The organism is Caballeronia sp. LZ033, assembly GCF_031451265.1.
Classification (GTDB): Bacteria; Pseudomonadota; Gammaproteobacteria; order Burkholderiales; family Burkholderiaceae; genus Caballeronia.
Genome location: NZ_JARUXQ010000008.1, coordinates 1 through 51,344, shown reverse-complemented (window position 1 = coordinate 51,344; position 51,344 = coordinate 1). Strand labels below are relative to the sequence as shown.

The window sequence follows — 51,344 nt, the reverse complement described above, 5'->3', positions numbered from 1 at the left end:
CGCGCGCAGGATGTCGTCGGTCGTGCGCACGAGCGTCAGGATCTCGCTGTACTCGCGGATCTGCTGCTTCATCTCCGCGATGTTGTCGATGGTCTTCTGGAAGTCTTCCCACACCGAGACGGTGCAATTCACGGCGGTGACGTTGCCTTTGCGCATGTCCTCGAACACGGAGCGCTCGAACTTCGAGATGTTCAGGCCGTCGATGATGATGCTCGAATCGTGCAATGCACTCATGGTCGTGATCCGTTGAAGTCGCTTCAGTGGGTACGGGAGAACGCGTCGGCGGTTGCGGTGCCGCCTGCGTTCGTGTTCGCGAAGCCGGCTTCTTCGAGCGCCGTCTTCGAGGTCTCGCGCAACGAGAGGCCGCCGATCATCGCGAGAATCGACACGGCGATCAGATAGTAAGCCGGCGACAGGTTCGTGCCGGTGACGGAGATCAGCCAGGTGGCGACCAGCGGCGCAGTGCCGCCGAAGATCGTGTAGGCGAGGTTGTAGGTGATCGCGGATGCCGTGTAGCGGGTCTTGGTCGCGAAGACCTCCGACAGCAGCGGCGCCGTCACGACGCCCGACAGCACCGCGCCCACGGCCAGCAGCGCGACGCCGAACAGGGATTGCGACAGATTGCCCGAACCGCCCAGCGTGAAGGCCGGATAGACCGACGCGATGATGAACACGCAGGTGCTGCCGATGGTCACGCGGCGGCCCACGGCATCCGAGAACAGGCCTGCCAGCGGACACAACGCGGCGGCGAAGAAGAGGGCGAGCACGGTCACGAGCAGCGAGGTGCCGCGTGACAGATGTCCGGCCACCTGGAGATAGGTCGCGAAGTAGGTGGTGAAGGTGTAGAACGACAGCGCCGTCACCGAGACGAACGCGCCCAGCTTCAGGATGTTCCAGGACTGCGAGCGCAGGGTTTCCGCGAGCGGCGCATGCGCGACTTCATGCTTGCCTTCGAGCGCCTTGAAGGCGGGCGTTTCGTTCAGGTTGACGCGCAGATAGACGCCGATGAGACCGATCGGCGCGGCGATCAGGAACGGCACGCGCCAGCCCCAGTCGACCATCGCGGCCGAGGACAGCCACGATTCCATCGCATAGGCGACGACAGCGGCGCAGGCAAACGACGAGAACGTCGAGACCGGCACGAAGCTGCCGAAGAACGCGCGCCGGCGGCGCGGCGCATGTTCCATCACATAGGCACAGGCGCCCGCATATTCGCCGCCAGCCGAGAAGCCCTGCACGCAGCGAATGATCGTGAGCAGCAGCGGCGCCCAGTAACCGATGCTCGCGTAGGTCGGCAGCAGGCCGATCAGCGTGGTCGAGCCGGCCATCAGCAGGATGGTGAAGGCGAGGGTGCGCTTGCGTCCCACCCGGTCGCCGACGACGCCGAAGAACAGCCCGCCGAGCGGACGGAACGCGAAGGCCACCGCGAACACCGCGAAGGTTTTCAGGAGACCGACGGTGGGATCGCCGCTGGGAAAGAACTCGCGCGTGAGGATCGTCGCGAGAAAGCCGTATGCGGCGAAGTCGAACCATTCGACGAAATTGCCGATGGAGGCGGCCGCAATGACGCGCCGCAGCGTACGGGTGTCGACTTCCTGACCTGGTTGAGCTGACATGTTCATCTCGCTTTTCACGTGTCGGTGTGCATCGGAGGGATGAAAACGAGAGTAGGCGCTCAAATTACCTAGGTCGATACGTGTCAATTACCTAGGTAATCCGGGATGGGTGGCACGGGAATGCGCGATCGGATCGCGCAGGCGATATCATCGCGTGCCCGGATCCCACCCTCGCCGCACCTTACGCCGACATGAACAAAGCTTTCAGCGACATGGATCGCGACGCCGTCTACCGCGCCATTCACGAGCGTCGCGACATGCGCCATTTCGTCAGCGATCCGGTCGATCCGCAGGTCATGCGGCGGCTCATCGAGGCGGCGCTGCATGCGCCGAGCGTCGGCTTCATGCAGCCATGGCGCATCGTGCGGATCACGTCGGAAACGTTGCGCGCGCAGTTATGCGATGCCGTCGAACGCGAGCGCCTGCTCACCGCCGACGCTCTCGCCGAACGTCGCGACGCGTTCATGCGTCTCAAGGTGGAAGGTCTGCGCGAGTGCGCGGAAGTGCTCGTGATGGCGCTGATGGACGGCCGCGAACAGCATGTGTTCGGCCGTCGCACGCTGCCGGAGATGGACCTGGCGTCGGTGGCGTGCGCGATACAGAACATGTGGCTCGCGGCCCGCGCCGAAGGGCTCGGCATGGGCTGGGTATCGCTGTTCGATCCCGCTGCCGTCGGCGCCTTACTGAACATGCCGGCGGGCGCGCGGCCGGTCGCCATCCTCTGCGTGGGGCACGTGGAACGCTACTACGATGCTCCGATGCTCGAAACCGAACGATGGGCCGCGCGCCGCTCCTTCGACGAATGCGTGTTCGAGAACGCGTGGCCGGAAGCGCAGGCGCTATAGCGGCTCAGTCGGCCGCGCCGAGATCGCGCAGGCGCTTGCCGGCCATCAGGTCATTGCCCAGCTTTTCCAGCGATACACCACGCGTCTCCGGCACATAGAAGAACACGATGACCGCGAACAGCGCGTTCAGGAACGCGTACAGCACGAAGGTGTTCGCTTCGCCGATCGTCGAAAGCAGGCTCAGGAACGTGGCCGCGACCACCATGTTCGCTACCCAGTTGACCAGCGTGGAAGCGGCGACGCCGAAGTCGCGTCCCTGTTGCGGCTGAATCTCCGAGCACAGGATCCACACAAGCGGCCCGGCCGACATCGCGAAGCCCGCGATGAACAGCAGCAGCGACACGACCGCCATTCCCTGCGCCGCCGTGCCCGATACGCCTGCATGCAGCAGGAAGCCGAGCGCGCACATGCCGAACGCCATCACCGCGCAGCCGGCATAGAGAATCGGCTTGCGTCCCCAGCGATCGACGAAGGCAATCGCGCCGAAGGTCGCAATCACGTTCACGAGGCCGACGATCACAGTCGCCCACAATTGCTGCTCATGCGTTGCGAAGCCGGCCAGCTGGAAGATGCGCGGGGCGTAGTACATCACGACGTTGATGCCGGTCAGTTGCTGGAAGATCTGCAGCACGACGCCCAGCGCCACCGAACGGCGGAAGTTGGGATTGCTGCGCAGCAGGCTCCAGCCGCGTTGCGGTTGCTTGTTGTCGTCGCTGACCTGTTCAAGCTCGCTCTGCACGTCGGCGGGATTCGCATACAGGCGTTGCAGCACGGCGCGGGCTTCGTCGCCGCGATCGCGTTGCAGCAGCCAGCGCGGACTGTCGGGAAGCGCGAGCACGCCTGCCAGAAAGAACGCCGCCGGAATTGCGATGACACCCAGCATCCAGCGCCAGTCGGCGATATAGGAGAGCCCGATGTTGGACAGGAACGCCGCCAGGATGCCGACAGTGATCATCAACTGATAGGTCGAGATCATGGCGCCGCGCCATTGCCTCGGCGCGACTTCGGACAGATACAGCGGCGCGGTGAACGACGCCATGCCCACCGCCAGCCCGAGCACCAGACGCGCGCCGATCAGGTGAGCCGGTCCGCTCGCGAATGCGGACCACAGCGAGCCGATGATGAAGAGGATCGCCGCGAGCACCAGTGCATAGCGGCGTCCGAGACGCCACGAGAGCCAGCCTGCCGCGAGCGCGCCGAGGGCTGCGCCGACCATCATCGAGCTGACGATCCATTCCTGCGAACGATCGTTGAGGACGAACTGTTTCGCGATGAAAGGCAGCGCGCCGGAGATCACGCCGATATCCAGGCCGAACAGCAGGCCGGCAAGCGCGGCCATGAAGCAGACGAAGAGACCGTAGCGTTTGGATTGGGCAGCGGCGGGAGCGCGGCGGTCGGCGAGGGTGCTCATGTGAGGATCTCCAGTCGGGTTCAGAGGATCGGGGCGGCCCGCATGCGATCTGCGCGAGATCGCTTGCCGAAACGATCTTGCGCTCATCCGGACGGCTGCGCTCTTTTCCTGCGCACGCGCGCGAGGGCTCAGCTCCCGTAAGAGAAGACACGCGCGCCGTAGCCGGCCTTTCGCTGCCTTGACGAACGCTCTGATCGAAACGGGTGTTCGTGTGACTGCCTTGGTGCAGGTTTCGGACCTGACGTGCTCGTCGGTCATTCAAGCTTTGTTGCCTAAGGGTTTTCCCTTGCTTGCTCGATCTGTTTTGGCCGTGAACAATCGATTCACACTAATGAATCGAGTTCGTATATATGAACGACGCAGTCCGGTCAGCCGCACGGGTCCTCGACCTGCTCGAATATTTCGCATCGACGGAAGAGGGCGTGGCGCTGACCACCGTCTCCACGATCTTCGCGATGCCCAAGAGCAGCACGCTGGCGCTGCTGCGCACGCTGCTCTCGCGCGGCTACCTTGAACGCGACGATCACAACCTCTATCGGCTGAATCCGGCGTTTCGCAGCGGCGGCTTCGGCTGGAACGGCGACCTCGGCGCGCGCCTGACCGCCATCGCCAAACCGGCGATGGACGATCTGTGCGTGGAAGTGGGCGAGACGGTCGTGCTGAGCGTGTTTACGGACGACGGACAGTTCAGAACTGTCGCCAAATCACTCGCGCAGACCGTGGTGCGCTACGACCTCGAAATCGACAAGTCGTATCCCGCCTATTGCGGCGCGATGGGCCGCGCGATGCTCGCTTGCCTGCCGCGCGAGAAGCGCGACGCACTGCTCGCGCTCTGGCCGCTGGAGCAGCGCACGCCGTACGCGCTGTCCGACCTCGCGCGCATCAACGAAAAGATCGATCAGGCGGCCATCGAGGGCGTTGCCATCGTCGAGGAAGAGTTCGCGCTGGATGGCGTCGGCATCGCGATGCCGATCTGCGATGCCGGCGGCGTGCCCATCGCGGCGCTGGACGTGGGCTGCGTCGCCAGCCGTTATCCGGCGAAGCGCGACAAGATCCTCGCGGCGATGCGCGCCTGCATCGACCGCTTGCCCCCGCCGTTCGGCGCATTGACGCCGGCGGCGCCGTCGACTTCGCCTTCGCCGCGCGAATCCGCTTAAGAGTCGCTTGACCAACATCGCATGCCGGGATTCCGGCATCTCCACATCGAAAACTTAGGGTTCCTGTATGCTCAATCAGGCTGATACGCAAGCTGCCGTCCCGCCCCTGACGACAGACGCGCCGCAAGCACACTCGACACGCCAGCAACTCATGGCCGCCATGATCGGCAACGTGCTCGAGTACTACGACTTCATCGTGTACGCGTTCCTCGCCGCGACGCTCGCGCGCAACTTCTTCCAGGGCGACAAGTACGGCGGCCTGCTGGCGAGCTTCGCCGCCTTCGGCGTCGGCTTCCTGGCGCGGCCGGTGGGCGGCGCGATCATCGGCCGCATCGCCGACGTGCACGGCCGGCGCGCCGCGCTGCTCATCACCATCTTCGGCATGGCGGTCGGCACGGCGGGCATCGGCCTGTTGCCGACGTATGCGACGGCGGGCGCACTCGCCCCCGCGCTGCTCGTGTTCCTGCGGCTCGTTCAGGGCCTCGCGGCGGGCGGCGAATGGGGCAGCGCCACGTCGTTCATCGTCGAATCCGCGCCACCGGGCAAACGCGGCTTCTATGGCGGCATGGGCCAGGCGTCGATTGCGGCGTCGTCGCTGGCGAGCAGCGTGGTCGCGACCATCGTCAGCGCGTCCTTTACCGCCGATCAACTCGATGCCTGGGCCTGGCGCCTGCCGTTCCTGTTCGGTGGCATCCTGCTGCCGATCGGTCTCTACATGCGCCGCAACATCGTCGAGACGCCCGCGTTCACGCAGGTGCAGGAGAACCTGGAGCAGGTCGAACGCACCAGCAAGTCGGCTGCGCTCGGCATGATGTCGAAGGCGTTCGGCTTCACCATCATCTGGACCGTATCGTACTACGTGATGCTCAGCTACATGCCGACCTTCCTCGGCAAGTACGCCGGCCTCAGCACGACGCAGGCGCTGATGTCGAATTCGATCGCGCTCGCCGTGCTGGTCGCGGCCACGCCGTTCTTCGGCGCGCTGTCGGACCGCATCGGCCGCAAGCCGCTGCTCATCGGCTGCTGCGTGGGCTTCCTGCTGTTCTCGTACGTGCTGTTCCGCGTGGTGCTCGGCGGCGCGAGCTTCGGCGCAATCCTGGCCATCCAGATCTTCTTCAACCTGTTCATCGCGGCCTTCTCGGGCGCGGGTCCGTCGGCGCTGTGCGAGCTGTTCCCGACCTACGGCCGCACCACGCTGATGTCGATCGGCTACAGCCTCTCGACCGCGATCTTCGGCGGCTTCGCACCGTTCATCTCGACCTGGCTCATCGGCGTGACCGGCTCGCCCATCGCACCGGCTTTCTATCTGACGGCGGCGGCGATCGTCTCCGGCATCGTCATCTCGACTTTCCGCGAAACCGCACGTGAGCGGCTTCGCTAAACCAACGGGCAAACCTTCAATGAAACAACGCATTCTGATCTGGGGCGCGGGCGCCATCGGCGGAACGATCGGCGCGTATCTCGTGCGCGCGGGTCACGACATCACCTTCGTGGACATCGACCGCGAGCACGTGGAAGCGATCCGCGATCCGGCGCGTGGCTTGTCGATCACCGGTCCGGTAGATCGATTTACGGTAAGCGCGCCAGCTTGCCTTCCGGGTGAAATCGACGGGCAGTGGGACCGCATCTTCCTCGCCGTGAAAGCGCACCATACACGTGAGGCGTGTGAAGCACTGTGGCCGCATCTGACGAAGGACGGCTATGTGCTGTCGCTGCAGAACGGACTGTGCGAGCACGTGATCGCGCAGGTCGTGGGCCGCGAGCGGACGGTCGGCGCATTCGTCAACTTCGGCGCGGACTGGATCAAGCCGGGCGAGATTCACTACGGCAACCGGGCGGCGGTGGTGGTCGGGGAAATCGATGGCGCCTCGACCGAGCGTATCCAGGCGCTGCACGGACTCATGCAGCAATTCGAACCCGACGCCGTCCTCACCAACGAAATCTTCTCCTACCTGTGGGGCAAGCTGGCCTATGGCTCGCTGCTGTTCGCGCAGGCGGTTGGTCAACTGGGCATCGCCGATTGTCTCGAGCGTCCCGAACTGCTGCCGCTGTGGCGCGAGATGGCGACCGAAGTCCTGCAGGTGGCGCAGGCGGAAGGCGTGAACGCGCGCGGCTTCAATGGCTTCGATCCGGCCGCGTTCACGCCGCAGTCCGACGAAGCCGCGGCCCGCGCGAGCGTCGCGGCGATGGTGGCGTTCAACCGGCCGAACGCCAAGACGCATTCCGGCGTATGGCGCGATCTCGCGGTGCGCAAGCGCCGTACGGAAGTGGACATGCAGATCAAGCCGGTGGTGGAGACGGGCCGCACGCACGGCATCGACTGCGTGAAGCTGAATGCCTTGTGCGACATGATCCACGAGATCGAGGACGGTGAACGCACGCTGTCCGACCGCAACCTCAACGAATTACTCGAGACATGAACATTTCCTTCGAAGGGCAGGTGGTGGCCGTCAGCGGTGCGGCCATCGGTTTTGGGCGCGTGATCGCCACGACGTTCGCGGAACTCGGCGCACACGTCTATGCCTGCGATATTCGCGCCGACGAACTCGCGACGCTCGCGGCGCCGCGCATCGAAACGAAGGTTGTCGATCTGACGGATCGCGCGGCGGCTGCGGCATGGGTTCGCGGGATCGAGGAACACAGCGGCCGTGCGCTCGACGTGCTCGTCAACAACGCGGGCGGCGTGGCCGGACAGGCGCCGCGTCCAGTCGATGAAGTCACCGACGAACAATGGGACCGCGTGATCGAGATCAACCTCGGCACGACCTTCTCGCTGAGCCGCGCGGCCGCGCCCGGCATGAAGCGCGCGGGACGCGGCGCGATCATCAACATCAGTTCCGGCGCGGCCTTGCAGGCTTCGCTCACTGGCGTGCAGGCGTACTGCTCCGCGAAGCACGCGGTGCTCGGCCTCACGCGGCAACTCGCGCACGAACTCGGACCGCACGGGATTCGCGTGAACTCGGTCGCGCCCGGCTTCGTGCGCACCAACGACGCCACCGAAAAGCAATGGGCCGCGATGGGCGAAGCGCGCCAGCGCAGCCTGCTCGACGGCATTGCGCTGCGGCGCTTCGGCACGCCCGAGGACATCACGCGCGCGGTGCTGTTCTTCGCGTCGGAGCTGTCGGGCTTCGTCAACGGGCAGATTCTGTCCGTCGATGGCGGCCGATAAAGCCGGTCCCAATCTGAACCAAAGGAAACCAGGATGACAAACGATCTTTCGAAGCAGACCCTCGAACCCTGGCAATGGCCGGAAGAAACCTGGCGCGCGAAGGTGAATCACACGCGCGCGGGGCGCAGTCTGCGGCCCGCGCACTGGCCGGACGGCGCACGTTGCGCGGTGGCCCTGTCGTTCGACAGCGATCACGAGACCAACGAACTGCGCGACGGCGGCAAGTCCATCAGCCGGATGAGCTGGGGGCAATACGGCGCGCGCGTCGGCATGCCGCGACTGCTTGAACTGCTGGAACGGCACGGCGTCAAGGCGAGCTTCTATGTGCCGGCGGTCGCGGCCATGCTGCATGAAGACGAACAGCGCCGCGTGATCGCCGAAGGACATGAGATCGGCATTCATGGCTGGATTCACGAACTCAACTCGGTGCTGTCCTACGAGGACGAGCGCGATCTGATGCTGCGCTCGTCGGACGCGCTGGAGAAGATCACGGGCGTGCGGCCGGTCGGATTGCGCACGCCTTCGTGGGACTTCAGCCCGCATACGCTGCGCATCGCGAAGGAAATGGGCCTGCTCTACGATTCGTCGCTGATGGCGGACGAAGACTGTTACGAGCTGATGCTCGAAGGCGAGGCGACGGGCGTGGTGGAACTGCCGGTGGAATGGATTCGCGACGATGCCGTGTACTTCAGCATGCATCGCTTCCAGTCGCTGCGCCCGTATACGCCGCCTACCGATGTCTTCGAGATTTTCCGCCGCGAGTTCGACCACGCGTACGAGAGCGGCGGCCTGTTCCAGCTGACGATGCATCCGCACATCATCACGGCGCGCTCGCGCATCTGGATCCTCGACGAGTTGATCACCTACATGAAGACCAAGGACGTCTGGTTCGCCACGCACGCGGAAGTCGCCGCGTATGCGAAGGCGAATGCGGCCTGACGTTTTTTCTTTCGACGCTCCGCGTTTCGCCTCGCGGAGCGCTCCACATCATCTGGACAAGGCATGACGAGTATTCTTTTTTCCCCTTTGCGCATGGGTGCCGTCGAACTCGACAACCGTATCGTCGTGGCCCCGATGTGCCAGTACAGCGCCAACGACGGTTGCGCCAGCGACTGGCATCTGATGAACCTCATGCAGCTCGCCGTCTCGGGTGCGGGGCTGGTGATGCTCGAAGCGACTGCCGTCGAACGGCATGGGCGCATCACGCATGGCTGTCTCGGGCTGTATAGCGATGTCACCGAAGCCGCGCTGGGGCGCGTGATGGCCGCGGCGCGTGGCGTCGGGCAGGGCGTGCGCTGGGGCATCCAGCTGGGCCACGCTGGCAGGAAGGCTTCGGCGCAACGTCCGTGGGAAGGGCGTGGTGCGCTCGGCGAGGGTGAGGACCCGTGGCAGACGCAGGGGCCGTCGTCGCTTGCGTTCACCGACGGCTGGCACACCCCGCAGGCGATGACGAAGGACGACATCCGCCGCGTGCGCGACAGCTTCGTCGATTCCGCGAAGCGGGCGGCGCGTCTCGGGTTCGAGGTGGTCGAGATTCATGCCGCGCATGGCTATCTGCTGCATCAGTTTCTTTCGCCCTTGGCCAATCAGCGTGACGACGAATACGGCGGCAGCCTCGCGAACCGCATGCGTCTGCCGCTCGATATCGCCGCCGCTGTGCGCGACGCGCTCGGCGCCGATATCGCGCTCGGCTTTCGCATCACCGGGACCGACTGGAAGGACGGCGGCATCACGATCGACGAATGTGTCGCGTTCACCGACGCGCTCAAAGCGATCCGCGTCGATTACGTCTGCGTGACCTCGGGGGCAGTGGCGCCTGCCGCCATTCCCGTCGAACCGGGCTATCAGGTGCATCTCGCCGAAGAGGTCAAGCGCCGCACGGGCATGGTCACGCGGGCCGTCGGCTTTATCGCCGATCCGCATCAGGCCGAGGCCATTCTCGCGAACCAGCAGGCCGATTGCGTGGCGCTCGGGCGCGCGTTCATCGACGACCCGCGATGGCCGTGGCACGCCGCCGAAGTGCTCGGCGACGTCAGCCGGATTCGCTATCCTGGGCAATACGAACGCGGCGGCGCCCAGTTGTGGCCGGGTGTCGCGTTGCGGCAGAAGAAGCGGGAGACGCTGGTGAACTGAGCCGCCGATGCGTCATGAAGGCATGTCCGTGAACTGCGGAATGTCAGGATGCTTGAGCCATGTGTGTCGGCGCTTCGTGAACATTTCGAGCATCGGCTGGATGGTTTCGGCATTGTCCAGGCTGCCCAGCATCACGAACACCGTGCCCGGAAACGCGCCGGCGTGGTTCGTGAACAGGCGCGAGCCGCAATCGGGACAGAAGTTCCGGTCGATTCGCTTGCCGGAGTCCGCGATATAGGCAAACGACTTCGGCTTGCCGCTCAGCAACGTGAAGTCGTTTTCCGGAACGCCGACGAACGTGGCCATCACGCCGCCGCTCGCCCGTTGACAGTCCCGGCAGTAGCAATCGGCGATGAAGCCGGGATCGGTATCGAATTCGAATCTCACTGCACCGCATGCGCAGCCGCCCGCATATTTCTTGGCCATTCTGATGCACCTCCGACGTTGGGTATCGACGTGGGCATAGCGTGGCAGAAGGCGATTCGTCAGGCGATGCCGCCGTGCGAATGCGACAGGCGTGCGGGTTGAATGGCAAGATTGAGATACGTAGGCGCGCAACGTGCTTTTGACGCCGTCACTTCGATTCTGAAGTCGCATGGAGGCGCGCGTGGCACGTTGGCAATCGATACTGCTGCTGTTCATACGAAAACAGTGGGTCAGGGCAACGAGTCACCACCTTCTCCCTGAGCATCATGACGTCGGCCTATGGATCGGCCACGAATAACGTCACCCCGCGTGCAATTCTTCTCCTGATTCAGGGGAGCGTCACGCAGAACGCATTGTCGACCTTTGTCGGTTCCTTCCTGTTCAGCATGGTCGCGCTGGTCGTGTTGAAGGTCGGCGTGTACGGACCGCAAGGACGGTCGGTGCTGTTCATGATGACGATCACCTCACGCTGCTTGGGCTTGCTCGCGTCGGTGAGACGACCGACAGGGTCGAGCAGGCGACACAGGCCGCAATCGATGCACGGCTCGGTGAGCCTTTCCTTGGCGGTACAGAACTCAAAGATCCCGCGACGGATATTCCGGACAGCGCCGAGCCTTTGCACGCGGGTGTGACCGGATACGTGCAGTACGTGGACATGGCCGCACTCGACGCTCAAGGTTTGTCGAGATACAGCTTCGATTGCAGAAGACTTGTCGGGCGCTTGTCGAAATGGGTGATGACGCGTTTCGCGAAGCCGCGCGTCATCAGTCGCAGCTCGCACTGACACGCGCCGAAGACGCGATGACCCTCGAAGACGACAAGAAACAGGTACGAAGCGTGGCTGAGTCCTTCACGTAACGACTCGTTCGCAAGGTCCCGGCGTCGGCGGATGAGAGATGCGCCTAAGCAGACGGCCCGATGACCGGGCGGCGTCGCGCGTAGATCATGCCCCATCCCAATCCGAGCACACCCGCGAGCACCGAGCCGATCAGGACTGCGAGTTTGGCGACGGAAAGCGTCTCAGGATCGTCGAACGCGAGCATCGATATGAAGATGGACATGGTAAAGCCGATGCCCGCAAGCAACGCCACCAACATCACGCCGCCCCACGCCACACCATCAGGCAAGCGGCACAATCCCGTCCTGACCAGCGTCCACGTCGACACGAACACGCCCAGCGGTTTTCCGAGCACAAGCGCAGCCACCACACCGACCAACACATAGTGAGCCTGGCCGCCGGACGGATCGAGACCCGTAAAACTCACGCCCGCATTGGCCAGCGCAAACAACGGCATGATGCCGTAGGCGACCCACGGATGGAGCGACCATTGCACGCGAACTACGGGCGCCAGCATCTCGCGCTGCGCCAGCCGTAACATCTGCAGCGGTCTGGCCAATTTGTCGGCGTTCTCGTGGGCGGTGCTCTTTTGTGTGACACTGGCAGTCGCCTGCGACATTTCGACGAGCGCGCGCTCGCGGTGGAAAGTGGGCGCGACGGGCGTCATCAATCCGAGCACGACGCCCGCAAGCGTCGGGTGCGCTCCGCTCACGAGCAGACCCGTCCAGATCACCGAGCCGGGAACGATATAGGCCGCCGCGGCGCCGATGCTCATGCGCTGCATGACCAGCACCATCACGACACCGGCGGCCGCGATTCCGAAGCCGGCGTAGTCGAGGCCGGAAGAATAAAAGACCGCGATGATCAATACCGCGATGATGTCATCGACGATTGCAAGCGTCAGAAGAAAGATGCGCAAGTTTCCCGGAATCGATTTCCCGAGCAACGCCAGCACGCCGACAGCGAAAGCGATGTCCGTTGCAGTCGGCACCGCCCAGCCGCGGATTTCTCCCGATGAATAGTTGACCGCGAGGTAAATGAGCGCGGGCGCAATCACCCCGCCGACGGCCGCTGCGAGCGGCAAAACGGCCTGCCGGAGATCGCTCAGGGATCCCTCGTGCATCTCCCGGCGAATCTCGATCCCCACGACCAGAAAAAACACCGTCATGAGCCCGTCGTTGATCCAGAAGTGCAACTGCCTGGAGAACTCGAACGATCCGACCTTGAAGGCGATCGGCGCTTCCCAAAGGTGATGGTATGCGTCAGCGAAGGGCGAGTTGGCCCAAAGAAGAGCAGCAGCGGCGGCAATGAGAAGAATGATGCCGCTCGCAGCCTCGACGTGCAGGAAATGCTCGAGTGCGGTGAGGGCTTGTCGGGCGATGTGCCGGGCTTGTCGTGCGGAATGCTGGAGCATGAAATGGACGTCAAGGATCCAGCGTGGCGGCCCGACCGACGCTGATCCTGTCAAACGCGAATTCGCCTGACACCCTTCCGCCATTGTACAGGCTGAATCTTTACGAAAGTTTTATACCGGCGAACTGAAGCTTTGCGCGATCTTGATGCACGTGGTGCTGCAATGAAGACTGCTCAATCCGCATTGAAGAAGACTGAGATGCTCAAGCTGCTCATTCCCGTGATTTGCCCGGCCGGTGCGCTCGAAGCGGCGCGTCATGCGGCGTTTCTCTTTGCGGAGAAGTGCGTCGCTCACGTTGAAGTGATCGAGATCCTCGATGATGCGGCTCAAAGCCGCGCGGTCGCGTTTCACTCCCGATCGGCGCTGCGTCGGCAAGAGAAGGATTTCATGCGAGATGCCTTGACGAGCACATGTGCGGTGCTGGAAGACGCCGGTGTTCCCTATACCTGGAAGCGCATCTTCGGTTCGGCCGAGAAGTCCATTGCGGCCCACGCGAATCGTGGCGCGGACGTCGTGGTGCTGGATGCGAGCCGCATTGGCCTGCTGCGAAGATGGCTTGTGCTCTTCCGACTCTGGCATCTGACCCGCAAGCCGCTGACGGTCTTGCATTGATTTTCATCTTTGAGACTTTGCTCTCAGCATATCGTGCAACCTGGAAAGCGACGCACGGTGTAAGGCAGGGAACCAAACGGCCAGGGCCCCGGCAGCGCCGTATCGAGCATCGGGGATCACGGCTCAAGTGACGTCAGCAGCCTTCCGAGGTCCCGCAGTTCGACGCGGATGACACCGCCCTTTGGGCTGTCAATGTCCGCGATCAGTGCAAGCGACAACGCGACCGTCGCCGGAAGGATCGTGATGGCGCCGACGGCGGAATCGACCAGGTCAGCTCGCGCGTACTCGGTGCCGATGGCGTTGGCTTCGCTTTCTTCCAAGGACTCCCGGACGTCGTAGCGATTCACCGCCATCGACAGGCTGAATCCAACCAGAAGCGCGAGAAGCGTCAGCGTGGAGGTTTGAATGATGTTGCAGTCGTCGCGGTCATCGGGCGGCAACACGGCCAGACGTCGCAAAACAAACGCGCCGAAGGCCACCGCGCCGATGAAAAGGGCGAGCAAAACTGCGAACAGCACCGCCGGATGGTCGACGAACACATTCATTTGATGTCTCTCGCAGCGTTAGTCAGACTTTGGCGCGACCCTGGTCCCGGCACCATCGCAGCTTCCGCCATCCCGTCATCCCGCTCTGCGCTTCTACCGCCTGGTGAGTGTTGCTACACCGAAAGGTGTCAGCGAGAGCTGAGCTGAACTGGTTCACCAACCGCCGCACGCCAGCGACACCACAAATCCTTGTCTCCAGAGAAGTCGCGAAATTCCCCGGGAGGGACGCAGTGATTTCGATAAGGGGCATTGAACGCACCTTGCCCCAAACCCAACCGAAGCAACCCCCAATTCGCCTCATGCATGTCTCTCATGCGCAGGTTTCAGTGTCGGTTGCATCCGTGATCCGATAGATTCGCAGCGTCCGTTCGCGCTTGCAGCCTTGCAACAAAAACGCAAAAGGACGCGCTTCCACTCAAGCGAAGCATATAAAAAATAACTCGGAGGAGATTGGATGAAAAGGTACGTGCTATTGGCACTCGTCCCTGGCGCGCTCGCGGTTCCCGCCTACGCACAATCGAGCGTCACGCTGTATGGTCTTCTGGATGTCGGCATCAGTTATGCGGTCGGCTCGCAGCGAGCCGTAGTCAAGGGTCGTCCGGTCGGCGGTGGAAACCAGCTCGCCATGACCGACGGCGCGTTCGGCCTGAGCGGAAGTCGTTGGGGCATTCGCGGCACCGAAGAACTGGGCGGCGGCTTGCGAGCCTTCTTCACGCTCGAAAGCGGCTTTACGCTGAACAACGGCGCCTTTGCGCAAGGCGGCAGCGAGTTCGGCCGGCAGGCTTTCGTGGGCATCGAGTCGGGACTAGGCCGGGTCGCCCTAGGCCGGCAATATGATCCGCATCTCGACATCGTTGCACCGTTCTCCGCCGCGTGGCAGTTCGGCGGCTATGCGGCCACGCATCCAGGCGACATCGACAACCTGTTGAGCACGCGCCGGCTGAACAACAGCATCAAATACGTGATGCCGAAGATCGGCGGCATCACGGCGGAAGCGTTGTACAGCGTGGGCGGCGCAGCAGGATCGAATGCGCGCAACTCGGCCTGGTCGCTCGGCGCCGCCTACGACGGCGGAGCGCTGCGTGCCGGTACCGCCTGGCTCTCCGTGCGCAATCCGAACGTCGCCTTCTATGGCGCGAATCCGAACGGTGCGGGTGTCGGTGCAAACAATCTCGGCTCGCTCGGCAGTGCGACGACGCCCGAGAGCAATCCACTGTATGCGGGCTATGCATCGGCCAATGCGTTCGATCTCTTCGGGGCCGGCGCATCCGTCACGTGGCAGGCGGCCACCGCCGGCGTCATCTACACCAATGTCCGTTACACAGGTCTCGGCGATGTCGCGACGTCCGGGCCCAATCCGCTCGGATACACGGGCACGGCGGCCATCAACACGGTCGAACTGAACCTGCGCTACCAGTTCTCGGCGGCGCTGCTCGCCGGGGTGATGGCGAGCCTGACACGCTCGGCATCGGTGGGCGGGAACGAAGGCGCCTGGTATCGCCAGCTCGGTCTGGGAGCCAGCTACGCGCTCTCCAAACGCACCACGGTCTACACCACCGCCGTCTATCAGCGCGCGAGCGGAATCGACTCGACCGGCAATGCCGCAGTCGCGTCGATCTCCGGCTTGAGTCCGTCCGCGACCCATGCCCAGACCGCCGTGCGCGCCGACATCGCCCATCGCTTCTAGGCCCGATGCAGCGCGTGCACTTGGCGAATGCACAGGTTTCAGTGTCAACGCCTGCGCAGATCCGCTAGATTTCATTCATAAAAAATCCAGATCAAATCCAGGAGACACCACGATGGAAGGCTCGCACACGGCCCTTTCGGAGCCGATTGCCGCATCTTCGAGTGATACCCGGCACTCCGTCATGCGCAGCGCCATTCTGCTGCTCGCGACGTCGCTGGGACTGGCAGGCGGTTATACCTCGCTGTTCGCCGGCACGACGGGCGTCTTTTTGCTGCCGATCGCGTCATCGCTCGGCTCCGGCCGTGCGGTCGCGTCCACCTGTCTTGCCATGGCATCGCTCGGACTTGCGCTGGGCGCACCGATCGCCGGCAAGCTGATGGACCGCTACGGCGCCTATCGCGTGATCGCGTGGTCGCTCGCGCTGTTCGTGGCGAGTTTCCTCCTGATCTGCGTCGGCCCCGCAACGCCGCTGTTGATCGGCTTCAAGACCTTCGTGATCGGGCTGCTTGGCGTCGCGACTTCGCCGGTCGGCTACCTGCCGATCCTGGCGCGTTCGTTCGAGCGCCGGACGGGCTTTGCGTTCGGCGTTGCATCGATCGGCGCGGGAATCGGTGCGGCGTCGGCGCCCTGGGTCGCGCGCTGGGCGATGACCCGCTACGGCTGGGAGCAAGCCTATGCCGTGCTTGGCGTGCTCGCGGCAGTCATGGGTGTGGCCGCGCTGTTGCTGCTGCGCGTCGGCCGCCAGGCGACGCTGCCGATTCCCGCAGCCTCCCGCGGCGGCAAGCACGGACCGTCGAACTCGCTGCGCGAGTCGCTGGCCGAGCCGCGCTTCTGGATCATCAGCATCAGCATCGCGATTGTGGCGGCGGTCGGATTGGGCAGCATCGTGCATATTCCCGCGTTGCTTACCGACAAAGGCTTGTCGGCGAACCAGGCCGTGGCCGGCGCGGCGTTCTCGGCGATCGGCCTCACCATCGGCCGATTCGGCGCGGGCGTGCTGCTGGACATCGTGCCGGCTCGCGTGGTGGCCTGCGGCGCGTTTCTGCTGGGCGCTGTCGGCGGGCTGATCCTCGCAACCTCGTCGCACAACCCGTCCTACGCGTTGCTGGCGACGGGCGCGGCACTGACCGGCATGCTCGTGGGCGCGGAAGGCGATCTGATGCCGTTCCTGGTGAAGCGCTACTTCGGTCTGAGCTCGTTCGGCTCCGTGTACGGCGTGATGATTTCGCTGTTCTGTCTCGGCACGCTGGGCGGACCGATTCTTTTCGGCATCGCTTTCGATCGCCTGCAAAGCTACACGCCCGTGATGATGTTCGCGTCGGCTGCATGCGTCGTCAGCGCATTCGCGATCACCTTGATCGGCCCGTACCGCTATCCGCGTTGATCCCCGCGTCACGACGCATGGTTTCGATACGCAAGTGAATTCTTCAATGGAAAGTGCGAGATGAAAATTGTTCGTTTTGAGCACGCAAGTCGCCAGCGGTGGGGCGTTCTGAATGACGACCAGGTGACCTCGATCGACGCTGCCGATACGTTCGAACAGGCCATAGCACAGGCGCGCTCCGGCGCCGCTGGCGAGACCGTGCTGCTCTCCGCCGTGAGGCTTCTGCCGCCGGTCGGGCGCGATGCGAAGATCATATGCGCGGGCTTGAACTATCGCGCGCATCTGGTGGAAATGAAGCGTGCCTTTCCCGAGTATCCGTCCATCTTCGTTCGCTTCGCCAGTTCGCTGGTCGGACATGGCGAGCCGGTAGTGCGTCCCTTCAACTCCGACTGCTTCGACTACGAAGCGGAACTGGCGGTTGTCATCGGCAAGCCTGCGCGGCATGTGAGCGTCGAGCACGCGCTCGAATACGTAGCCGGTTATACGTGCATGGCCGAGAACTCGGTGCGGGATTTCCAGCAGCACAACACACAGGCGACGCCGGGCAAGAACTTCGAGCGTTCGGGCGCGCTGGGTCCGTGGATCGTCACCGCCGATGAAGTGCCCGATCCAGGCAGGCTCGTGCTGACTGGCCGGCTCAACGGCGAAGAAGTACAGCGCTCCGGAACGGATGATCTGATCTTCAGCGTGCCGCAGTTGATCGCCTACCTCAGTTCCTTCACCACGCTCGATGCCGGCGATGTCATCGCCACCGGCACGCCCGAAGGCGTGGGCATGACCCGGAAGCCGCCGCGCTATCTGCGGGAAGGCGATGTCTTCGAAGTTGACGTGTCGGGCATCGGCACGCTTGCCAATACGGTGACCAACGAGCGGAGGCCGCATGTCGGATGAAGCAGCGCTTGCAGCGTCGAAGGCGTGTACGGAAACCGTCTTCGCATTCTTCCGCTGTCTCGACGAGCGTACCCACGAGCTGGCGGTGTCGTTGTTCGCGCCGGATGGCGTGTGGCATCGGAACGGCGAAGCACTGCGCGGCCGCGAAAGCATCGCCCGGGCGCTCGCTGCGCGTCCCGAGACCCGGAGAACGTTCCATGCTGTCTGCAATCCGCTGGTGGCGCGGGTGGATCGTACCCATGCCGAAGTGAGCTTCTTCCTGATGGCCTTCGAAGCGCAACGCACGGACGCAAGCGACACACCGCCGATGACACCCTCGGCAGTGCGGCGCTGCATCGACACGCTGGTCTTCGATGGCGAGCGTTGGCTGATCGCGAGCAAGTCGAGCGAGCGTCATCTTCCATTCATCTGATTCGATGTAGCCGGCAGCGACCACGATCGCCCTACACTCCATTCACATTTGGCAGGATAACTGATGACACAAGAAGCAATCTGGATAACTGAATCCGATGTATCGAAGCTGGTGCCGCTCGACGACGCCATCGATGCGCTGGAGAACAGCCTCGGCGAGATCGCCAACGACACGGCGTTCAACGTTCCCAAGGCAATCGGCGATATCGGCGATGGCGGCTCCATGCATGCGCTCGGCTCCGCGTCGCTGCGCGAGGGCGTGTGCGGCTTCAAGACATGGGTGCATACCAACGCCGGCGCGAAAGCGGTGTTCTCGCTGTTCAGCACCGAGAATGGCCGGCTGCTTGCCATGCTCGAAGCAAACACGCTCGGCCAGATCCGGACCTCCGCGATGACCGCTGTCGGCACGCGCTGGATGGCCGACAGGCACGCGAGCGACATGGCGATCATCGGCAGCGGGCGTCAGGCACTCGCGCAGATTTTTGCCGTCAACGCGGTTCGGCCGCTCAAGCGTTTGCGCATCTGGAGTCCTACCGCCGAGAAGCGTCACGCGTTCTTCGAGAAGGTGGCAACCAGTCTAGGCTCGGTGCAGGTCGTCGAGGCAACCTCGCTCGAAGATGCAGTCGATGGCGCCGAAATCGTGACACTCGTCACGCGGGCGACGCAGCCTTTCTTCGACGCGCGGTTGCTTGCGCCCAATGCGCACCTGAATGCGGTTGGCGCGATCCTGCCGCACAACGCGGAGTTCTTTCCCGACGTGTTCGAGCGCGCCGGCGCGATCGTGGTCGACAACCTCGTCAACACGCAAAAGGCGTCCCGCGAATTCATCGACTTCTTCGGCTCGGCGAATGAAGGCTGGGCACACGTTCAGACCTTGCCCGACGTCATTCGACACGGCCTCGACAGGAAGCGTGAAGGCGATATCACGCTCTTCAAGGCCATGGGCATGGGCATATCGGATCTGGCTGTCGCCAAGCTCGCCTATGAGCGCGCGGTGACGGGACACGGCGCGGAGATCCGTCTGCCGCTCAGCGGTCCTGCGCCGATCCGCTGGTCCAGGAACTGACCGGCTCCCCCCTCACTACAAGTTCAGGCATATCGGAGGACACCATGAGCGAACCCACATTCACGATGCTGGACGGCAGCGCAGCCGCACCGGCGCCCATCACACCCTGGCAACCGCTGCTCGTCCCGCGCGAGGAGATCGAGCGCGAGATCAGCCGACTGAGCGAGATGCCGCTGCCCGAGGACGGCCGGCGTGCGGCGTTGATCGTTCATCCGTCGTGCACGGATGGCTCGATGGGCTTCGCGCCCGGCATCGACGTCACCATCAGCGTCGTCAATCCAGGCGAAGAGACGCGTGCGCTGATGCGCAATTCGAATCAGATCGAGTTCTGCATCCGTGGCTCGGGCAGCGTCAAAGTCGGGACGGAAGCGCACCAGTTGAGCAAGTGGGGAACGCTCACCATCCCTTCGATGCAGGCGTATTCGCACAAGAACACCGGCGACGAGCCTTGGGTGCGTCTCACGTATTCCAACGCGCCCTTGTTGCGCAAGCTGGCCGTGCACTGGATCAACTATGCTGATTCGGTCACCGAACGCAACGTCGAGATCTCCGCGACCGGACTCGACCACAGCTATAACCGCAACAACGCGCCTGACCGGCAGATCTCCGACGCAGGCGCGCGGCTGCGCGGTTATGAATTCCTGACGGATATCGAAGTGGTGCGCAACCGGCCGCTGGTGTGGCCGTGGGAAGCCGTCGCCGACATGCTGACGATGGAGAACGGCGACGCGAAGCGCAACATCATTCTTCTCTATAACCCGGCAACGGAACGTCGCAACGGAACGACTCACTCGTTCTTCGCCACGATCTTCTCGCATCCCGTGGGAAAGCCGGCACGCAAGGTCGGACGTGGTCATAAGCACAGTTCGGTCGCGATCAACTATCACTTCACGGGGCACGGAAGAAGCATCGTCGATGGCGTCGAGATTCCATGGAAGGCGGGCGACCTGCTGCTCTCGGGACCGTCGTGGTCGGAGCATGCGCACTACTACGATGAAGAGGCCACCTTCATTCTCACGATCCAGGATCATCCGCTGCACATCGGTATGGAATCGCTGATCTGGCAGGAGCGCATGGACGGCCCCATTCTGAACCTCGGGTCGGAAGCCGGGCAGACGGGTTATGTCGGTCCGCGCATGGCCGGCTGATTCATGACGGTCCCATGCAACCTCCATCCGACAGCCAAAACGAAAAGGTCGATTCATGCTTCCGCAAGACACCATCGCGCAACTCGCCCGCCAGTTGTATGAGGCGCGCAGGACGCGCGTCCAGTTGCCGCATTTCACGAAACAGTATCCGCAGATGACCGTCGACGACGGCTATGCGATCCAGCGTGCGTGGGTCGCGCTCGAAGTCGCGGACGGCCGCAAGATCAAGGGACGAAAGATTGGCTTGACGTCGCGCGCGATGCAGCAGGCAAGCCAGATTACCGAGCCTGATTTCGCGCCCCTGATGGACGACATGTTCTTCGAGGGCGGCGGCGATATCCCGTTCGATCGCTTCATCGCGCCACGCGTCGAAGTGGAGCTGGCCTTCGTCATGAACCGTCCGCTCAAGGGCCCGGGTATCACGATGTTCGACGTACTGTCCGCGGCGAGCTATGTGGTCCCGGCCATCGAGATCATCGATGCGCGCATCGAACAGCGCGACAGCGAAACGGGCGCGATGCGCCGGGTCTGCGACACCATCAGCGACTTCGCGGCGAACGCCGGCATCGTTCTCGGCGGACGTCCGATGAACCCGCTGGAAGTGGATCTTCGCTGGATCGGCGCGATGCTCTACAAGAACGGCGTCATCGAAGAAACCGGGCTCGCGGCCGGCGTGCTGAATCATCCGGCAAACGGCGTGGCATGGCTCGCGAACAAGATCGCGCCCTACGACGAACAGATCGAGGCGGGCGACATCGTGCTGGCGGGTTCGTTCACGCGACCGTGCTTCGCGGCATTCGGCGACAGCTTCCATGTCGACTACGGTCCGCTCGGCGCGATCTCGTTCCGCTTCCATTGAGGACTCTAGATGCAGATTCGCGAAAATTCATTTCGACGGGCGCTGCACGCGGGAGAGCGGCAGATCGGGCTGTGGGTGGGACTCGCCGACGCCAATGCCGCCGAGCTGCTCGCCGGAACGGGCTTCGACTGGCTCCTGCTCGACAACGAGCACGCGCCCAACGATGTACGGACGACGCTGGACCAACTTCGTGCGATCGAGCCGTATTCGTCGCACGCAGTTGTACGTCCGGTGCGTGCCGATGTGTCGCTCGTCAAGCAATACCTGGACATCGGCGCGCAGACGCTGCTCATTCCAATGATCAACACCGCCGAAGAAGCACGCCTGATGGTGCAGGCCATGCGCTATCCGCCCGAGGGCATACGGGGGCTTGGGGCAGCGCTGGCGCGAGCGTCGCGCTGGAACCAGATCGACGACTATCTGAATCAGGCCAACGGCGAGGTTGCGCTGCTGGTTCAGGCCGAGACGCGGCAAGCCATGAGCAACCTGCACGAGATCGCATCGACCGAGGGCGTCGACGGCGTGTTCTTCGGCCCATCTGACTTGTCCGCGGACATGGGTTTGCGCGGCCAGGCCAATCATCCCGATGTGCGAGCGGCGATCATCGAGGGCATCGCGGTGGTGCGAAGCGCAGGCAAGGCGGCGGGTGTCCTCGTGACGGATCGCAAGCTCGCGCATGACTATCTGGAGGCTGGCGCGCAGTTCGTGGCCGTCGGTGTCGATACGACCTTGCTGGTGCGTGCGGCAACCGAGCTTGCGCGCAGTTTCAGGAACGCGGCTCTTGTCGCGAAGAGCGCGTCGCATGCGAACGACGGCGCTTACTAGACCTCGATCAGACTGGAAAAGGAAGCTGGATGAGCGATAAACCACTGTTCGTGATCACGGGCGGCAGCCGCGGCATTGGCGCGGCCATTGCGCGTCGCGCCGCGATGACGCATCCCGTGGTGATTCTCTTTAAGAACGACGCGCTTGCTGCGCAGGGTGTCGTCGACGAGATCGAAACAAACGCGGGCAAGGCGTGGGCGATCCGCGCGGACATGGGCGACGAGCACGCGCTGCTCGACGCGTTCCGGCAGATCGACGAACTGGGCCGCATCGGCGTGCTGGTGAACAACGCGGGCATCACGGGCGGCACGTCCCGCGTGGCCGATCTCGATAGCGACAACCTGGCGAAGGTGTTCAGCGTCAACGTGATCGGCGCATTCATCGCCACGCGCGAGGCGGTGCGACGCATGTCGACGGCGCGAGGCGGCGCGGGCGGCGTCATCGTCAACATGTCTTCGGGTGCGTCGGTGCTGGGTGCGCCCAACGTATGGGTCCACTACGCGGCGACCAAGGGCGCGATGGATACGATGACCATCGGCTTGTCGAAGGAACTGGCGCAGGAAGGCATTCGCGTCAACGCGGTACGGCCCGGCGTCATCGACACGGAGCTGCACCAGCAGCGCACGGCCGATTCGCTGGCTCGCTTTGCGAGCACGATTCCGCTGGGACGCATGGGAACGGCGGACGAAGTCGCGGAAGCGGTGGTGTGGCTGGCGTCGCCCGCTGCTTCTTATGTGACGGGCTGCCTGATGGATGTGCGTGGCGGACTATGACGATCGCCTTCGGGTAACCATCATCGCGCCGTCAGCGCCGCGACCGATTGCTCGTCTGACTTGAACAGGGAAAGAAAGGTCTCGCGCAGCCATGCGTGAGCGGGATCGGTGTCGAAGCGCGTATGCCAGTACATGCGGACATCGAAGAACGGGCAGGGGAAGGGCACGTCGTATACGTCGAGCGACATGCTGCGCTGAAAGTGCGCGGCGACGCGTGAGGGCACGGTGGTAAGCAGATCAGACTGCGCGATGACGCTTGGCAAGGCGAAATAGTTCGGCATGCGCATGACCACCGTGCGCCGGATGTTGAGATCCTCGAACGCGGACTCGACCGGGTCGTCCAGTTGTTTGATGGCGACATGCGAACCCGACTGGAATTCGTCGAGTGTCAGCGCATTGGAGGCGCTGTCAGCACGATCCCGCTTGCGCGTCACGACCACGCATTGGTCGCGAAACACATGGGCATGCCGAATGGTCTGCCGGGTCATGTTCAGGTGACCCACCACGAGATCCACTTCGCGTCCCACCAGCATCTGTTCATAGCTCGAACGCGGCGCCTGGAAAATCGCGAGTTTCACCTTTGGCGCAATCTCGTTGAGGCGGCTGAGCAGGCGAGGAATGAACAGGATCTCGCCCACATCCGACAGTAGCAGGCGGAACTCGCGCGTGCATTCTTCCGGCAGGAATTCGATCGAGTCCAGCAGCGAATCCTGAATGGTGGCGAGCGCGGAACGTATGGGTTCCGCAAGGCGCTCGCAGCGGGCCGTCGGTTCGAGTCCGGCGGACGTTCTGATGAACAAGCGGTCGCCGATTGCCTCGCGCAGCCGCCCGAGCGCGTGACTCACCGCCGGCTGACTGAGATGGACTTCCTTGGCGACTTCCGACAGGTTTCGCAGGCGATAAACAGCGTCGAAAATCTTGAGGAGATTGAGGTCCAGGCGGTTGATGTCCATTTGAATTGTCTGTATCGCTCTGGCCCGCGGAGAGGGTGACAAGGGTACAACGAAGGTCAGGTTTTGAATAGAAGCGCTTACGCGAACATGAGTACATCACCGATAGTCCTGCTCGATCAAACCGGCTTTGCGCAACGCGTCGAACGTCGCCAGCTTTTCCTCCTCCATCGCCTTGATGAAACCGGCGCCCAATCGGGATGGCTTGCGTGATGCCGGAATGAGAAGCTCGATGGCGTTCCGGATGGAAAACTCGAGCGGCCGGAAAACGATGTTCTTGAAGCGGCCTTCGAGAAACATTAGCGGGTCGGTAATGGACACACCGATTCCGTTCGCAACCATCGCGCATAGCACGCTGGCCGATTGCGATTCCGCGACGAGATTGCGTTTCACATTGCGTTCGGAGAAGGCAAGGTCCACTACATGCCGCGTCGGATCTTCGAGCGCCAGCGAGATGAATCGCTCGCCTTCGAAGTCTTCTTGCCGAAGCGAATGCTTGCGCGCAAGCCGATGACCTTTAGGCAGAACGGCAACTGCACTGTTCGCCATGAATGTATGGGTAGTGATACCGGCGAATCCTTCCTTGGGACCGGCGAATCCGAGTTCGCATAATCCGCCCGCCGTGTACTCCCAGACCTGACTGCTCGGCCTCGACTGAAATGAAATCGTTGCCTCCGGAAACTGGTCGAGGAAGCGACGCATTGCTCGTGGAGCGAAATCGAACGAGAGCGCCATCAGGCTGGCCACTCGCAGTCGCCCGTTACCGAATTCCTTGATGTCCCGCGCAGCCTGACCGAGCCGGTCCAGTCCGGCGAAGCTGTGCTGCACTTCGCGGAAGAACGACAGCCCTTCGTCGGTGGGTGTCACGCGCTGCTTCTCACGATTGAATAGCTGGAACCCGACGTCTTTCTCCAGCGCGGCGATGGCCCGGCTGATGTTCGGTTGTGCCACACCCAAAGCCGCTGCGGCCCGGTTGATGCCGTTGTGCAGCATTACCGCCCGAAACAACTCGATCTGCCGCATATCCATGCTTTCACCTCGCTGCGTTGATATCTCGATTGAATCAACTACATGCAATTTGATATTTGACAGATATTATTGCCGGCTCGACACTTTTGAACAAGATGAACCGGGCTCATGAAGCCGCCGGCATCGAGTCATCGCTCTTCGAATCTCCGGACCGCGGCGCCGCCAATCGCGCAACGCCCACCCAGTCCGGCAGCACTGTGCAAGCAAGACCTGAGGTTATCGATCGAGTCGCAGCGGATCACGCTCGCGGACTGGATTCGCTTTGCCTTGTAAAACGCGAGTCGTTCTCGCATGAACCAGGGATATTCATGAACAACGTTGTCCGCAACCCTTTGTTGATTGGATTCAGAAGTCTCGACGGTCAATCGCATTTCGGCGTGGGAGACTGGTTCGAAGGCGATCCGGCGTCGAGAAGCCGCGGCGAGCCGACCTCGGTCGCCGCCGAATACAGACCGAGCGAGTTGTCGTTGCCGCCATGCGTCGGACCGATGCGATCGTACGGTGCCTGGTTGCCCTACCTCGACTTTCCGTCGCTCGGCGAAGGCGGAACGCCGGCCGTCGATGTGCCCGCGATTGCAGATGCGATGGGTCTCGACAGGCTGATCTTCAAGCGCGAGTCGGCGAACCCTACCGGCAGCCATAAAGACCGGATGACGCCGCTGGCATTGGCCCGTGCGATCGAAACCGGTGCCGCCGGCGTGGTCTGCGCCAGCTCCGGCAACGCAGCGATTTCCCTCGCCGCGTACGCGTCGGCTGCCAGTGTGAAGTGCCGCGTGCTGGTGACGGCATCGATCTCGGATGCGTATCGAAGTCTGCTCGAACGGATGAATGCGGAGATCGTCGTGTGCCGCACGCATCTGGATCGCTGGAAGGTGATGGCCGGGATGGTGTCGGAAGGCTGGTATCCGATCACCAACTTCGCCTTGCCCGCGGTCGGGAGCAATCCCTATGGCGTGCAGGGCTACAAGACGGTCGCCTACGAAATCTTCCAGCAGGCCGGGGCCGTCGATGATGTCGTCGTGCCGTGTGCGCGGGGAGATCTGCTATGGGGCATCGGCGAAGGCTTCGACGAACTGAAGCGCGCCGGGATGATCGACAAGGTGCCGAGGCTGCATGCGGTCGAGCCATTCCCGCGCCTGTCGCGAGTCCTGCAAGGTCAGGCAAAGTCGACGGATCTTTTTTCGGGCGACACGCAGCAGTTTTCCATCGCCGGCGATACGACGACCGATCAGGCCGTCAGAGCCGTGACGGCGAGCCGCGGGTCGGCGGTCTGCGTCGACGACACGCTTGCAGCTGTGGCACAGAGCGACGCAGCGCGCCACGGCTTCGATCTTGAACTCAGCTCGGCCTCGGCGCTCGGCGCCATCCGCATTCTGAAAGCGAACGGCACGCTGCCGCACGGAGCGACCGTCGTGATGATCGCGACGGCCAGTTCGGCGCGCGAACCCGTCGCAGCAGGCGCGCCGCTGGCTGCACCAAACGCATGACCATTCAAAGAATCAGGAGATGCAACGTGAACCTCGATCGCTCGACCGGAACGCTCAGAAAGTGGTTGTCATGGATCCTGACGCTGCTCGCGCTCGGCACGCCATGGATCGTCAACGCACAATCCCCGATTCAGACGCCGGCTGTCATCAAATCGGCAGGGGTGTTGCGCATCGCCAGCTACATCGGCTTTCCGCCGCTCGAATTCGACAAGGACGGTCAGATGATGGGCGCCGAAATCGATCTCGGGAAAGCGCTGGCCGACAAGCTCGGCGTCAAGGCGTCGTTCTCGAACGTGCCGTTTGAAGGCATCATCCCCGGGCTGCTGTCGGGCCGTTTCGACATGGCGCTCTCGGACATGTCGGATACCGAGGCGCGGCGCAAGCAGGTGGACTTCGTCGACTATGCGCAGGCGTTCACGTCGATCATCGTGCAAAAAGGCAATCCGCGGCATATCCGGAGTCTCGGCGATCTGTGCGGCCTTCCCGTCGCGACCCAGCAAGGCAGCATGCAATCGACCATTCTCGAACAGCAGAGTTCGAAGTGCGCCGCCGACGGCAAGCAGCCGATCGCGATCTCGAGGTTTCCCAGCCAGGCACAGGTCAGTCTGGACCTGAAGTCGGGACGCAGCGCGGCGGAAGTGCGCGATTTTGCGCTCGGCGTGTACGAGGTCGATCAATCGGAAGGACGGCTGGAAGTGGTCAGCGTCGATGGCAAACCTGCGATGGTCGGTGAATCCGGCAAGGTCGGGATCGCCGTGAAGAAGGGCAATCTCGAACTTGCCAAGGCCATCCAGGCCGCGCTGCAATCGTTGAAAGCCGACGGGACTTATGAGCGGATCTTCGACAAATGGAATGTCAGCGCGGAGAAGATTTCCGACTTCACCATCAACGACGGCCAGTGAGGCACACGCATGCCGGTCAACCCCATCATGAAAGGCGCGGCCACGCCGCTCGGCGCCGCCGTCACTACCTCCGGCAGCGCGCTGCCATACCGGAAGCGCAGGCGCACGGGCGCTTGGATCGTATCGATTGCCATCGTCACGATCCTGGCCACACTCGCGCTCGATGTCGCGCACACCCGCGCGATCAACTTCGCGGCCGTCCCGCGCTTTCTGCTCGATCCGCGGATTCTCGCGGGCGTGAAAATCACGCTCGTACTGACCGTTGCCGGACTGGTGATCGGCGTGTTGTGCGGACTGCTGCTGGCGTGCGCAAGGTTATCGAGGATCGGGGTGGCGCGCACGCTGAGCGCCACCTACACGTGGGCGTTTCTCAGCGTGCCCGGTCTCGTCCAGCTGATCTTCTGGTACAACCTCGCGATCGTCTTTCCGCACATCCATCTGGAGTTGCCGTTCCTCGGCACGATCTGGGAAGGACAGACGAACGCGATCATCACGGCGATGACTGCGTCGATGATCGGACTCGGGCTGCATGAAGCGGCCTATTTCTCGGAGATCATCCGCTCCGGCATCATCTCCGTCGATCGCGGGCAGGTCGAAGCCGCGCAGAGCCTCGGCATACGCAGCCGGACGATCCTCTTCAAGATCGTGATGCCGCAGGCGCTGCGCGTGATGCTGCCTTCGGGCATGACGAGAGTGGTCGCGCTGATGAAGGACACGTCGCTCGTCGCGGTCATCGGCGGAGGCGACATCATGACCCACGCGCAGGAAATCTACTCCGACAACTTTCTCATCATCGAACTGCTGCTCGTGGTGAGCGCGTGGTACCTGTTCATGGTCTCCGCGCTGATGCTCGCTCAGGCGGCGGTCGAGCGATGGGCTTCCCGTTACCAGCGCTCCAGCGGGGCGGCGCCGGTCAGGAGCGCTGTCGTGGAGGAACTCGCATGAGTGCGCCCGTTGATATCGTCTGTGCGCGCAACGTAACCAAGCGATTCGGTGACGCTGCCGTCCTTGCCGATTTTTCTCTCACCGTCCGACAGTCGGAAGTCGTGGTGTTGATCGGCGCATCGGGTTGCGGCAAGACCACCTTCCTGCGCTGCATCAATGGTCTCGAGCAGATCGACTCCGGCGAGCTGACCGTCGCGGGGACGCCGGTGGGATTCGTACGCGAGAAGCATTGTTATCGTGAGGCGTCGGACAGGCAATTGGCGGAAATGCGTACCCGGATCGGCGTGGTGTTCCAGAACTACAACCTCTTCCCGCATTTGAACGTCCTCGATAACGCCGCATCCGGACTGCGTTTCGCGCTGAAGAAAAGCTGGAAGGAATCGCGCGAGCGAGCGATGCACATGCTGGAGCGCGTCGAAATGGCCGGCAAGGCGAATGCTTACCCATCCAGTCTGTCCGGCGGTCAGCAGCAGCGCGTCGCGATTGCACGAGCGCTTGCGATGGAACCGCAACTGATGCTCTTCGATGAACCGACGTCGGCGCTCGATCCGCGCATGGCCTCGGAAGTGCTGAAGGTGATGCGCATGCTCGCGCGGGAAGGGATGACGATGGTGGTGATCACGCACGAGATGCGCTTCGCTGCCGAAGTGGCTGACCGGGTAGCCTTGATCGAACTGGGGCGGGTAGCGCGCACCGGCACGCCTTCCGAAGTATTGAACATGAATGGATGAGGGAAAGATCGCCGTGGACAAGCTCACCGAAGCCAACGCAAGCAGGCTGACGACCAATATCGACTTTGCAACTCCGGGCAAGCAGCACGGTTACCTGAGCGTGCCCGATTCGAACGATCTGTCCGCCTACGGGCGCATCCAGATTCCTGTCGTTTGCATCCGCGGCGGACCGGGGCCGACGGTCCTCATGTTGGGCGGCAATCACGGCGACGAATACGAAGGGCAGGTGACGCTGTCGCGCCTCGCGCTCGAACTCAATGCCGGCGATGTCAACGGGCGGCTGATCATACTGCCCGCCGCGAATCTGCCCGCGGCCGCAGCGGGAACGCGCACGTCGCCCATCGATGGCGGCAATCTCAATCGGAGCTTCCCCGGCGATCGAAACGGCGGACCCACGGCGATGATCGCGCACTATGTCGAATCGGTTCTCCTGCCGATGGCCGATGTTGCAATCGATCTGCATTCGGGCGGGCGTTCGCTCGAGTATCTGCCGTGCTCCATCATTCGCGACTTCGGTAGCCCGTCGCATGTGGCGAAGACCTTCGCGCTGGCGCAGGCATTCGCGGCGCCCCATTGCATCATCAGCTACGGCGGCAGCCAGGGCGCGGAGCGCACCTTTCATTCGGCGGCGGATCGGGCCGGTACGGTGGTGCTGACGGCCGAACTCGGCGGCGCAGCGCGGATAACGCCTGACATCCTGGCGTTCGCGGAGGCGGGTGTGCGGCGCGTATTGCATCGGACCGGGATCATCAGCGTGACTCCGCAAGCCGCCGCGCAACCGATGCGCCTTTTCAAAAGTGCCGGTGGCAGGTCGTTCGTCCTCTCGCCCGAGCGCGGCGTGTTCGAACCGAAGGTTCGTCTGGGCGAACAAGTCGAGGAAGGGGAGCTGGCCGGTTATATGCACGATGTCGAGACGCCGTTGCGTGCAGCGACGCCCGTCTTCTTCTCCACGACGGGAACCGTGATCTGCGTACGCTCGATGAGCAAGACGCAACGGGGAGACTGCCTGTATGAGGTGATCGAGCCTGTCGATATGCCCGCGCTCGAAGACGGCGAGCTTTGTTGGGCGGAGTGAGGATAAATACGGCGCAGCGCGTTCACATCCAGTGGCCCTCGTCCGGCACGAACATGTAGCCTATGCCGCGAAGCGTTTGAATGCGACGCGGGACGGCGGGATTCTCCTCCAGCAGGCGGCGCAGCCGCCAGACCGGCACGTCCATGCCGCGTTCCGTCACCGTTGCGCGAGGCCCGTGCAGCAACTCCACAAGCCGGGCACGCGAAAGCGCCTGCATCGGATACTGCGTGAATATGACGAGCAACGCGTATTCGCTGCCGCATATCTTGAGCGGCGTCTGGTCACGCAGCAAGGTGCGGGTTGAGAGATCCAGCGTAAACGGACCGAAATGAAAGGGGTCGACGCGGCGCGCAGTGGCGCGCGGGCCGTGCATCAGCGCGATGATGCGGGCGTGAAGCTGCTGCGCGCTGAAAGGTTTGCTCAGGTAATCGTCGGCGCCGAGGCCGAGTTCAAGCGCGCGATCGATATCTCGCGGGTGAGCCGTCAACACAATGAGGGGCACGTGGGCGCCCAGTCCGCGCAGCGCCCGCAGAGCGGCAAGCGTGTCGATCACTGGCATCGTCAGATCGAGCACGACAAGTTCAGGGTGCTCGCTCTCGATGCGCTTCTCCACGCCATTGCCCTGCGTCGCCACGGTCAACTCGATGCCGTGCCGATGAAGAAATGCACGCATCGACGCGGCCGATTGCGCGTCATCGTTGACCAGCATTACATGAAGCGGCGTTTGGGTATTCCGCATGAGTGAATCGCGGGACGGTCGGCATACGGTCAATGGCTCACAGGCTACCGCCAAAGCATGTCGCCGCGCGATGCATCGTCCTGATTCTTCTTTACCGCGCGTTACACCGGTGAGGCATACGAATCATACGTTTTGCTGACACGAAAATGGTGGATCAACGCCTGCCTGCTGTCCACACCGTTCATTTTCGCGGATTCATTCGACGCTATGCAACGAACGGCGGTTTTGCTTACCGAAGCATGCGGTCCTTTCAAGCGTGCAATGAAAACGTCAATACCCTTTGTTTCATGATTCGATTGACGATTGTTACGAAGTCTCCCGGCACGTAACCCGTAACGACCCACGCTCGGCTATCGTCTGCATTGCGATTCGACCAAGACGGGAACGACCCGGATGAACAAGCAATCAAACGGTGCTTACGAATCGTCATCTCTGCTCTTTTCGCCATGACCGAGGAGATCAACATGCTCAGAGGCGTTTCATCTTCAATCGCGTGCCTGAGTCGAAACGCGCCTTTGCACGTCAGCACACACCTCGCAAGGGTTCGGGCATGAGCGCCACCGGCGGGACGAACGACACGCCGCCCGCGCGCCGCAAACGGCACGGCTTGCGCTATGTGCTGTTGCTCATCGTAGTCATCGTGGCGGTGCTCGTGACACTGCACGTGATCAGGCGCAAGCCGGCGTTGCGCGGCGCTCAGGCACAGGTCGTGACGGTGGCCACGGTCGTGCAGGGCGACATGCCCGAAACGCTCAACGCGCTCGGCACGGTGACGCCCGTCGCCACGGTGACCGTGTTGCCGCAACTGTCCGGCTATCTCACCGAGGTGGGGTACAAGGAAGGGCAGGACGTCGTTAAAGGGCAGTTCCTCGCGCAGATCGATCCGCGCCAGTACGAGATCGACAAGCAACAGGCCGAAGCGCAACTCGCCAAGGATCGCGCGGCGCTGGCACAGGCCCGTGCCGATCTCGCCCGCTACACGCAGCTCAACGCGCAGAAGTCGATTGCCGAGCAAACCTTCGCCGATCAGCAGTTCACCGTGCAACAGGACGCCGCCGCCGTGCAGGCCGATCTCGCCAACATCAGGCAGTTCGACCTGGACCTGGTGTATTGCCGCATCGTCGCGCCGGTGTCGGGGCGTATGGGATTGCGGCTCGTCGATCCGGGCAACTACGTGACGGCATCGAGCAGTCCGGGCATCGCCGTCATCACGACCATTGCGCCGACCACCGTGGAGTTCGCCGTGCCGCAGGATTCGCTCGGCGGCATCCTGCAGCGCTTCGGGCAGGGGGCGAAGCTGCCGGTAAATGCCTACAGCAGCGACAACACCCGGCTGCTCGGAACCGGCACGCTGTACGCGATCAGCAATCAGATCGTCACCAGCACCGGCACCGTGACCTTGCGGGCGGATTTTCCGAACGCGGACAAGGTGCTGTTCCCGAACGAATTCGTGAACGTGAAATTGCTGATCGACACGCTGCACGGCGCGTTGCTCGTGCCGACTGCCGCCGTGCAGAGCGGCGCGCCGGGCAACTTCGTGTATCGCGTGAACGCGAACGGCACCGTATCGGTGAACAAGATCGGGATCGGTACGAGCGACGGCGTGCATACCGTCGTCACGTCCGGGCTCGCGGCGGGGGCGACGGTGGTGACCGACGGCATGGACCGTCTGAGCGATGGCGCGAAGATCCGCGTATCGGGAGCAGGGCGCGCGGCGAGTGCGTCCGCGCCGGGATCCGCCTTGCAGCCGCACGCGTCATGAACCTGTCCCGTCCCTTCATTCTGCGGCCCGTCGCGACCTCCTTGCTGATGATCGCCATGGTGCTGGTCGGGTTCGTCGCGATGCATTTCCTGCCGATCTCGTCGCTGCCCGATGTCGAATACCCGACCATCCAGGTGCAGACCTTCTATCCCGGCGCGAGCCCCGACGTGATGGCCACCACCGTGACCGCGCCGCTCGAAGTGCAGCTCGGCGAGATTCCCGGCGTGCAGCAGATGATTTCGTATAGCTCGGAAGGCGCGTCGGTCATCACGTTGCAGTTCGACCTTGCGCTGAGCCTCGACGTCGCTGAGCAGGACGTGCAGCAGGCCATCAACGCGGCCAGCAGCTATCTGCCGACCGGCCTGCCCGCGCCGCCGACCTATGCGAAAGTGAATCCGGCAGACCAGCCGATCATGACGCTTGCCATCACTTCGAAGTCGATGTCGCTCACCCAGTTGCAGGACGTGGCGAACAACCGCCTCGGCACCAAGATCTCGGAAGTGCCGGGCGTCGGCCTCGTCACGGCGGCAGGCGGCAACGTGCCCGCCGTGCGCGTGGAGGCCGATCCCCAGAAGCTCGCCGCCTATGACCTCAACATCGACGATCTGCGCACGTTGCTCGCGAACGTCAACGTGAGTCAGCCGAAGGGCAATTTCGACGGCCCCGAACTCGACTACACGGTCAATTCCAACGATCAGATCACCGATCCGCAGGATTACATGGACACGGTGATCGCCTATCAGAACGGCTCGCCCGTCTATCTGCGCGATGTGGCGCGCGCGAGCGCCGGCGCGCAGGACATCGAGCGCGGCGCATGGAGCGGCCGCACGCCTGCCATCGTACTGAACGTGCAGCGTCAGCCGGGTGCGAACGTCATCGCGACCGTCGACCAGATTCGCAAGCAGCTTCCCATTCTCGAATCCACCTTGCCTGCGGGCATGCAGGTGAAGGTGATCGCGGACAGCACTAGCGTGATCCGCGCGTCGGTGCACGACGCTGCGTGGGAGCTCGTGCTCGCGGTCGTGCTGGTGGTGGCGGTGATCTTCGTGTTCCTGCGCAACCTGCCCGCGACCATCGTGCCGAGCATCTCGGTGCCGGTGTCGCTGGTCGGCACGCTCGCGATCATGTATGAGCTGCACTATTCGATCGACAACCTCTCGTTGATGGCGCTCATCATCGCGACGGGTTTCGTGGTGGACGATTCGATCGTGATGATCGAGAACGTCGTGCGCTACCTCGAAGAAGGCATGAAACCGCTCGACGCGGCGCTCGCGGGCGCGGGGCAGATCGGCTTCACGATTCTCTCGCTGACGCTTTCGCTGATCGCCGTGCTCATTCCGCTGCTGTTCATGGGCGGCGTGATAGGCAGGCTGTTCAGCGAGTTCGCGGTGACGCTCGCCGTGACCATCGTGATCTCGGCGCTGGTGTCGCTGACGGTCGTGCCGATGATGTGCGCGCGCATCCTGCATGCGCAGACCGAGCGCAAACCGAGCCGCTTCGAACGCGTGAGCGAGCACCTGTTCGAACGCACGCAACGCGCATACGAGCGCGGTCTCGTGTGGGTGCTCGAACACCAGATGCTGACCATGCTGATCTTTGCCATCACGCTGGTGCTCACCGCCGTGCTGTACATCGCGATACCGAAGGGCCTGTTCCCGACCCAGGATGTCGGCGTGATCGAAGGCATCAGCGTGGCGGACAGATCGGTGTCGTACGCGGCCATGTCGGCGCGTCAGCAGGCGCTTGCGGATGCCGTGCTGAAGGACCCGGATGTCGTATCGCTGACGTCGTATATCGGTATCGACGGCACGAATGCGACGCTCAACAACGGACGCTTCCTCATCAACCTGCGCGCGCACGATGCACGCAGCGCAAGCGCGGAGGAGATCGCCCGGCGGCTCACGGAAGAAACCGCGAACGTGCCGGGCATCAGGCTCTATGTACAGCCCGAGCAGGACCTGACGCTCGACACGTCCATCTCGCCCAACGCGTACAAGCTTACGTTGCGCGGTCCGAGCCAGCAGGTGTTGCAGCAATACGTTCCCGCGCTCGTCACGAAGATGAAGGCGCTGCACGGCCTGACCGATGTCACCAGCGACCTGGACAACTCCGGCGCCGGCATCCAGGTGGAGGTGAACCGGCAACTCGCGGCGCGTTACGGCATCACGCCCGCGACCATCGACAACGCGCTCTACGACGCGCTCGGCCAGCGCATCGTGTCGACCATCTTCGAGCAGTCGGACCAGCACCGCGTCATTCTGGTGGCGAAACCCGAATCGATCTCCACCGTTCAATCCCTCGGCGATCTCTATTTTCCCACGCAAACGGGCGCGACCGGACAGGTGCCGCTGCGCCAGATCGCGACGCTCAAGGTCACGAGGACGCCGCTCGTCATCAGCCGGCTGGCGCAGTTTCCGGTCGCGACCGTGTCGTTCAATCTCGCGCCGGGCGCGTCGCTGTCCACGGCGGTGCGGCAGATTCGCGAGGCACAGGCATCGCTCGCGTTGCCGGCGTCGATCAGCGTCGCGTTCCAGGGCGCGGCGCAGGCCTTCGAGGATTCGCTGTCGAGTGAAATCTATCTGCTCGCGGCGGCGTTGATCGCGGTATATATCGTGCTCGGCGTGCTCTATGAAAGCTTCGTGCATCCGGTGACGATTCTCTCGACCTTGCCTTCGGCGGGCATCGGCGCATTGCTCGCGCTGATGATCGCGGGCAGCGATCTGGATGTCATCGGCATTATCGGCATCGTGCTGCTGATCGGCATCGTGAAGAAGAACGCCATCATGATGGTGGACTTCGCGCTGGAAGCCGAACGCGAACACGGCAAGCCGCCGCGCGAGGCGATTTTCGAGGCATCGCTGCTGCGCCTGCGCCCCATTCTGATGACGACCTTTGCCGCGATGCTCGGCGCCCTGCCGATGCTGGTTGGCACCGGCACGGGCTCCGAGTTGCGCCGTCCGCTCGGACTCGCGATCATCGGCGGTCTGACGGTGAGTCAGGTGTTGACGCTGTTCACGACGCCCGTCATCTATTTGTTGTTCGACCGTATCGCGCAGCGTGTGCGAGCCGCGCGCGCATCGGGCGCATCGGGCGCGGCGAGCGGGGGCGCGCCGTGAACCCGTCGGCGCTCTTCATCCGGCGACCCGTCGCAACGACGCTGCTCGCCATCGCCATTGCGTTATCCGGCTTGCTGGCGGTGTTTCGTCTGCCGGTCGGCCCGCTGCCGAACACCGCCTTCCCGGTGATCGTCGTGCAGGCGATGATGGCGGGCGCGAGTCCCGAGACGATGGCCTCGACCGTTGCCGAACCACTGGAAAGAAGGCTAGGCACCATTGCCGAAGTGAACGAACTGACCTCGATCAACTCCGTCGGCAGTTCGCTGATCGTGATCCAGTTCGGGCTCTCGCGCGACATCAACGGCGCGGCGCGCGACGTCGAAGCGGCGATCCAGGCCGCGCGCGCCGACTTGCCGACCACGCTGCGCAGCAATCCGACCTATCGCCAGTACAACCCGGCGGAGGCGCCGCTCGCGGTGCTGGCGCTCACGTCCGACACGCTCACCACCGCGCAGCTCTACGATTCAGCGGATTCCGTCATCCAGCAGCAGTTGTCGCAAATCAGCGGCGTCGGCCAGATTACCGTCGGCGGCGGCGCGCTGCCCGCGGTGCGCGTCGAATTGCAGCCGGGCAAGCTCAACAGCTACGGCATCGGACTGGAGGACGTGCGCGCGTCGTTGTCCGCCGCCAATGCCGACAGCGCGAAAGGGCATATCGATACGAACGGCCAGCGCTACGAAGTGCTGTCCAACGATCAGATCTCGAAGGCGGCGCCGTATCGCGAGCTCGTCATCGCCTATCGCAAGGACGCGCCGGTCATGCTGCGCGATGTCGCCGACGTGGTCGATTCGAACGAAAGCATCCGCAACGCGGGTCTGTACAACGGCAAGGCAGCCGTGCTCGTCATCGTGTTTCCGCGTCCGGGGGGCAATGTCGTGCGCACCGTGGGGCAGATTCGCGCGGTGCTGCCGTCCATCGAAGCGACCTTGCCGGGCGATGTGAAGGTGCATGTCGCCGTGGATCACTCGCAATCAGTGCGCGCATCGGTGGGCGACACGGGGCGCACGCTGTTCATCGCGGTGCTGCTGGTGGTGGGCGTGGTGTTCGTGTTCCTGCGCTCGCCGCGGTCGGCGCTCATTCCGGCGGTGGCGCTGCCGCTGTCGATCGTCGGCACGTTCGGTCCGATGTACCTGCTCGGCTACAGCATCGACAATCTCTCGCTGATGGCGCTCACGATCGGCACCGGCTTCGTCGTCGACGATGCCGTGGTCGTGCTCGAAAACGTGATGCGCCATATCGAGGCCGGCATGCCGCCGCACGAAGCCGCATTGCGGGGCAGCCGCGAAGTGGCGTTCACCGTGGTGTCGATGAGCCTGTCGCTGATCGCCGTGTTCCTGCCGATCCTGCTGATGCCCGGCATCGTCGGACTGCTGTTCCACGAGTTCGCGGTGACGCTGTCGATCGCCATCGTCATCTCGCTGGTGGTGTCGCTCACGATCACGCCCGCGATGTGTGCGTACGTGCTCAGGCGGTCGCCCGGGCACGAACAGAAGCCGCGCTGGATCGACACGCTGTTCGAGCGCGCCTTGCAGGCCTATTCGCGCTCGCTCACGGCGGTGCTCGAGCACGCGCTGCTGGTGGTGCTGATCCTGATCGGCCTGATCGTCGCCAACGTCGCGCTGTTCCGTTACGTGCCGTCCACCTTCTTTCCCGAGCAGGACAACGGCACGCTGATGGGGCAGATCATCGCGGACCAGAGCATCTCCTTTCCGGCGATGAAGCAAAAACTTGCGCAATTGCAGGCGATCGTGCAGAAGGACCCGGCGGTGCTCTCCGTCGCGGGCTTCACGGGCGGCCGGGCGCTGAATACGGCGATGGTGTTCATCGCGCTCAAACCGCTGAACCAGCGGCATGCGTCCGCGCAGCAAGTGGTCAACCGCTTGCGGCCGAAGCTGGAGGCAGTGCCGGGTGCGCGGCTGTTTTTGCAGGCGCAGCAGGACTTGCGCATCGGCGGACGGCAGTCGGCGGCGGAGTACCAGTACACGCTCACCGCCGACGACGCCGATCAGCTCTTCAAATGGACGCCGAAGCTCGTCACGGCGCTCGGCAAGTATCGCGCGCAACTGGTGGACGTGAACTCGGACCTGCAACAGAACGGCCTGCAAACGATGGTGCAGGTGCAGCGCGCGACCGCCAAGCGCTACGGCTTCGATCCGAATCAGGTGGATAACGTGCTGTACGACGCGCTCGGCCAGCGCACGGTGTCCACCATCTACAACGCGCTGAACCAGTATGCGGTCGTGATGGAAGTGGCGCCGCCGTACTGGCAGTATCCGCAGGAGCTGGACCGGCTGTATCTGTCGACGGCAGCGGGCAACGCGAACGGCACCGCGCAGACGCAGATGATGAAAAGCACGGTGAGCGGCGTAACGGCCGCGTCCGCCGTCGCGGTAACGGGGAGCGCATCGTCGTCCGGCAATACGAACAACGCCGATGCCGAGGCCAACGCCACCACCAACAGCATTTCCAATTCGAAGGGCGGCACGTCGAGCGGCAGTGCGGACAGCACGGCCGCTGAAACCATGGTGCCGCTCACCGCGCTCGCCAGTTTCTCGACGAGCCATACCGCCACGCAGGTCAACCATCAGGGCGGGCAGGTGGCCGCGACCCTGTCGTTCAACTTGCCGCCGAAGGGCTCGCTGTCGTCGGCGGGGCAGGCGATCGCGCAGGCGAGCGCGGAAATCGGCATGCCCGCGTCCATTCACGGCGGGTTCGCGGGCGCGGCACAGGCGTATTCGCAATCGATGGGCGCGGTGCCGCTGCTCATCGCCGCAGCGCTCGGCGTGGTGTATCTCGTGCTCGGCGTGCTCTACGAGAACACGGTGCATCCCATCACGATCCTCTCGACGCTGCCTTCGGCTGGAATCGGCGCGACGCTCGCGTTACTGATCTTCGGCACGCCGTTCTCCGTCATCGCGATGATCGGCATGATTCTGCTGATCGGCATCGTGAAGAAGAACGGCATCATGATGGTGGATGTCGCGATTCAACTTCAGCGTCACGAAGGCCATGACGCCGCACGCGCCATTCACGATGCAGCGGTCGTGCGGCTGCGCCCGATCCTGATGACCACGCTCGCCGCCGTGCTTGGCGCGGTGCCGCTCGCGATCGGCATCGGGCAGGGCGCGTCGCTGCGTCAGCCGCTCGGCGTGACGGTCATCGGCGGGCTGATCCTGAGCCAGGTCTTCACGCTCTACACGACGCCGGTGATCTATCTCTATCTGGACCGGCTGCGTGCGCGGCTCGCGGGATGGTCCGCGCGGCTGCCGTGGAACCGGCGCCGCGAGTCCGAGGCTGCATCATGAACCCCCTTCGCAATGTCTGGACGCTTCTGTTCGCCGCGCTCATGACCGGCTGCACGGTCGGCCCCGACTATCATCGTCCACCCGTGCCGGTGCCCGCGACGTGGAAGGAACTCGACGGCTGGACCGCCGCGCATCCCGATGCCGCGGCGCTGTCCAAAGGCGACTGGTGGACCGCCTTCCATGATCCGCTGCTGGACGAGCTGGAACCGCAGGTAGCCGTGTCGAATCAGACCGTGCGGCAGAGTCTCGCGAACTATCAGGAAGCGCTCGCGGACGTGCGGCTCGCGCGGGCGTCGCTGTTTCCGACGCTCGGCGTGACAGGGTCCGGCACGCGCGAGCGCGCGGGCACGAGTGCGAGCACTGCGGCATTCGGCAATCGCAGAACGGTGAACAACGCGGCGTCGCTCGAAGGCGATATCAGTTGGGCGCCGGACTTGTGGGGCGAAGTGCGCCGTTCGATCGAACAAAGCGCGGCCACGGCGCAGGCAAGCCAGGCGACGCTTGCCAACGCGACGCTCGCGGAACAGGTGGCGCTCGCGCAGGCAGTGATCGATTTGCGTGTCGCGGATGCCAATATCGACCTGTTTCAGCGGACTGTGCAGGCGTACACGGAATCGCTGCGGGTCACGCAGAACCAGTCGGATGCGGGCACCATCGCGCCGTCGGATCTCATCACGGCACGTACGCAACTGGAAACGGCGCAGTCGAGCCTGATCGCGCTGGGCGTTTCGCGCGCGAAGTACGAGCATGCGATCGCCGTGCTCGTCGGTCGCAATCCGGAAGCGCTCGACGTCGCGCACGGCGCGGCGTTGCCCGCGTTGCCCGAGATTCCCGCCGGCGTGCCGTCGACGCTGCTCGAGCGCCGTCCGGATATCGCCGTGGCCGAGCGCCAGATGGCCGCGCAGAACGCCGCCATCGGCGTGGCGGTGGCGGCGTACTATCCGACCATTTCGCTATCGGGGCTGGCGGGGTTGTCGAGTTCGCCGCTCGCGGGCCTGTTCAACATCGCCAGCTATGTGTGGTCGCTGGGCGGCAGCGCGAGCGAGACGATCTTCGACGGCGGCGCGCGCGGTGCGCGGGTGGACGCGGCGAGAGCGGCCTACGATTCGGCCGTGGCGAACTATCGCGGCACGGTGCTGGGCGCGTTCCAGAACGTCGAGGACGATCTGTCCGGCTTGCGGATCCTCGCGCAGCAGCAGAGCGCGATCGATCTCGCGGTGCAGGACGCGCGTCATGGCGCCCAAGTCGCGTTGAACGAGTATCAGGCGGGCACGGTGGACTATACGACCGTCGCCACGGCGCAGGCGACGCAATTGACCAGCGAGGAAACAGCCCTCGGCGTGACGGAAACACGGCTCATTGATACGGCGGCGCTGTTCGGAGATCTGGGGGGTGGATGGTCGATAAGCGAGCTGTGCGATGCGCGCAGGGTGTCGTGTGGCGGGGCGACAGATAAGGGGCAGTGAGTTGCGGAGGATGGGAAATGGGAAACCCGGCATCTGGCAACTCATCAAGGCTCGTCGTCTTGTAAAGCGGCTAGAATCGCCGGCAAGACCGACAGCGAGGAGATTTGCGATGACTCGAAACGTTCTGATTTCAGGCGCCGGCGTCGCTGGCCTGGCGGCTGCCTTCTGGCTGGACCGTGCCGGGTACGATGTGACGCTCGTGGAGCGTTCCGGCGAGTTCCGGCGCGGCGGTCAGGCTGTCGATATTCGCGGCGTCGCGCTGGATGTCGTGCAAGCGATGGGCTTGCTCGACGATGCAAGGGCGTTGCGCACGCAGCTCAAAGGCATGTCGATGCTCGATGCCGATGGAAACGAGATACATCGGACGGAAGAACGCACTTACAGCGCGGGCCGTCTCGACAGCACCGACATCGAAATCTTTCGCGACGATCTTTGCGAATTGCTGATGAACGCATTGAGCGCGAAGGTCGAGTTCCTTTATGGCGACAGTATTCGTTCAATCTCCCCGCGTGAGGACAGTGTCAGCGTCGCGTTTGAAAGCGCTTCCGACAGATCGTTCGACCTCTTGATCGGTGCGGACGGGATCTACTCGAATGTTCGCAAGCAGGTGTTCAACAACGAGGCGGAATCTGTGTTTCCGCTGGGTGTGGTTCTCGCGCTGTTCTCGACGCCCAACTTCATCGCGCTCGACGACTGGCAGATCGGGCATCGCGTCGCCGATTTTGGGTACATCATCTATCCGAGCCGCGCCAAGCGCGAATTGCGCATCGGGGCGGGCTTCGCTGCGCCTGAGCCGCCGTTGTCCCGCAACGATGTCGAAGGGCAGAAGCGCATCGTGTCCGAGAGCTGCGCGCATCTGAAAGGCGAGTTTCCCCGCTTCATCGATGCAATGAAGAGCACGGATCAGTTTTACTACAACGAGCTCGCGCAGATTCACATGCCTGCGTGGTCGAAGAGCCGTGTCGTGCTGGTCGGCGATGCGGCGCATTGTGCATAGCCGTTTTCAGGGTAGGGCACGAGCCTGGCGCTCGTCGGCGCGTTCGTGCTCGTGCATGAGCTCGTGCGCAACGGGTCGGATTTTGCGGCGGCGTTTGCGGCCTATGAGAATCGGATGCGTCCGTATGTCGATCTGAACCAGGCGCTCGTTGATCCGGAGCGCGAGGGGCCGGTGCCGGACGAGCAACTGGATGCGGCGAAGAATGGAATCGATTTGACTGGGCTGCTCGGGGGAGCGATCGGAAAGGGATAAATTCATCAATCCATAGGCTGCTCTATTCTGATTTCTGCCGTTGCACTGCTAGCGGTTCGACCGGCGGCAAAGGATCAATTTGCGCTGCCCGCAGCGGGCTGTATCCGGCCATGAACAGTCAGTCGCGGTTTCAACGGGCCCGTCGTTTAAACGGCGCATCCAACCATCAAACCGGCCATTCGTTGCTAGGCGGCAAGAAATTGGCACAGCACGCTGTAATCAACCGGCTTCGAAAGGTGCAGATCAAAGCCCGCGTCGAGCGCCATATCCCGATCCTGTTGCTGAGCTCGGCCGGTCAGCGCGATGAGTTTGGTTTCCCGGGTTTTTTCACGTTGACGTAGCACTTGCGCAACTTCATACCCGTTCATTCCGGGCAAGCCGATATCCAGAATGACCGTGTCCGCCCGGAATTCGACCTGGATGCGCAACGCATCCTTTCCGTCGCCCACCGTTCGTGTTTCATGGCCGTCCATTTCAAGCAGCATGGAAAGGCTCGCGGCTGCATCCGGATTATCGTCCACAATCAAGATTCGCTGCGTGCGGCGTGGGGAGGGTGTCTCCTGCTGACGCCGGTCAGGTGCAAAATCGGGAGAGCCCACATCCACGCCAATCACCGGGATGTGTACGGCGAACTCGCTGCCAAGCCCCTTTCCTTCGCTTTGGGCCGATACCGTTCCGCCATGGCGTTCAACAAGTGCTTTTACGAGTGCGAGACCAATTCCCAATCCACCCTGAGAGCGTGATTCACCCTGAGGTAGCTGCGCGTAGAGGCCAAAGATCGATAGAAGGTCCTGTTCACCGATCCCGATGCCGTTATCGCGGACCATAATGACGGCATCGTCTTCCTGCTGTTTGACGCTGAACCAGATGACGCCACCATGCGGCGTGTATTTCGCTGCATTGCTCAGCAGATTTTGCATTACCTGCGAGAGCCGAGTCGGGTCACCTTGCACAAGAAGCGGAGCGCTTTGAATGTCTACATTCACCGTATGTGCGGATGCCTTGATCAGGGACTGGGAGGATTCGAGTGCCTGTCGGGCGACGGAAACTACATCAACCGCCACGTCCCGCATCTGGAGCTTTCCTTCTCCAATGCGTGAGACTTCAAGCAGGTCATCCATCAGGTGCGTGATATGGCCGACCTGCCTGCCGATAACGCCACGCGCCCAGGTGATTTGGGGGTCGCTGAACTCCTTGCGTTCCAGAACGTCGGCCACTGCCCGAAGCGTCGCGAGGGGATTGCGGATCTCGTGTGCGAGGGTCGCGAGAAACTCATCCTTGTGACGGTCGGCGATCTGTAGCGCCATCTCCGATGAGGATGCGACCTTGAGCGCCAGTTCTGCCTTTTGTCGTTCGTCCAGCAACTCCTGCTCGTAAGAATGTCTTTCGTCCATCACCATACAGGCCAGATGGTCGTAGTCAACGTTACCATGCGGGCGCCGTGCAGCATTGACAAGCATGCGTATTTTGCGGCCGTCCCTGTGGCGCAGCTCCAGCTTGACCTCGGCAACTGACCCTTGCAGCTGGAGCAGCGGTGACCAGTGCGTCTGGTGAAAAATGCGTCCACCCATTGTCAGCAGGTCAGCGAACCGCTTGTGACCCACGATCTCGTCTGGCTGCATGCCAATCCAGCGACAGAACGTCCCGTTCGCCCTGACAATCCTGCCTTGGGTCGTCGTGACCAAGAGCCCACAGCCCGCGTTCTCGAAAATTTCATCTGCCGTTGGACCCAACCCCGCGACGCCCGTCATCACATTCCCTGCTGCTTTAGAAAAGCGTTCATCGCGTTTACGCAGTCAGCAGGAACACTCATGTGCGGACAATGGCCAACATTATTCACGACCGTCAATGTGCTTTCGCGCATCCTGTCATGCATGAATTCGCCTACGCCAACTGGAGCAAGAAGATCGTCGTCTGACTGGATGATAAGGGTGGGCGTCGTAACGTACTGAAGATCCGACCGGTGATCTGACAGGAATGTGACGCGCGCGAAGTGACGCGCGATGGCGGGGTCCGTCCGGCAGAAACTGTTCGTCAGCTCCTCGGAGAGATAGGGCTGATCGGGCGCGCCCATGATCACCGGCGCCATTTTGCTCGACCAGCCAAGGTAATTGTTGTCGAGGGATTCCAGGAGTTCCTCGATGTCGATCCGCTCGAAACCACCGACGTAACGTGTGTCGTTGATGAATGACGGCGAAGGCGCAATCATCAGGTTTGCAGCGAACCGGTCCGGACTTTCGTTCGCCGCAAGTAGCGCGATGATGGCACTCACCGAGTGTCCAACGTGCACGACAGGTTGGTCAGAGCAGGCGTCGATAACCTCAATCAAATCTGACGCGTAACCGTCAAGCGATTCGTAACGTGCCTCATTCCAGGCAGATAGGTCCGAATGGCCGGCGCCGACCAGATCAAAAAGCACAACACGGAAATGGTCCCGGAACGCGGGAACAATGCTTCGCCACATGGTCTGATCGCAACCAAATCCGTGAGCAAAGACCATTGTGGCTCGGCCACTACCAGTGATCTGGATATTGTTGCGCTTGACAATAGGGTGCATGCGGATGCTCGGGCCCCTCATGAGCCGCGTTCGCGGCAGGTAGCGGCACATTGCCAAAAGGTGGCTTGGTCCTCTAATCCGCCACGGCCGAGGTGAAACACGCGGAAGTAGCTCTGCAACTTTAACAGACTGGTCCCATATGACAGACAGCTTACGCAGGCAAATATCTTGACCAAGGCAAAGTATGCCGGGCTGCCCAGAGTGCCCTCGATGTAGCGCCAGGCTAATCTCGGATTACCTAGCGCACAAAAAAATAACAAATGCTACCTAGGATCGAAAGTTGCTCCACAATGCGGAACGGCACAGCCCTTGGGTGGGTATGGACAATACCGTCCGCCACTGATTGGGCAACAACTTGAATCTCCACAACGGTTCGACGGCCCCTCTCATCCTTCTGGTGGATGATGCGGTCGATCTGCTCGATGTCTGGGCAATACTTCTGAAAGAATCGGGTTTCCGGGTTCTGACAGCTTCCAACGGCTTTGCCGGGCTGACACTGGCAAAAGAAAGTCTTCCCAATCTTGTGCTGACTGACTACATGATGCCCGGCCTCGATGGGTTGGCAATGTGCCGGGCGCTCAGGCAAGACAGCCGGTTCGCGACCGTCCCTTTTATCATGTGGACTGCGGCGATGACTGTTCCATCCGGTGCTCAGATCGACCAGCTGCTGTACAAGCCCGTGAGTGTCGACGCCTTGACGTCCGGAATTATCGACCTGCTGAACCGGCGAGGCGTCGCCGCGATTTAAGCGGGGCTGCTGAGGGGACGGGTAACTATTATTACTGTTCGCAAAACTATGGATTTGAGACCCAATGACTTGAATGGCCGACCAGCAATCGCTCGACCGCTCGAACCAGGGCGGCGATAATCTCCTCCGCCGGGGAGCGGTTGCCATGCAGGTTTGAAACAACTGCGAAGATGTTGCCTCCGCAGGCGCAGTATGCTTGGGCAATCGCGTCCACTTCTTTCGTGCAGGCAGTAGCGAACGCCTTTGCCGTGAGCGACGTCAACCAGCTGTATCGATCACATAGTGGACGAACTCAAGTTTTTTCACGGCTGCGGGAGCCAGCGTGAATGGATAGGGATCCGGCATTCCCAAGCTTCGATTCAAGCTGTTCATCGCGTACGTTAAAGGACACCATTGCTCAATCAGAGACTCGAAAGAAGGCAAACGAGAAGCCGGGCGATCGATTGAATAGGGCGCAGTAAGATCACGGGACTCAATTTTAATTCCGCATGCGCTGGCCGTGCCTACCGTGTCGACCATATGTAAATAATGGGACCATGTTTCGGCCCAATCCTCCCATGGATGCATGGTGGCGTAGGCACTGACGTATGCCTTTCCCCAATCCGCAGGCGCGCCATTATGATAGTGAAAATCGAGCGCGTCGCCATAATCCTTGCGTTCGTCACCGAACAAAGTGCGAAAGGACCTTAGATGCTCTGTGCCAGCCACGAGCCGATCAAAGTAATAGTGTCCAATTTCGTGCCTGAAATGTCCCAACAGGGTGCGATAGGGTTCACCCAATGCGATACGCACGCGTTCCCGCCGCAAATCGTCTGCCTCGGCGATATTCATGGTGATAAGACCATCTTTATGGCCGGTCGTCACAATTGTGTTAGCACGGCTTTCGCGAAACTCGAATTGCAGACCTGTCGCAGGATTCTGTTGTCTTGTCTCCACCCTCAACTGCAAAACGGAAAGTGTGTAAAGCAGTCGACGTTTGGCCGCCTCCAGCCTTGACCAATAATGCTTTCGTCGTGGTGCTCGGAGATTCGGAATGATCGAGGTCAGGCGGCATGATTCACAGTATCGATCGTCGGACGCCGAGGGGACCATCCAGTTGCAAACATGCTCGATCGCATAGTTATGGCATGGCCTATAGAACTTATCGTCGGCCGAATTGTGGGCCTTCCAGCGATTTGTGCCTTCGTCGGTGAACGCACTCATTTCACCGGTTTCGGAGATGAATCCGAGTGCGCTGCCGCAGCGTTCGCACTGCACGTGTTCGAAAAAGATCGGGTGTGCGCACGCTGTACAGTGGAAGATTCTCATGGCTGCCCTACAGGTGCACCGAGACGAGATGTGAACATCCTTCACTCATGTTTTTCACAAATCACTTTGAATCCAATAAGATCGGCGGCTCCAAATGTCATGCTGATTGGCACGTCTGCTGCGTCGCGGCCCCGGGCCATGAGCACCCGGCCTGTGCGTGGGGCGTTGTTACGGGGATCGAAGATCTGCCAAGTTCCACCCAAATAGGCTTCAAACCAGGCACAAAAATCCTGATCCGCGTGGGGCGGCGGCAGATTGACGTCGCTAATGTAGCCTGTGCAGTATCGCGCGGGGATATTCAAGGCGCGGCACAGTGCGATGGCCAGATGAGCATAGTCCCGACATACGCCGATTTTTTCGTTGAAAGTTTCGAACGCCGTACGGGTCGGCCTGGCTGATGAGTAATCGAATCTAACGTGGTCATGCACGTAGTCGCAAACGGCAAGGACTCGGGCGCGACCTGGAGCAACGCCGCTGAACAGAGTCCACGCGAAATTCGAAAGCAGATCCGTCTCGCAGTAGCGACTACCCAGAAGAAACTGAAGGGCATCAGGAGGCAGAGACTCCACCGAATGTTCGCTACCGTCTACAGGGTGCGTTTCGACCGTATCTGGCAAGTCGAGCACCCCTTCAGTTGCGACAACAAGCGAGCCTCCAGCGGGCGTGACGATGCGCGTGCACAGGTTTCCGAACGCATCGTAATAGTGAGTGAACGACAGCGGCGGATCGAACCATATGCGATCCGCTTCCAGCATACATTCCGCTACCGAGGGATGGGTATTCATCATCAGAATGGCGGGTGTCGCTTGCGTACACGCATAGGTCAACTGGAAGCCAACACGAAGTTTCATGAAACCATGCTCCTGGCGATCGGAAGTGATCCCTCAGTGCTTCAGGGTCGAGAAATTAGTTGTATGGGAGGCGCGTGTCGGACCTTCGCACACGTCAATGCAACTGCCGTACCCACCTGGAAGACAATCGGGCACGGACGCTTGTTGAATGGAATAAAAACGCAAACGCCTATGAAAATAGGCGGTAAGCACTTGCGTGAAGCAGGAACCCGGAAGAAACCTCTGGCACCTTGAGACCGTCCAAACACGAACATGAGCACAAAATGTGCGGGTATGGACCGTGCGACATGCCAACATGCGTCGAGACGTGGGACCAAACATGGCGGACGCGCGTCGAGCCAAGGCGCAAACATTGAAATTTTGCTTCCATCAGCTATCGAAATCGTGCCATAGCAGCAGCTACCACGAGGGCAGGCCGAGGGGATCATTGTTTGAGGGATTCATGTTATTCCTGTTCATTGAGGATGATCTCGACTCTGCGGAGGCATTTGCGGCGCTCGCGAATTCTCTCGGTCACCGATCCCATCTTGCTCACGAGGGAGGAGTCGGCTTGCGGCTGGCTGCAGCCACCCGATACGATGCAATCTTCATGGACATCGGTCTGCCAGATATCGATGGCCTGACGCTGTGCAAATACATTCGCTCCGCTGGAAACTCAACGCATGCCTGCATCGTGGCCGTAACGGGCAAGACTCATCTCGAAGAAGAGCAAATGGGAGACTTCGACGGATACGTCACTAAGCCAATGACCGAATTGGGCTTGACCCGCATTATCCAAGCCTGTTGACCTCGCGAAACTAGCACCTAAGTAACAAGCCGGAAAACGTCTCGTGAGGCATGCGGCGAATCGCGGAAACTTCTCAAAAGGCTTTTAGCGGCAACGGCACTGGCGAAGCTCGACGATTTCCGTGCGAGGGCTGATTACAGAGAAAAAAATGTCTCAATGCGCATCGTCCAGGTTCCGTCGCCGTAATCGCTCTCAGCCGTGCTTGATCTGTGCTATCTCGTCGCATGGCTCGCCGAATGACCGATATCTCTTGTGACCGGTTATGTCCATGTCGCCCGATCGAATGCCTGTTCGGGGTCGAGCAGCGACCGCTGGCGTGAGCGGAAGGTTGATCTCCCTTCATTGAAGAATTGAAGAGGAGGTTGCCATGGAAGCGCTTGATTGTTCGCCCGCTCGTCGGGTGCCGTGGAATAAGGGGAGGCTGACCGGACAGACGCCTCCATTGAAGCTTCGTGAGATCTGGGCGATTCGGACAAGACTGCAGATGTCAGCCAACGTTCGCGAGTTGGCGATGTTCAACCTTGCGATCGACAGTAAGCTTCGAGCGTGCGATATGACGCGTTTGCAAGTGCAGGACGTCTCCATGGAAGGTCATGTCGTAGCTCGCGCGACTTTCATGCAGCAGAAAACGCATCGACCGGTTCAGTTTGAAATAACGGAGCAGACTCGTCAAAGTGTTTCGGCTTGGATTTGTGCTCCAGGATTGAAGCCTGCCGATTATTTGTTTCCAAGTCGGCTGCATGCCTCAGCGCATGTGTCGACGCATCAGTATGCGCGCATCGTTCATCGTTGGATCGCGTCGATCGGACTTGACGACAGCGCATACGGTACGTACACAATGCGACGAACAAAAGCTTCGTTGATCCATCGCCGCACCAAGCGCCTGCGCGCGGTCCAATTGCTATTGGGCCACACAAAAATCGAGAGCACGGTGCGGTACCTTGGGATCGAGGTAGACGACGCACTTGAGATGGCTGAGCAAACGGAAGTCCAGCTTCCGTGGCCAACGAGCGTGCGCTTGTCGGCCACGCGCGGTCAGCCACTAGCAAAGGAGAAATGATTTGCAGGGGTCTGATATTCTTCGAGAACGGTCATGCGAGAGCTAGCCTGTCGCATGAACCATAGGTTGCAAGGAAAGGGCGAGCTACAACTGACGAGCAACTGGCGCGCGTTTTTTCCGACTCCAGAAGGACATCTGCATGGAGAAAGCCCTTCATGTTTCGACTGGTATTGCTGGTTTTGGGCGTCAATCTGATCCGAAAACGTTGGCTGGTCTTCCTCGTGCTCGGCGTGATCTGGATTCTGGTCGGGATAGGCTTGTTCATCGACGCTCTCGACAATGCCCTTTCGTTCCCTTTCGCACCTCTCGCCTGGTTTCTGTTGGTCGATGGCTTCATTGCAATGGCAGCTGCGTCAGTCGGCGTTGGAGGGCAGCGCATCCTTCGTTTTGTACGAGGAGCTGCAGTGCTGCTAGCAGCCGTCCTCATTTTTGCGGGGCATCATCATGGCCATTTTATCCTCGCGATGATCTTCGGCACATTCTTTCTAGCGGATGGAGTGTTGCAATGCACTTCCGCGTGGGTAGTTCGTCATCGCCGATGGCGCGCCGCATTCGCGTGGGGAACACTGGAAGTGCTATTTGCGATCTCGGTTTATCAGCCCTATCCAACCCACTACTACGGAACAGTGCCGTGGTGTCTTGCTGCGCTTTTCGTCTTTATTGGAGGAAACACCTTGCTCGTTGGCGCACGCGTGCGAAACATGGTGCGCAATCCGGCCTTCGCGACTTCGAACAAGTCCATGTTACGTCCAGCAGCGGTGCCAACGACAGTCATGCCGGTTTTCAGCCAAACAGAATGGGATGGCCCACCGCTTGATGGCGAGACCGCACTCACGGTGCATGTTTGGACGCCAACGGGCTCATCCAAAGGTAAGCCTCAGAACTATCCTTTGATCGATCGTTATATTGCAGCAGTCGACGAAAACGGAGTGATCTCGACCGGTCATGCAGCCTTGGAGACACCAGAAGGCGTCTATGTGAGTCTTTATCCTGCCGCAGAAATTGACCGGTCGCCCGATGAATTTTCACGGCTGCTACGAGCAACTCCCGACAACAATGTTCCAGGTGTATTTCAGCCAAGTTACCCGTACGAATCGAAAACGTGGTGTCCATCGACGACGCAGGTTCGCATTCGCAATTACGACCCTGCAAGCCTGCAAGCGTTTTGGGATCACTACCGGCAGAATACGACATATAACCTTACTCATCGCAACTGTTCGAGTTCGGTGGCGTACGCGCTTGAGGCCGCACTTAATGGTGCTGTCGGGCGTCTATATGGCAACAGAGCGGGTTGGGGCGCCTTCGTGCGGCTATTTTTTACGCCGGAACTCTGGGTCGCTGCCCAGATTCGCAAGCGCGCCCTAACTATGGCGTGGACACCAGGGCTCGTTCTCGATTACGCCAGGGCGCTGAGCATGCTGGCTGACCCTCGGCCGTTCTGGTGGCGCAAGATTTTGCGCCGTGCCTGGAGGATGCACTCACATGCTGAGAACTCGGGAAGCGATTCCAAGCGATCCGATGGCGGTTTGTGAGACTGGTTACCGGGTGCACGCCTGTGAATCGGTGGATGTGAATGAAAGACTTTTTACATCCGAAACCGCCGTTGTGGTTGCCTTGTTGTTTTAGATTGGCAGGCAGCTCTAAGAGAACGAGGGCCATCGTATTGGACAAAGGTCGGCCCATCAAACCGTTTGACGAGCGATGCATGCGGACATTCGAAGGTCCTCTCGGGACGAGGCAGTCACCTGGCGCAGGCCAACACGGTCCAGTTGTATCGCACTGTCGCCATGAGCAACGCGTCGCATTGCTGACGTTTGAGAACAGATAGTCGAATGTCTCAAAAGGTCGGCGCGCGAACATCTCTTATCTGAGGGCTCGCCCACTTCTCACCTCAGTTGGTAGGTTCGAGGGACCTGTCACGTGGCATGACCATGGAAAATAAGGTTTCAGAATCATCAGACTCTGCTTCAATGTAAGCGGCTCGTCTCGACCGTTGTAGGGGGTGACCTCAGTACGCAGCACAATGATGTCCATCACTTTCGATTGATGGACACCACTTTGTCAGAG

General features: G+C 62.0%; 46 protein-coding genes. 33 read left to right on the top strand and 13 right to left on the bottom strand.

The window, feature by feature from the left end:
- The coding region (locus QCE62_RS34410) for a membrane dipeptidase (RefSeq protein WP_309927815.1) at positions 1-234 on the bottom strand (234 nt) is incomplete at its 3' end.
- A gap of 23 nt (positions 235-257) precedes the next feature.
- On the bottom strand, positions 258-1,616 hold the full coding sequence (locus tag QCE62_RS34405) for an MFS transporter (protein WP_309927813.1): 1,359 nt from the start codon (positions 1,614-1,616) through the stop codon (positions 258-260).
- Positions 1,617-1,807: 191 nt separating this feature from the next.
- Between QCE62_RS34405 and bluB the strand changes: the two genes are divergently transcribed.
- Positions 1,808-2,461, top strand: a complete 654-nt coding sequence (gene bluB, locus QCE62_RS34400; protein ID WP_309927812.1) for a 5,6-dimethylbenzimidazole synthase — start codon at positions 1,808-1,810, stop codon at positions 2,459-2,461.
- Between the two features lie 4 nt (positions 2,462-2,465).
- On the opposite strand, the gene QCE62_RS34395 is transcribed toward bluB, so the two are convergent.
- Entirely contained in the window at positions 2,466-3,872 is a 1,407-nt protein-coding gene (locus QCE62_RS34395; protein WP_309927810.1) for a sugar porter family MFS transporter, read from the bottom strand.
- Positions 3,873-4,222: 350 nt separating this feature from the next.
- On the opposite strand from QCE62_RS34395, the gene QCE62_RS34390 reads away from it, so the two are divergent.
- From QCE62_RS34390 to QCE62_RS34365, 6 genes are all read left to right on the top strand, one after another.
- Positions 4,223-5,029, top strand: a complete 807-nt coding sequence (locus QCE62_RS34390) for an IclR family transcriptional regulator (protein WP_309927809.1) — start codon at positions 4,223-4,225, stop codon at positions 5,027-5,029.
- Positions 5,030-5,180: 151 nt separating this feature from the next.
- Positions 5,181-6,410, top strand: a complete 1,230-nt coding sequence (locus QCE62_RS34385; RefSeq protein WP_309927807.1) for an MFS transporter — start codon at positions 5,181-5,183, stop codon at positions 6,408-6,410.
- A gap of 19 nt (positions 6,411-6,429) precedes the next feature.
- Entirely contained in the window at positions 6,430-7,449 is a 1,020-nt protein-coding gene (locus QCE62_RS34380) for a 2-dehydropantoate 2-reductase (RefSeq protein ID WP_309927805.1), read from the top strand.
- Complete coding sequence (locus tag QCE62_RS34375; RefSeq protein WP_309927803.1) at positions 7,446-8,198, top strand: SDR family NAD(P)-dependent oxidoreductase; 753 nt, start codon at positions 7,446-7,448, stop codon at positions 8,196-8,198. The genes QCE62_RS34380 and QCE62_RS34375 overlap by 4 nt, the downstream gene beginning before the upstream one ends.
- A gap of 33 nt (positions 8,199-8,231) precedes the next feature.
- Entirely contained in the window at positions 8,232-9,137 is a 906-nt protein-coding gene (locus QCE62_RS34370; protein ID WP_309927801.1) for a polysaccharide deacetylase, read from the top strand.
- A gap of 63 nt (positions 9,138-9,200) precedes the next feature.
- Entirely contained in the window at positions 9,201-10,331 is a 1,131-nt protein-coding gene (locus QCE62_RS34365; protein ID WP_309927798.1) for an NADH:flavin oxidoreductase/NADH oxidase, read from the top strand.
- A gap of 12 nt (positions 10,332-10,343) precedes the next feature.
- Here the strand turns inward: QCE62_RS34365 and QCE62_RS34360 are convergent, their stop codons facing one another.
- Complete coding sequence (locus QCE62_RS34360) at positions 10,344-10,757, bottom strand: GFA family protein (protein ID WP_309927797.1); 414 nt, start codon at positions 10,755-10,757, stop codon at positions 10,344-10,346.
- A 266-nt stretch (positions 10,758-11,023) separates the two neighbouring features.
- Here QCE62_RS34360 and QCE62_RS35345 point away from each other — a divergent pair, with 266 nt between their 5' ends.
- On the top strand, positions 11,024-11,389 hold the full coding sequence (locus QCE62_RS35345) for a DUF2254 family protein (protein WP_404987401.1): 366 nt from the start codon (positions 11,024-11,026) through the stop codon (positions 11,387-11,389).
- A 270-nt stretch (positions 11,390-11,659) separates the two neighbouring features.
- Here QCE62_RS35345 and nhaA read toward each other — a convergent pair whose 3' ends face one another.
- A complete protein-coding gene (gene nhaA, locus QCE62_RS34350) occupies positions 11,660-13,009 on the bottom strand; it encodes a Na+/H+ antiporter NhaA (RefSeq protein ID WP_309927793.1) in 1,350 nt (449 codons plus the stop codon).
- A 198-nt stretch (positions 13,010-13,207) separates the two neighbouring features.
- On the opposite strand from nhaA, the gene QCE62_RS34345 reads away from it, so the two are divergent.
- Positions 13,208-13,621 (top strand): universal stress protein, encoded by a 414-nt coding sequence (locus QCE62_RS34345; RefSeq protein ID WP_309927792.1) that lies wholly within the window; start codon positions 13,208-13,210, stop codon positions 13,619-13,621.
- 116 nt (positions 13,622-13,737) lie between these two features.
- Here QCE62_RS34345 and QCE62_RS34340 read toward each other — a convergent pair whose 3' ends face one another.
- Positions 13,738-14,166, bottom strand: coding sequence for a hypothetical protein (locus QCE62_RS34340; RefSeq protein ID WP_309927791.1), 429 nt, complete (start codon positions 14,164-14,166; stop codon positions 13,738-13,740).
- Positions 14,167-14,620: 454 nt separating this feature from the next.
- On the opposite strand from QCE62_RS34340, the gene QCE62_RS34335 reads away from it, so the two are divergent.
- The 9 genes from QCE62_RS34335 to QCE62_RS34295 all read left to right on the top strand — a co-directional run bounded on the left by QCE62_RS34335 (position 14,621) and on the right by QCE62_RS34295 (position 23,210).
- Positions 14,621-15,853, top strand: coding sequence for a porin (locus QCE62_RS34335; RefSeq protein ID WP_309927790.1), 1,233 nt, complete (start codon positions 14,621-14,623; stop codon positions 15,851-15,853).
- 181 nt (positions 15,854-16,034) lie between these two features.
- Positions 16,035-17,237, top strand: a complete 1,203-nt coding sequence (locus tag QCE62_RS34330) for an MFS transporter (RefSeq protein ID WP_309927788.1) — start codon at positions 16,035-16,037, stop codon at positions 17,235-17,237.
- A 60-nt stretch (positions 17,238-17,297) separates the two neighbouring features.
- Positions 17,298-18,128, top strand: a complete 831-nt coding sequence (locus tag QCE62_RS34325; RefSeq protein ID WP_309927786.1) for a fumarylacetoacetate hydrolase family protein — start codon at positions 17,298-17,300, stop codon at positions 18,126-18,128.
- Positions 18,118-18,540 carry a nuclear transport factor 2 family protein gene (locus QCE62_RS34320; RefSeq protein ID WP_309927784.1) on the top strand — a complete coding sequence of 141 codons (423 nt, stop codon included), beginning with the start codon at positions 18,118-18,120 and terminating at the stop codon, positions 18,538-18,540. Before QCE62_RS34325 ends, QCE62_RS34320 begins: the two co-directional genes overlap by 11 nt.
- Positions 18,541-18,603: 63 nt before the next feature.
- Complete coding sequence (locus QCE62_RS34315) at positions 18,604-19,605, top strand: ornithine cyclodeaminase family protein (RefSeq protein ID WP_309927782.1); 1,002 nt, start codon at positions 18,604-18,606, stop codon at positions 19,603-19,605.
- Positions 19,606-19,649: 44 nt separating this feature from the next.
- Positions 19,650-20,753: a hypothetical protein gene (locus QCE62_RS34310; RefSeq protein ID WP_309927781.1), complete on the top strand. Its 1,104-nt coding sequence runs from the start codon at positions 19,650-19,652 to the stop codon at positions 20,751-20,753.
- 55 nt (positions 20,754-20,808) lie between these two features.
- The gene (gene hpaH / locus QCE62_RS34305; protein WP_309927778.1) at positions 20,809-21,612 is read left to right on the top strand and encodes a 2-oxo-hept-4-ene-1,7-dioate hydratase; all 804 of its coding nucleotides are present in this window, start codon (positions 20,809-20,811) and stop codon (positions 21,610-21,612) included.
- Between the two features lie 9 nt (positions 21,613-21,621).
- A complete protein-coding gene (gene hpaI / locus QCE62_RS34300; RefSeq protein ID WP_309927776.1) occupies positions 21,622-22,437 on the top strand; it encodes a 4-hydroxy-2-oxoheptanedioate aldolase in 816 nt (271 codons plus the stop codon).
- Between the two features lie 29 nt (positions 22,438-22,466).
- Positions 22,467-23,210 (top strand): SDR family oxidoreductase, encoded by a 744-nt coding sequence (locus tag QCE62_RS34295; protein WP_309927775.1) that lies wholly within the window; start codon positions 22,467-22,469, stop codon positions 23,208-23,210.
- Positions 23,211-23,230: 20 nt separating this feature from the next.
- Here QCE62_RS34295 and QCE62_RS34290 read toward each other — a convergent pair whose 3' ends face one another.
- Entirely contained in the window at positions 23,231-24,163 is a 933-nt protein-coding gene (locus QCE62_RS34290) for a LysR family transcriptional regulator (RefSeq protein ID WP_309927774.1), read from the bottom strand.
- Positions 24,164-24,259: 96 nt separating this feature from the next.
- Positions 24,260-25,189, bottom strand: coding sequence for a LysR substrate-binding domain-containing protein (locus QCE62_RS34285; protein WP_309927772.1), 930 nt, complete (start codon positions 25,187-25,189; stop codon positions 24,260-24,262).
- Positions 25,190-25,284: 95 nt separating this feature from the next.
- On the opposite strand from QCE62_RS34285, the gene QCE62_RS34280 reads away from it, so the two are divergent.
- The 5 genes from QCE62_RS34280 to QCE62_RS34260 are packed head-to-tail and all read left to right on the top strand — an operon-like array spanning position 25,285 to position 30,329.
- A complete protein-coding gene (locus tag QCE62_RS34280; RefSeq protein ID WP_309927818.1) occupies positions 25,285-26,676 on the top strand; it encodes a pyridoxal-phosphate dependent enzyme in 1,392 nt (463 codons plus the stop codon).
- Positions 26,677-26,702: 26 nt separating this feature from the next.
- Positions 26,703-27,578 carry an ABC transporter substrate-binding protein gene (locus QCE62_RS34275; protein ID WP_309927770.1) on the top strand — a complete coding sequence of 292 codons (876 nt, stop codon included), beginning with the start codon at positions 26,703-26,705 and terminating at the stop codon, positions 27,576-27,578.
- Between the two features lie 9 nt (positions 27,579-27,587).
- Positions 27,588-28,523, top strand: coding sequence for an amino acid ABC transporter permease (locus QCE62_RS34270; RefSeq protein ID WP_309927769.1), 936 nt, complete (start codon positions 27,588-27,590; stop codon positions 28,521-28,523).
- On the top strand, positions 28,451-29,254 hold the full coding sequence (locus QCE62_RS34265) for an amino acid ABC transporter ATP-binding protein (RefSeq protein ID WP_309927767.1): 804 nt from the start codon (positions 28,451-28,453) through the stop codon (positions 29,252-29,254). The genes QCE62_RS34270 and QCE62_RS34265 overlap by 73 nt, the downstream gene beginning before the upstream one ends.
- Positions 29,255-29,267: 13 nt before the next feature.
- On the top strand, positions 29,268-30,329 hold the full coding sequence (locus tag QCE62_RS34260; RefSeq protein WP_309927766.1) for a succinylglutamate desuccinylase/aspartoacylase family protein: 1,062 nt from the start codon (positions 29,268-29,270) through the stop codon (positions 30,327-30,329).
- A 22-nt stretch (positions 30,330-30,351) separates the two neighbouring features.
- On the opposite strand, the gene QCE62_RS34255 is transcribed toward QCE62_RS34260, so the two are convergent.
- Complete coding sequence (locus QCE62_RS34255) at positions 30,352-31,038, bottom strand: response regulator (RefSeq protein ID WP_309927765.1); 687 nt, start codon at positions 31,036-31,038, stop codon at positions 30,352-30,354.
- Positions 31,039-31,618: 580 nt separating this feature from the next.
- On the opposite strand from QCE62_RS34255, the gene QCE62_RS34250 reads away from it, so the two are divergent.
- From QCE62_RS34250 to QCE62_RS34225, 6 genes are read left to right on the top strand one after another with little or no spacing between them, the layout of a single operon-like run.
- The gene (locus tag QCE62_RS34250; protein ID WP_309927762.1) at positions 31,619-32,830 is read left to right on the top strand and encodes an efflux RND transporter periplasmic adaptor subunit; all 1,212 of its coding nucleotides are present in this window, start codon (positions 31,619-31,621) and stop codon (positions 32,828-32,830) included.
- Complete coding sequence (locus QCE62_RS34245) at positions 32,827-35,946, top strand: efflux RND transporter permease subunit (protein ID WP_309927760.1); 3,120 nt, start codon at positions 32,827-32,829, stop codon at positions 35,944-35,946. The genes QCE62_RS34250 and QCE62_RS34245 overlap by 4 nt, the downstream gene beginning before the upstream one ends.
- Positions 35,943-39,251 (top strand): efflux RND transporter permease subunit, encoded by a 3,309-nt coding sequence (locus QCE62_RS34240; protein WP_309927759.1) that lies wholly within the window; start codon positions 35,943-35,945, stop codon positions 39,249-39,251. Before QCE62_RS34245 ends, QCE62_RS34240 begins: the two co-directional genes overlap by 4 nt.
- The gene (locus QCE62_RS34235) at positions 39,248-40,717 is read left to right on the top strand and encodes an efflux transporter outer membrane subunit (RefSeq protein WP_309927758.1); all 1,470 of its coding nucleotides are present in this window, start codon (positions 39,248-39,250) and stop codon (positions 40,715-40,717) included. Before QCE62_RS34240 ends, QCE62_RS34235 begins: the two co-directional genes overlap by 4 nt.
- On the top strand, positions 40,689-41,714 hold the full coding sequence (locus QCE62_RS34230) for an FAD-dependent monooxygenase (RefSeq protein ID WP_309927756.1): 1,026 nt from the start codon (positions 40,689-40,691) through the stop codon (positions 41,712-41,714). Before QCE62_RS34235 ends, QCE62_RS34230 begins: the two co-directional genes overlap by 29 nt.
- A gap of 45 nt (positions 41,715-41,759) precedes the next feature.
- Positions 41,760-41,966, top strand: a complete 207-nt coding sequence (locus QCE62_RS34225) for a hypothetical protein (protein WP_309927754.1) — start codon at positions 41,760-41,762, stop codon at positions 41,964-41,966.
- 185 nt (positions 41,967-42,151) lie between these two features.
- On the opposite strand, the gene QCE62_RS34220 is transcribed toward QCE62_RS34225, so the two are convergent.
- Positions 42,152-43,717 (bottom strand): ATP-binding protein, encoded by a 1,566-nt coding sequence (locus tag QCE62_RS34220; protein WP_309927752.1) that lies wholly within the window; start codon positions 43,715-43,717, stop codon positions 42,152-42,154.
- Entirely contained in the window at positions 43,717-44,523 is an 807-nt protein-coding gene (locus QCE62_RS34215) for an alpha/beta hydrolase (protein ID WP_309927750.1), read from the bottom strand. Before QCE62_RS34215 ends, QCE62_RS34220 begins: the two co-directional genes overlap by 1 nt.
- Positions 44,524-44,878: 355 nt before the next feature.
- Between QCE62_RS34215 and QCE62_RS34210 the strand changes: the two genes are divergently transcribed.
- Positions 44,879-45,271 (top strand): response regulator, encoded by a 393-nt coding sequence (locus QCE62_RS34210; protein ID WP_309927747.1) that lies wholly within the window; start codon positions 44,879-44,881, stop codon positions 45,269-45,271.
- A 258-nt stretch (positions 45,272-45,529) separates the two neighbouring features.
- On the opposite strand, the gene QCE62_RS34205 is transcribed toward QCE62_RS34210, so the two are convergent.
- Positions 45,530-46,579, bottom strand: coding sequence for a putative zinc-binding metallopeptidase (locus QCE62_RS34205; RefSeq protein ID WP_309927745.1), 1,050 nt, complete (start codon positions 46,577-46,579; stop codon positions 45,530-45,532).
- Positions 46,580-46,620: 41 nt separating this feature from the next.
- On the bottom strand, positions 46,621-47,430 hold the full coding sequence (locus QCE62_RS34200) for a transglutaminase family protein (protein WP_309927744.1): 810 nt from the start codon (positions 47,428-47,430) through the stop codon (positions 46,621-46,623).
- Between the two features lie 442 nt (positions 47,431-47,872).
- On the opposite strand from QCE62_RS34200, the gene QCE62_RS34195 reads away from it, so the two are divergent.
- From QCE62_RS34195 to QCE62_RS34185, 3 genes are all read left to right on the top strand, one after another.
- Positions 47,873-48,217 (top strand): response regulator, encoded by a 345-nt coding sequence (locus QCE62_RS34195; protein WP_309927741.1) that lies wholly within the window; start codon positions 47,873-47,875, stop codon positions 48,215-48,217.
- A gap of 367 nt (positions 48,218-48,584) precedes the next feature.
- On the top strand, positions 48,585-49,277 hold the full coding sequence (locus QCE62_RS34190; protein ID WP_309927738.1) for a tyrosine-type recombinase/integrase: 693 nt from the start codon (positions 48,585-48,587) through the stop codon (positions 49,275-49,277).
- A 155-nt stretch (positions 49,278-49,432) separates the two neighbouring features.
- Positions 49,433-50,809 carry a DUF308 domain-containing protein gene (locus tag QCE62_RS34185; protein WP_309927736.1) on the top strand — a complete coding sequence of 459 codons (1,377 nt, stop codon included), beginning with the start codon at positions 49,433-49,435 and terminating at the stop codon, positions 50,807-50,809.
- Positions 50,810-51,344: the final 535 nt, after the last annotated feature.

Excerpts from the sequence above, each read along its gene's own strand:
- QCE62_RS34405 (WP_309927813.1), bottom strand. The coding sequence starts at position 1,616 with ATGTCAGCTCAACCAGGTCAGGAAGTCGACACCCGTACGCTGCGGCGC.
- bluB (WP_309927812.1), top strand. The coding sequence starts at position 1,808 with ATGAACAAAGCTTTCAGCGACATGGATCGCGACGCCGTCTACCGCGCC.
- QCE62_RS34395 (WP_309927810.1), bottom strand. The coding sequence starts at position 3,872 with ATGAGCACCCTCGCCGACCGCCGCGCTCCCGCCGCTGCCCAATCCAAA.
- QCE62_RS34390 (WP_309927809.1), top strand. The coding sequence starts at position 4,223 with ATGAACGACGCAGTCCGGTCAGCCGCACGGGTCCTCGACCTGCTCGAA.
- QCE62_RS34385 (WP_309927807.1), top strand. The coding sequence starts at position 5,181 with ATGGCCGCCATGATCGGCAACGTGCTCGAGTACTACGACTTCATCGTG.
- QCE62_RS34380 (WP_309927805.1), top strand. The coding sequence starts at position 6,430 with ATGAAACAACGCATTCTGATCTGGGGCGCGGGCGCCATCGGCGGAACG.
- QCE62_RS34375 (WP_309927803.1), top strand. The coding sequence starts at position 7,446 with ATGAACATTTCCTTCGAAGGGCAGGTGGTGGCCGTCAGCGGTGCGGCC.
- QCE62_RS34370 (WP_309927801.1), top strand. The coding sequence starts at position 8,232 with ATGACAAACGATCTTTCGAAGCAGACCCTCGAACCCTGGCAATGGCCG.
- QCE62_RS34365 (WP_309927798.1), top strand. The coding sequence starts at position 9,201 with ATGACGAGTATTCTTTTTTCCCCTTTGCGCATGGGTGCCGTCGAACTC.
- QCE62_RS34360 (WP_309927797.1), bottom strand. The coding sequence starts at position 10,757 with ATGGCCAAGAAATATGCGGGCGGCTGCGCATGCGGTGCAGTGAGATTC.
- QCE62_RS35345 (WP_404987401.1), top strand. The coding sequence starts at position 11,024 with ATGACGTCGGCCTATGGATCGGCCACGAATAACGTCACCCCGCGTGCA.
- nhaA (WP_309927793.1), bottom strand. The coding sequence starts at position 13,009 with ATGCTCCAGCATTCCGCACGACAAGCCCGGCACATCGCCCGACAAGCC.
- QCE62_RS34345 (WP_309927792.1), top strand. The coding sequence starts at position 13,208 with ATGCTCAAGCTGCTCATTCCCGTGATTTGCCCGGCCGGTGCGCTCGAA.
- QCE62_RS34340 (WP_309927791.1), bottom strand. The coding sequence starts at position 14,166 with ATGAATGTGTTCGTCGACCATCCGGCGGTGCTGTTCGCAGTTTTGCTC.
- QCE62_RS34335 (WP_309927790.1), top strand. The coding sequence starts at position 14,621 with ATGAAAAGGTACGTGCTATTGGCACTCGTCCCTGGCGCGCTCGCGGTT.
- QCE62_RS34330 (WP_309927788.1), top strand. The coding sequence starts at position 16,035 with ATGCGCAGCGCCATTCTGCTGCTCGCGACGTCGCTGGGACTGGCAGGC.
- QCE62_RS34325 (WP_309927786.1), top strand. The coding sequence starts at position 17,298 with ATGAAAATTGTTCGTTTTGAGCACGCAAGTCGCCAGCGGTGGGGCGTT.
- QCE62_RS34320 (WP_309927784.1), top strand. The coding sequence starts at position 18,118 with ATGTCGGATGAAGCAGCGCTTGCAGCGTCGAAGGCGTGTACGGAAACC.
- QCE62_RS34315 (WP_309927782.1), top strand. The coding sequence starts at position 18,604 with ATGACACAAGAAGCAATCTGGATAACTGAATCCGATGTATCGAAGCTG.
- QCE62_RS34310 (WP_309927781.1), top strand. The coding sequence starts at position 19,650 with ATGAGCGAACCCACATTCACGATGCTGGACGGCAGCGCAGCCGCACCG.
- hpaH (WP_309927778.1), top strand. The coding sequence starts at position 20,809 with ATGCTTCCGCAAGACACCATCGCGCAACTCGCCCGCCAGTTGTATGAG.
- hpaI (WP_309927776.1), top strand. The coding sequence starts at position 21,622 with ATGCAGATTCGCGAAAATTCATTTCGACGGGCGCTGCACGCGGGAGAG.
- QCE62_RS34295 (WP_309927775.1), top strand. The coding sequence starts at position 22,467 with ATGAGCGATAAACCACTGTTCGTGATCACGGGCGGCAGCCGCGGCATT.
- QCE62_RS34290 (WP_309927774.1), bottom strand. The coding sequence starts at position 24,163 with ATGGACATCAACCGCCTGGACCTCAATCTCCTCAAGATTTTCGACGCT.
- QCE62_RS34285 (WP_309927772.1), bottom strand. The coding sequence starts at position 25,189 with ATGGATATGCGGCAGATCGAGTTGTTTCGGGCGGTAATGCTGCACAAC.
- QCE62_RS34280 (WP_309927818.1), top strand. The coding sequence starts at position 25,285 with ATGAACCGGGCTCATGAAGCCGCCGGCATCGAGTCATCGCTCTTCGAA.
- QCE62_RS34270 (WP_309927769.1), top strand. The coding sequence starts at position 27,588 with ATGCCGGTCAACCCCATCATGAAAGGCGCGGCCACGCCGCTCGGCGCC.
- QCE62_RS34265 (WP_309927767.1), top strand. The coding sequence starts at position 28,451 with ATGGGCTTCCCGTTACCAGCGCTCCAGCGGGGCGGCGCCGGTCAGGAG.
- QCE62_RS34255 (WP_309927765.1), bottom strand. The coding sequence starts at position 31,038 with ATGCTGGTCAACGATGACGCGCAATCGGCCGCGTCGATGCGTGCATTT.
- QCE62_RS34250 (WP_309927762.1), top strand. The coding sequence starts at position 31,619 with ATGAGCGCCACCGGCGGGACGAACGACACGCCGCCCGCGCGCCGCAAA.
- QCE62_RS34245 (WP_309927760.1), top strand. The coding sequence starts at position 32,827 with ATGAACCTGTCCCGTCCCTTCATTCTGCGGCCCGTCGCGACCTCCTTG.
- QCE62_RS34235 (WP_309927758.1), top strand. The coding sequence starts at position 39,248 with ATGAACCCCCTTCGCAATGTCTGGACGCTTCTGTTCGCCGCGCTCATG.
- QCE62_RS34220 (WP_309927752.1), bottom strand. The coding sequence starts at position 43,717 with ATGACGGGCGTCGCGGGGTTGGGTCCAACGGCAGATGAAATTTTCGAG.
- QCE62_RS34215 (WP_309927750.1), bottom strand. The coding sequence starts at position 44,523 with ATGCACCCTATTGTCAAGCGCAACAATATCCAGATCACTGGTAGTGGC.
- QCE62_RS34205 (WP_309927745.1), bottom strand. The coding sequence starts at position 46,579 with ATGAGAATCTTCCACTGTACAGCGTGCGCACACCCGATCTTTTTCGAA.
- QCE62_RS34200 (WP_309927744.1), bottom strand. The coding sequence starts at position 47,430 with ATGAAACTTCGTGTTGGCTTCCAGTTGACCTATGCGTGTACGCAAGCG.
- QCE62_RS34195 (WP_309927741.1), top strand. The coding sequence starts at position 47,873 with ATGTTATTCCTGTTCATTGAGGATGATCTCGACTCTGCGGAGGCATTT.
- QCE62_RS34190 (WP_309927738.1), top strand. The coding sequence starts at position 48,585 with ATGGAAGCGCTTGATTGTTCGCCCGCTCGTCGGGTGCCGTGGAATAAG.
- QCE62_RS34185 (WP_309927736.1), top strand. The coding sequence starts at position 49,433 with ATGTTTCGACTGGTATTGCTGGTTTTGGGCGTCAATCTGATCCGAAAA.